The 56995-nt window shown below is 61.5% G+C and carries 50 protein-coding genes and 1 pseudogene (2 of these 51 only partly in view); 21 read left to right on the top strand and 30 right to left on the bottom strand.

The window, feature by feature from the left end; all coding sequences use genetic code 11:
* Both nirA and IGW03_RS09345 read right to left on the bottom strand, forming a co-directional pair.
* Window positions 1-1407, bottom strand: partial view of a nitrite reductase NirA gene (nirA, locus tag IGW03_RS09350; protein ID WP_194722262.1) — the 5' portion only. Its footprint begins 279 nt before the window's first position; only the first 1407 of its 1686 coding nucleotides appear in the window; the start codon lies at window positions 1405-1407; its stop codon lies beyond the left edge, outside the window.
* An 18-nt stretch (window positions 1408-1425) separates the two neighbouring features.
* Window positions 1426-1803, bottom strand: coding sequence for a hypothetical protein (locus IGW03_RS09345; RefSeq protein WP_194722353.1), 378 nt, complete (start codon window positions 1801-1803; stop codon window positions 1426-1428).
* Here IGW03_RS09345 and IGW03_RS09340 point away from each other — a divergent pair.
* From IGW03_RS09340 to blaOXA, 3 genes are all read left to right on the top strand, one after another.
* Complete coding sequence (locus IGW03_RS09340; RefSeq protein ID WP_194722261.1) at window positions 1785-2495, top strand: c-type cytochrome; 711 nt, start codon at window positions 1785-1787, stop codon at window positions 2493-2495. The two genes, IGW03_RS09345 and IGW03_RS09340, sit on opposite strands and share 19 nt — an antisense overlap.
* A 26-nt stretch (window positions 2496-2521) precedes the next feature.
* Entirely contained in the window at window positions 2522-3805 is a 1284-nt protein-coding gene (locus tag IGW03_RS09335; RefSeq protein WP_194722260.1) for a c-type cytochrome, read from the top strand.
* A gap of 117 nt (window positions 3806-3922) precedes the next feature.
* A complete protein-coding gene (blaOXA, locus tag IGW03_RS09330; protein ID WP_194722259.1) occupies window positions 3923-4729 on the top strand; it encodes a class D beta-lactamase in 807 nt (268 codons plus the stop codon).
* Window positions 4730-4828: 99 nt separating this feature from the next.
* On the opposite strand, the gene IGW03_RS09325 is transcribed toward blaOXA, so the two are convergent.
* Both IGW03_RS09325 and IGW03_RS09320 read right to left on the bottom strand, forming a co-directional pair.
* Complete coding sequence (locus IGW03_RS09325) at window positions 4829-6319, bottom strand: methyl-accepting chemotaxis protein (RefSeq protein WP_194722258.1); 1491 nt, start codon at window positions 6317-6319, stop codon at window positions 4829-4831.
* A gap of 272 nt (window positions 6320-6591) precedes the next feature.
* Window positions 6592-7071, bottom strand: a complete 480-nt coding sequence (locus IGW03_RS09320; protein ID WP_194722257.1) for a VOC family protein — start codon at window positions 7069-7071, stop codon at window positions 6592-6594.
* Between the two features lie 242 nt (window positions 7072-7313).
* Between IGW03_RS09320 and IGW03_RS09315 the strand changes: the two genes are divergently transcribed.
* The 3 genes from IGW03_RS09315 to IGW03_RS09305 all read left to right on the top strand — a co-directional run bounded on the left by IGW03_RS09315 (window position 7314) and on the right by IGW03_RS09305 (window position 9047).
* Window positions 7314-7706: a COG4315 family predicted lipoprotein gene (locus IGW03_RS09315; protein ID WP_194722256.1), complete on the top strand. Its 393-nt coding sequence runs from the start codon at window positions 7314-7316 to the stop codon at window positions 7704-7706.
* A gap of 61 nt (window positions 7707-7767) precedes the next feature.
* On the top strand, window positions 7768-8286 hold the full coding sequence (locus tag IGW03_RS09310; protein WP_194722255.1) for an RNA polymerase sigma factor: 519 nt from the start codon (window positions 7768-7770) through the stop codon (window positions 8284-8286).
* Window positions 8283-9047 carry an anti-sigma factor family protein gene (locus tag IGW03_RS09305; protein WP_194722254.1) on the top strand — a complete coding sequence of 255 codons (765 nt, stop codon included), beginning with the start codon at window positions 8283-8285 and terminating at the stop codon, window positions 9045-9047. The genes IGW03_RS09310 and IGW03_RS09305 overlap by 4 nt, the downstream gene beginning before the upstream one ends.
* Window positions 9048-9072: 25 nt before the next feature.
* Here IGW03_RS09305 and IGW03_RS09300 read toward each other — a convergent pair whose 3' ends face one another.
* Window positions 9073-9732 (bottom strand): universal stress protein, encoded by a 660-nt coding sequence (locus tag IGW03_RS09300; RefSeq protein ID WP_194722253.1) that lies wholly within the window; start codon window positions 9730-9732, stop codon window positions 9073-9075.
* A gap of 153 nt (window positions 9733-9885) precedes the next feature.
* Here IGW03_RS09300 and IGW03_RS09295 point away from each other — a divergent pair, with 153 nt between their 5' ends.
* Window positions 9886-10740, top strand: a complete 855-nt coding sequence (locus tag IGW03_RS09295; RefSeq protein WP_194722252.1) for an AraC family transcriptional regulator — start codon at window positions 9886-9888, stop codon at window positions 10738-10740.
* Window positions 10741-10779: 39 nt separating this feature from the next.
* On the opposite strand, the gene IGW03_RS09290 is transcribed toward IGW03_RS09295, so the two are convergent.
* From IGW03_RS09290 to IGW03_RS09275, 4 genes are all read right to left on the bottom strand, one after another.
* Window positions 10780-11754: a C45 family autoproteolytic acyltransferase/hydrolase gene (locus tag IGW03_RS09290; RefSeq protein WP_194722251.1), complete on the bottom strand. Its 975-nt coding sequence runs from the start codon at window positions 11752-11754 to the stop codon at window positions 10780-10782.
* A gap of 6 nt (window positions 11755-11760) precedes the next feature.
* Complete coding sequence (rnk, locus tag IGW03_RS09285) at window positions 11761-12162, bottom strand: nucleoside diphosphate kinase regulator (protein WP_194722250.1); 402 nt, start codon at window positions 12160-12162, stop codon at window positions 11761-11763.
* 126 nt (window positions 12163-12288) lie between these two features.
* Entirely contained in the window at window positions 12289-13215 is a 927-nt protein-coding gene (locus IGW03_RS09280; protein WP_194722249.1) for a universal stress protein, read from the bottom strand.
* Window positions 13216-13296: 81 nt separating this feature from the next.
* A complete protein-coding gene (locus tag IGW03_RS09275) occupies window positions 13297-13767 on the bottom strand; it encodes a GreA/GreB family elongation factor (RefSeq protein ID WP_194722248.1) in 471 nt (156 codons plus the stop codon).
* Between the two features lie 1006 nt (window positions 13768-14773).
* On the opposite strand from IGW03_RS09275, the gene IGW03_RS09270 reads away from it, so the two are divergent.
* Complete coding sequence (locus IGW03_RS09270) at window positions 14774-16351, top strand: methyl-accepting chemotaxis protein (protein WP_194722247.1); 1578 nt, start codon at window positions 14774-14776, stop codon at window positions 16349-16351.
* A 95-nt stretch (window positions 16352-16446) separates the two neighbouring features.
* Here the strand turns inward: IGW03_RS09270 and IGW03_RS09265 are convergent, their stop codons facing one another.
* The 11 genes from IGW03_RS09265 to IGW03_RS09215 form a co-directional block, all read right to left on the bottom strand.
* On the bottom strand, window positions 16447-16752 hold the full coding sequence (locus tag IGW03_RS09265; RefSeq protein WP_194722246.1) for a hypothetical protein: 306 nt from the start codon (window positions 16750-16752) through the stop codon (window positions 16447-16449).
* Between the two features lie 690 nt (window positions 16753-17442).
* Complete coding sequence (locus tag IGW03_RS09260; protein WP_194722245.1) at window positions 17443-18849, bottom strand: NAD-dependent succinate-semialdehyde dehydrogenase; 1407 nt, start codon at window positions 18847-18849, stop codon at window positions 17443-17445.
* A 113-nt stretch (window positions 18850-18962) separates the two neighbouring features.
* Window positions 18963-19496, bottom strand: a complete 534-nt coding sequence (locus IGW03_RS09255; protein WP_194722244.1) for a Spy/CpxP family protein refolding chaperone — start codon at window positions 19494-19496, stop codon at window positions 18963-18965.
* A gap of 38 nt (window positions 19497-19534) precedes the next feature.
* Window positions 19535-20236, bottom strand: a complete 702-nt coding sequence (locus IGW03_RS09250; RefSeq protein WP_194722243.1) for an ABC transporter ATP-binding protein — start codon at window positions 20234-20236, stop codon at window positions 19535-19537.
* Between the two features lie 18 nt (window positions 20237-20254).
* Window positions 20255-21019: an ABC transporter ATP-binding protein gene (locus IGW03_RS09245; protein ID WP_194722347.1), complete on the bottom strand. Its 765-nt coding sequence runs from the start codon at window positions 21017-21019 to the stop codon at window positions 20255-20257.
* Complete coding sequence (locus IGW03_RS09240; protein WP_228535265.1) at window positions 21019-22065, bottom strand: branched-chain amino acid ABC transporter permease; 1047 nt, start codon at window positions 22063-22065, stop codon at window positions 21019-21021. Before IGW03_RS09240 ends, IGW03_RS09245 begins: the two co-directional genes overlap by 1 nt.
* 3 nt (window positions 22066-22068) lie before the next feature.
* Entirely contained in the window at window positions 22069-22941 is an 873-nt protein-coding gene (locus IGW03_RS09235; RefSeq protein ID WP_194722242.1) for a branched-chain amino acid ABC transporter permease, read from the bottom strand.
* A gap of 85 nt (window positions 22942-23026) precedes the next feature.
* Entirely contained in the window at window positions 23027-24205 is a 1179-nt protein-coding gene (locus tag IGW03_RS09230) for an ABC transporter substrate-binding protein (RefSeq protein WP_194722241.1), read from the bottom strand.
* Between the two features lie 25 nt (window positions 24206-24230).
* Window positions 24231-25034 carry an alpha/beta fold hydrolase gene (locus IGW03_RS09225; RefSeq protein WP_194722240.1) on the bottom strand — a complete coding sequence of 268 codons (804 nt, stop codon included), beginning with the start codon at window positions 25032-25034 and terminating at the stop codon, window positions 24231-24233.
* Entirely contained in the window at window positions 25031-26614 is a 1584-nt protein-coding gene (locus tag IGW03_RS09220; RefSeq protein ID WP_194722239.1) for a benzoate-CoA ligase family protein, read from the bottom strand. Before IGW03_RS09220 ends, IGW03_RS09225 begins: the two co-directional genes overlap by 4 nt.
* 143 nt (window positions 26615-26757) lie before the next feature.
* Complete coding sequence (locus tag IGW03_RS09215) at window positions 26758-27231, bottom strand: DUF4863 family protein (RefSeq protein WP_194722238.1); 474 nt, start codon at window positions 27229-27231, stop codon at window positions 26758-26760.
* Between the two features lie 235 nt (window positions 27232-27466).
* On the opposite strand from IGW03_RS09215, the gene IGW03_RS09210 reads away from it, so the two are divergent.
* The 5 genes from IGW03_RS09210 (at window position 27467) to IGW03_RS09190 (ending at window position 34220) form a co-directional block, all read left to right on the top strand.
* Window positions 27467-28372: a helix-turn-helix transcriptional regulator gene (locus IGW03_RS09210; protein WP_194722237.1), complete on the top strand. Its 906-nt coding sequence runs from the start codon at window positions 27467-27469 to the stop codon at window positions 28370-28372.
* Between the two features lie 284 nt (window positions 28373-28656).
* A complete protein-coding gene (gene boxC / locus IGW03_RS09205) occupies window positions 28657-30315 on the top strand; it encodes a 2,3-epoxybenzoyl-CoA dihydrolase (RefSeq protein WP_194722236.1) in 1659 nt (552 codons plus the stop codon).
* Between the two features lie 28 nt (window positions 30316-30343).
* On the top strand, window positions 30344-31771 hold the full coding sequence (gene boxB, locus IGW03_RS09200; RefSeq protein ID WP_194722235.1) for a benzoyl-CoA 2,3-epoxidase subunit BoxB: 1428 nt from the start codon (window positions 30344-30346) through the stop codon (window positions 31769-31771).
* 330 nt (window positions 31772-32101) lie between these two features.
* Window positions 32102-33343 carry a benzoyl-CoA 2,3-epoxidase subunit BoxA gene (boxA, locus tag IGW03_RS09195; RefSeq protein WP_194722234.1) on the top strand — a complete coding sequence of 414 codons (1242 nt, stop codon included), beginning with the start codon at window positions 32102-32104 and terminating at the stop codon, window positions 33341-33343.
* 67 nt (window positions 33344-33410) lie between these two features.
* A complete protein-coding gene (locus IGW03_RS09190) occupies window positions 33411-34220 on the top strand; it encodes an enoyl-CoA hydratase/isomerase family protein (RefSeq protein WP_194722233.1) in 810 nt (269 codons plus the stop codon).
* A 47-nt stretch (window positions 34221-34267) separates the two neighbouring features.
* On the opposite strand, the gene IGW03_RS09185 is transcribed toward IGW03_RS09190, so the two are convergent.
* Entirely contained in the window at window positions 34268-35596 is a 1329-nt protein-coding gene (locus IGW03_RS09185) for an MFS transporter (protein ID WP_194722232.1), read from the bottom strand.
* A gap of 225 nt (window positions 35597-35821) precedes the next feature.
* Between IGW03_RS09185 and IGW03_RS09180 the strand changes: the two genes are divergently transcribed.
* Window positions 35822-36094, top strand: a complete 273-nt coding sequence (locus IGW03_RS09180; RefSeq protein ID WP_194722231.1) for a hypothetical protein — start codon at window positions 35822-35824, stop codon at window positions 36092-36094.
* A gap of 348 nt (window positions 36095-36442) precedes the next feature.
* The gene (locus IGW03_RS09175; protein ID WP_194722230.1) at window positions 36443-36784 is read left to right on the top strand and encodes a response regulator; all 342 of its coding nucleotides are present in this window, start codon (window positions 36443-36445) and stop codon (window positions 36782-36784) included.
* 100 nt (window positions 36785-36884) lie between these two features.
* Here IGW03_RS09175 and IGW03_RS09170 read toward each other — a convergent pair whose 3' ends face one another.
* Window positions 36885-37904: a Bug family tripartite tricarboxylate transporter substrate binding protein gene (locus IGW03_RS09170; RefSeq protein ID WP_194722229.1), complete on the bottom strand. Its 1020-nt coding sequence runs from the start codon at window positions 37902-37904 to the stop codon at window positions 36885-36887.
* A gap of 267 nt (window positions 37905-38171) precedes the next feature.
* Window positions 38172-38558 (bottom strand): cupin domain-containing protein, encoded by a 387-nt coding sequence (locus IGW03_RS09165; RefSeq protein ID WP_194722228.1) that lies wholly within the window; start codon window positions 38556-38558, stop codon window positions 38172-38174.
* A gap of 322 nt (window positions 38559-38880) precedes the next feature.
* Between IGW03_RS09165 and IGW03_RS09160 the strand changes: the two genes are divergently transcribed.
* The 4 genes from IGW03_RS09160 (at window position 38881) to IGW03_RS09145 (ending at window position 43967) form a co-directional block, all read left to right on the top strand.
* Complete coding sequence (locus IGW03_RS09160; RefSeq protein ID WP_194722227.1) at window positions 38881-39321, top strand: PAS domain-containing protein; 441 nt, start codon at window positions 38881-38883, stop codon at window positions 39319-39321.
* Window positions 39322-39331: 10 nt separating this feature from the next.
* Window positions 39332-40678 (top strand): sensor domain-containing diguanylate cyclase, encoded by a 1347-nt coding sequence (locus IGW03_RS09155; RefSeq protein WP_194722226.1) that lies wholly within the window; start codon window positions 39332-39334, stop codon window positions 40676-40678.
* Window positions 40675-42429, top strand: a complete 1755-nt coding sequence (locus tag IGW03_RS09150) for a putative bifunctional diguanylate cyclase/phosphodiesterase (protein WP_194722225.1) — start codon at window positions 40675-40677, stop codon at window positions 42427-42429. The genes IGW03_RS09155 and IGW03_RS09150 overlap by 4 nt, the downstream gene beginning before the upstream one ends.
* A gap of 134 nt (window positions 42430-42563) precedes the next feature.
* Complete coding sequence (locus IGW03_RS09145) at window positions 42564-43967, top strand: DHA2 family efflux MFS transporter permease subunit (RefSeq protein ID WP_194722224.1); 1404 nt, start codon at window positions 42564-42566, stop codon at window positions 43965-43967.
* Window positions 43968-43995: 28 nt separating this feature from the next.
* On the opposite strand, the pseudogene IGW03_RS09140 reads toward IGW03_RS09145, so the two are convergent.
* Window positions 43996-44746 (bottom strand): annotated as a pseudogene (locus IGW03_RS09140) (HDOD domain-containing protein).
* Between the two features lie 174 nt (window positions 44747-44920).
* Window positions 44921-45190, bottom strand: coding sequence for a YjiS-like domain-containing protein (locus IGW03_RS09135; protein WP_228535263.1), 270 nt, complete (start codon window positions 45188-45190; stop codon window positions 44921-44923).
* Between the two features lie 96 nt (window positions 45191-45286).
* Here IGW03_RS09135 and IGW03_RS09130 point away from each other — a divergent pair, with 96 nt between their 5' ends.
* The gene (locus IGW03_RS09130) at window positions 45287-46177 is read left to right on the top strand and encodes a LysR family transcriptional regulator (RefSeq protein ID WP_194722223.1); all 891 of its coding nucleotides are present in this window, start codon (window positions 45287-45289) and stop codon (window positions 46175-46177) included.
* 3 nt (window positions 46178-46180) lie between these two features.
* Here IGW03_RS09130 and IGW03_RS09125 read toward each other — a convergent pair whose 3' ends face one another.
* The 4 genes from IGW03_RS09125 to IGW03_RS09110 all read right to left on the bottom strand — a co-directional run bounded on the left by IGW03_RS09125 (window position 46181) and on the right by IGW03_RS09110 (window position 52422).
* The gene (locus tag IGW03_RS09125; RefSeq protein ID WP_194722222.1) at window positions 46181-47776 is read right to left on the bottom strand and encodes an OpgD/OpgG family glucan biosynthesis protein; all 1596 of its coding nucleotides are present in this window, start codon (window positions 47774-47776) and stop codon (window positions 46181-46183) included.
* A 200-nt stretch (window positions 47777-47976) separates the two neighbouring features.
* Complete coding sequence (locus IGW03_RS09120) at window positions 47977-48879, bottom strand: metal-dependent hydrolase (RefSeq protein ID WP_194722221.1); 903 nt, start codon at window positions 48877-48879, stop codon at window positions 47977-47979.
* A 356-nt stretch (window positions 48880-49235) separates the two neighbouring features.
* On the bottom strand, window positions 49236-51116 hold the full coding sequence (gene ftsH / locus IGW03_RS09115) for an ATP-dependent zinc metalloprotease FtsH (RefSeq protein ID WP_438943631.1): 1881 nt from the start codon (window positions 51114-51116) through the stop codon (window positions 49236-49238).
* A gap of 319 nt (window positions 51117-51435) precedes the next feature.
* Window positions 51436-52422 carry a tripartite tricarboxylate transporter substrate binding protein gene (locus tag IGW03_RS09110; RefSeq protein ID WP_194722220.1) on the bottom strand — a complete coding sequence of 329 codons (987 nt, stop codon included), beginning with the start codon at window positions 52420-52422 and terminating at the stop codon, window positions 51436-51438.
* A 548-nt stretch (window positions 52423-52970) separates the two neighbouring features.
* Between IGW03_RS09110 and IGW03_RS09105 the strand changes: the two genes are divergently transcribed.
* A complete protein-coding gene (locus tag IGW03_RS09105; protein WP_194722219.1) occupies window positions 52971-54461 on the top strand; it encodes an alpha/beta hydrolase family protein in 1491 nt (496 codons plus the stop codon).
* Window positions 54462-54783: 322 nt separating this feature from the next.
* Here IGW03_RS09105 and IGW03_RS38870 read toward each other — a convergent pair whose 3' ends face one another.
* Window positions 54784-56995, bottom strand: the 3' portion of a protein-coding gene (locus tag IGW03_RS38870; protein WP_194722218.1) for a mechanosensitive ion channel family protein. It continues 350 nt past the right edge of the window; only the last 2212 of its 2562 coding nucleotides appear in the window; its start codon lies off the right edge, out of view — the gene reads right to left on this strand; it ends in the stop codon at window positions 54784-54786.

The raw sequence follows: 56995 nt of genomic DNA, 5'->3' as shown, positions 1-56995 counted from the left end.
GCCCATGTGGTGGTGGCCGCAGGCATTGATGCATCCCGAGATGTTCAGCGACAGATCGCCGAGGTCATGCACGAAGTCGAGATCGTCGAAACGCTCGGCAATGGCAGCCGCAATCGGCAGGGAGCGCGCATTGGCCAGCGAGCAGTAGTCGCCGCCGGGGCAGGCGATGATGTCGGTCAGCAGTCCGATGTTCGGCGCGCCCAGATTCTGCTCGCATGCAAGCTGCCAGAGGCGATACAGGTCGCTTGTCCTGACATCGGGCAGGATGACATTCTGCTCGTGCGCGATGCGGACCTCGCCGAAGCCGAAGCTCTCCGACCAGCCGGCAATGTGCTCCATCTGATCGGCTGTCACGTCGCCGGGCGGAACGGCTGCGCCGGGCTTGGTCGAAAGCGTCACCGACGCATATCCCGGCACCTTGTGCGGATGGACGTTGCGCTTGACCCACTGCGCGAACCGGCGGTCGCCTGCAAGGTTCTGCTCCAGGACTTTGTCGTCGGTCTGCCCGACCGCATAGGCATCCTGGACGAAATGGCTTGCGACACGTGCGTACTCTTCCTGCGTCAGGGTGGAAGGCCCGTCCTTCAGGTGCGCCCATTCCTTCTCGACTTCCTCGGCAAACTGCTCGATGCCCAGGGCCTTCACCAGGATCTTGATGCGCGCCTTGTATTTGTTGTCGCGCCGGCCGTAACGGTTGTAGACGCGCAGGATCGCCTCGACGTAGGAGAGGAGGTGCTGCCACGGCAGGTTGTCGCGCACCTGCGAACTCAGGATGGGCGTGCGGCCCAGTCCGCCGCCGGCATGAACGCGCAGCACTTTTTCGCCGGCGTCGTTGGTGTAGAGATAAACGCCGACATCATGCATTCTCACCGCCGTACGGTCTTCCCGCGATGCCGACAGCGCGATCTTGAACTTGCGCGGAAGGTAGGCAAACTCCGGGTTGAGCGTGGACCACTGGCGCAGGATTTCGGCCAGCGGGCGCGGATCGAGCACTTCGTCCGCTGCCACTCCGGCGAACTGCTCGGTGGTGATGTTGCGAACGCAGTTTCCCGAGGTCTGGATCGCATGCATTTGCACCGACGCCAGGTCGGACAGGATGTCCGGCACTTCCTCGAGCCTGATCCAGTTGAATTGAATGTTCTGGCGCGTGGTGAAGTGGCCATATCCGCGGTCATGGCGCCGCGCGATACGCGCAAGCATGCGCACCTGTTCGGCAGACAGCACGCCGTAGGGAATGGCCACCCGCAGCATGTAGGCATGCTTCTGCATGTACAGGCCGTTCTGCAGCCGCAGCGGGAGAAACTCTTCTTCGGAAAGCTCGCCCGACAGGCGGCGCCTGACCTGGTCGCGGAATTCCGAAACCCGCTCCCGGACCAGGATGTCATCGTAATTGTCGTATCGGTACATGTGTTTTGCCGATCTGCATCAAAGTTTGGAGAGCCACTGCGGCAGGCCTGAAAGCACACGCGCAGCCGGCGGCATCGACACTGATTGTCTCTCCGGGGGCATGAATAAAACAGATTCAGAAGGCGAAAAAAACACCATATCAGATTGGGACCATTGACTCGGATGCGGATGGCGTGATCCACAGGATGCCCATGGCGGCACGAAAGAATAAGGACGACCACGATTACAAGACAATTTTCCAGGAAAACCGGAGCAGAAAGGCATCTGATCCGGTAAATACTCCCGCAACTGCTTCTGTAAATCAGCTGCCATGCATATCAGAATTCCACACCATGAATCCGGCCAGACCGGCCGGCGATGCAAGGTTGATATTGCCCATGAATCAGCTTCGAACATTGTTGAGTGCGCTCCTGCTAGGAAGTGCCGTGCTTGTCCTGCAGCCGGCCGGCGCACAGCCTGCCCGCGCCGCAGACCCGATGGCGCAGCGAGTTGCCGCCTGTACCGCCTGCCACGGCAAGGAGGGCAGGGCAACCAGCGATGGATTCTTTCCCCGCATCGCCGGCAAGCCCGCAGGGTACCTGTACAACCAGCTGATCAATTTCCGCGATGGCCGGCGCCGGTATCCGATGATGACTTACCTGGTTGCGCCATTGTCGGAAGAGTATCTGAAGCAAATGGCGGAATATTTTTCCTCGCTGCACCCGCCTTACTCCGCGCCGCAGCCTGCCAATCTGCCCGCCGCCAGCCTGAAGCGCGCCGAAGCGCTGGTCATGGAAGGAGACAGGTCGCGGAATATTCCCGCCTGCATCGCCTGCCATGGGCAGAAGCTCACCGGCGTGCTGCCCTCCATTCCAAGTCTCGTGGCCTTGCCGCGCGATTACCTGAATGCACAGTTCGGCGCCTGGAAGAACGGAGCGCGCAAGGCGGCAGCACCTGACTGCATGGCCCATATCGCCTCGCAGCTGACTTCCGAGGAGATCGGTGCGGTCTCCGCATGGCTGGCATCGCAGCCCATCCCGCAGGACATGTCGGCTGCGCCGGCCTCTTCCGTCAAGCTGCCTGTTGCCTGCGGCAGCTTCCCGCAATGACTCCGCAACGACTCATGGAACGCCGCATGAAACGCCTGCTTCTCATCCTGCTCGCCTTGTTGTTCCTCGTCCCCGCCGCCGTCATCGGCGTCCAGGTCTGGCATGATCCGGGACGCAATCAGTCCACGGTGCATGTCGCAAATGCCGCTGAACAGGTGAGTCGCGGAGCCTATCTCGCCAGGGCCGGCAACTGCATGGCATGCCACACCGTACGGGGAGGCGAGCAGTATGCCGGCGGCCGGTCCATCGCCACGCCGTTCGGCAACATCTATTCTTCCAACCTCACGCCGGACCGGGAAACGGGAATAGGTACATGGAGTTCGGACGACTTCTGGCGAGCCATGCACAACGGCAAATCGAAGGATGGGAAGTTCCTGTATCCGGCCTTTCCTTATCCGAACTACACCAAGGTGACGCGTGCCGACTCCGATGCGATCCATGCCTATCTGAAGACGATCCCCGCCGTGCGGCAGCCGAACCGGGACAACGAATTGCGCTTCCCCTACAACCAGCGCATCCTGCTGGCATTCTGGCGCACGCTCTACTTCACGCCGGGCGAGTACAAGGCGGATCGGAATCAAAGCGCCGAATGGAACCGCGGCGCCTATCTCGTGCAGGGGCTTGGCCACTGCAGCGCATGCCACACCAGCCGCAATGCCTTGGGCGGCACCTCGGACGAGGGCGACCTTGCCGGCGGCATGATTCCGATGCTGAACTGGTATGCCTCCTCCCTGACCTCGGACAGCGGAACAGGCCTGGGCGACTGGCACCGGAAAGACATTGCCGACCTGCTGAAAACCGGCGTGTCTCAGCGCGGCGCCGTCTTCGGTCCGATGACGGAAGTGGTCGGGCAAAGCCTCCAGCATCTGGCCGATGCCGATATCAACGCCATGGCGGCCTATCTGAAATCCGTCCCCAAGGCCGAGGCAGTCAGTGTGCCTGCGTCGGTACGGGTATCCGGCGACAGGGAAGCCATTCTCAAACTGGGCGCCAAGCTCTACGAGCAGCACTGCGCCGAATGCCACAAGGCTGACGGCAGCGGCGCGCCGACGGCCTATCCGCCGCTGGCCGGCACGCGATCCCTGACGGTGCAGTCGGCCATCAATCCGATTCGCATCGTCCTCAACGGCGGCTATCCGCCCAGCACCGGGGGCAACCCGCAACCCTTCGGCATGCCTCCGTTCGCTTCGGCCTTGAACGACGAGGAGATTGCCGCCGTGGTGTCCCATGTGCGCACGAGCTGGGGAAACCAAGGTGGGCTTGTGTCTCCGGTGGAGGTAGGGAGATTGCGCGGCGCGCCGATGGATTAAGCGGTTTGAGCATGATGTGACAGGCGTTACACCGGTTGCCGCCGTTAAGCCTTGCTCGGTTGCTGACCATAAAGTGAGAACCTAGGATGCAGGCTTCCCTGCATCGATGGAGATCCCATGTTCAAACTGATTGTCCGCGCGCTGATGGCTGCCATGCTGGTTGCCGGCGCATCCGCTTCCGGTACCGAAACCATTGAGCGTCCCGAACTTGCCCGGCACTTCAAGGCGGCCGGCGTGACCGGCACCTTCGTGCTGTTCGACATTGCCGCCGACCGCATCTCGGTCCATGACAAGGCGCGGGCCGATCAACGCTTCGCGCCGCAGTCGACCTTCAAGATCTTCAATGCAATGATCGGCCTCGATACCGGCGCGGTAAAGGACGAACTCGAAGTCCTGCCGTATGGCGGCAAGCCGCAGATGATCAAGGAATGGGAGCGCGACATGAACCTGCGCGACGGCATCCGCGTATCCAATGTCCCGGTCTATCAGGAACTGGCGCGGCGCATCGGCGCCCAGCGCATGCAGCACTATATCGATCTCGTCGGCTACGGCAACCGCAACATCGGCAATGTGATCGACCGCTTCTGGCTCGACGGGCCGCTTGAGATATCGGCAGTCGAGCAGGCGCAGCTGATGGCAAGACTGGCGCAGCGCCGGCTGCCGTTCACGGAACGCAGCATGCGCACCGTGCGCGACATGATCCGCCAGGACGGCACGCAGCAGGGCTACACCATGTTTGCAAAGACCGGCTGGGGTTTTCAATCGCCGAATGCGCAGATCGGCTGGCTGGTCGGCTGGATCGAGAAGGAAGGCAAGCCCTACGCGTTTGCACTGAACATCGATGTGTTGAGCAATGCGGATGCGGCAAAACGGCAGCCGCTGGTTCGGGATTGCCTGGAAACCCTGCTGTTCAAGGCTTCATGAGTACGCGTCCGGCGCTACGTCATTGAAAGTGGATAGTTGAGGAATAGTCCTGGCTGCTTGCCTATGCAGCCAGGAAGTGCGGCACCATTGCGCCATCAATCAGGCATAGCAACCGCAAGTGATCACGACATCATCGAAGCGCTCCAGATAAGACGCCTTCGTCTTGATTTCCTGCGTGGTGGGATGGGCAAACAGGTATTCGACCCAACCGCTTCCCTTCGTCTTTCCGAGCGTGATCATTTCGGCGATGAAGGCCTTGCCGTTCTTGTCGCGCGTGCGGCTGGTATCCGAGCCGACGAAGTGGCGGTTGGCGCCATGGGCCTTGATGAAACCGTCGAATCCGTAAATGCCGATGTACAGGTCCTTGTAGACCAGCTTGCCCTTGTTCAGCTTGCCCACTTCCTCGATCAGCGCCGGCAGGCCGTTGGATTTTGCCATGGCAACGGCCTTCTTCACCAGTTCGATTGCTTCGTCCGCGGTGCCGATTTCCGCACCCAGGGTGAACGCCGCGACCGCATCGGACAGGGAGGCCGCGCTCGACTTCAGGTTGGTCGATGCCTTGAGCGCATTCGTGACCAGCTCGGTGTTTTCCTGGATCATGCGCTCGAACTGCGTCATCGCCTGATTGACTTGCTGTATGCCCAGGCTCTGCTCCTGCGTGGCATTGGCGATGCCTTTTACATAGCCGGCAACGTCTTCCACCGAGGTGACGATCTGCTGCATCGTGCGACCTGCCTCGTCGACCAGCTGCGCGCCCGATTCGACTTTGTCCACGGAATCGGCGATCAGCGTCTTGATATCGCGGGCGGCCTGCGCGGACCGCTGCGCGAGGCTGCGAACTTCTGAAGCGACGACGGCGAAACCTCTTCCCTGTTCGCCCGCATGCGCCGCTTCGACGGCGGCATTGAGCGCGAGAATATTGGTCTGGAAGGCGATGCCGTCGATGACGCCGATGATTTCCTCGATCTTGCGCGAGCTGTTCTTGATGGCATCCATCGTCGTCACGACATCCTTGACGACATGGCCGCCCTTGGTCGCGAGATCGGCTGCGGAATCGACGACATGATTGGCCTGCTGCGCCGCATCGGCATTCTGCTTGACGGTAGCGGCCAGTTCTTCCAGCGATGCTGCGGTTTCCTCGACCGAGCCGGCTTGCGTTTCATTGCGTGATGACAGCGCGGCGTTGTCCGAATTGACCGACAGGGCGGTGGTATCGATGGCAATCGACCCGCTGCGGACATCGCGCACGATATTGAAGAGCATGTCCTTCAGGTCCTTCAGCACGTCCTGCACGGCCAGGATCTCACCCGCGCCCCTGGTAGTGAAGCTGGACGTCAGGTCGCCGGCGATCATCTTGCGGCCGATGCCGGCTGCCTCCTGCAGCGGCGCCACGATGCGGCGCACCAGCCATACGGTGCATGCCGCGTTGAAAATGACTGCCAGAGTGCAGAGAACGCCGATCGTGACGGCGGCAGCGCCTGAAAGTGCCGTGGCCGCGGCAATCGCCAGGCCTGTAAGAAAAATGCTTGAAAGCGTGCCCATGCCAACCAGCACGGACTGGATGGATATCCCCGCGAGGTACTGTCTCACTGCGTCTCCCTGAAGTTACGCAAGACTCTGTGGTCTTGTCGTCGTTGAAATGCTTGCCGATGCAATCAGTTACTTGCGGGCAAGATTATGTCGATGTTAGGGAATGGGCATGCAGGCGTCAAGCGCTCCATGCGGCCTGACGCCTTTTTGTCTCAATCCAAGGCATCAAAGTCAGTGCCCACTGACGTGCGCGCGAATGTTCGGGCGACGCCGACCAGCGATGTCGGAGCAGCGGCGACGATGCAGGGTGCGTCTCGCCGACTTCAGGATATTCAGCCGCGCCGCGCCGCCTCTATCACAGCAATGTCGATCTTCCGCATGGTCATCATCGCGTCGAATGCGCGCTTGGCCGCTGTGCGGTCAGGGTCGGTGATTGCCGCAGTAAGGGCACGCGGCGTGATCTGCCACGAAACTCCCCAGCGATCCTTGCACCAGCCGCATGCGCTTTCCTGGCCGCCGCTGCCGACGATCGCATTCCACAGGCGGTCGGTCTCGGCCTGGTCGTCGGTCGCGATCTGGAAGGAAAAGGCTTCGTTGAGCTTGAATTGCGGACCGCCGTTCAAGCCCAGGCAGGGAATGCCTGCCACCGTGAATTCGACCGTCAGGATGTTGCCTTCCTTGCCGGCGGGGTAATCGCCCGGTGCCCGGTGAACGGCGGTGACAGCGCTGTCGGGAAATGTTTCGGCGTAGAAGTTGGCTGCGTCCAGGGCGTCGCTGTCGTACCACAGGCAAATCGTATTCTTGCTTGTCATTGCATCTCTCCTTGCGAGTTGAAGACCGGCGTCCGCCGCCGCCGGAACAGTTTCCCTGCGCATGCGGCGTCTTTGTTTGCCGGTCGAGACTAATGTCCTTGCCGCGATCCGTCAATGTCGCTCTTTCTTGCCTGGCACGCCATTTCACCAAAAAATTTTCCTGCGTTTGGAATAAACTGCGATGCAGTTGCGTATACGTTCATGCAGCACCCTTCACTGCCACACAACCAAAAGGAATTGCCATGAACCTCCAGCAAAAAGCCTCCCCCCATCGTATCGCCGCCGTTTCCATTTTCGCCGCCTTGCTGGCGACCGCCAGCGCCTTCGCCCAGAACGCCGCGCCCGCGACCATGAAGGATGGCGTGCTCGTCGGCAGCAACGGCATGACGCTCTATACCTTCGAAAAGGATGCGGACGGAAAGAGCATGTGCAACGGCAAGTGCGCCGAGAACTGGCCGCCGCTCACCGCCGACAGCGGCGCGGCACCGTCGGGAGATTTCTCGGTGATTACCCGCGACGACGGCAAGAAGCAGGTTGCCTACAAGGGCAAGCCGCTGTACTACTGGGTCAAGGACCAGAAGCCGGGCGACAAGACGGGAGACGGCGTGAACAACGTATGGCACGTCGCCAAGTAGGCATGCAATCCGGCATGTCCGACTTTTCGGCGCAGTCAAGGCCCGCTTCCCGCTTCGCTTCATGAAGGACCTTGAACTGCACCTGCCCCGGCTGCGCCGCTATGCGCGCGCATTGACCGGCGACCGGCATGCCAGCGAAGACCTGGTGCAGGACACGGTGGAGCGCGCACTGTCGCGCTTCGCCTGGTTCCGTACCGGGGCCAAGCTCGATGCGTGGCTGCTGTCGATCATGCACAATCTGTTCGTCAGCCAGAAGCGCCACCAGGCAGTACAGCCGCCATGCGACCCGATCGATGAGCGGTCGGACCTGGCGATGCGCGGCACGGAAGAAGATGCGCTCGCATTGCTCGACCTCGACCGCGCGCTGGCGCGCCTTCCGGATGAGCAGCGCGCGGTTTTGCTGCTGATTTCTCTCGAAGAATTTTCGTATGAGGAGACATCCCGCATTCTCGGCGTTCCGGTCGGGACCGTCATGTCGCGCCTGTCGCGCGCCCGGGAACGGCTGCGCATCATTCTTGCCGAGGATGCGTCCGCGGCATCGGCTGCCGTATCCTCCCCGCATCTGAAGGTCATTAAATGAGTCGTCCGCAAGAATCCGAATTCCACCAGTTCATCGACGGCCGCCTGTCCCCGGAACGCGCGGCACAGGTGCAGGGCTGGCTGGACGGACATGCCGAGGATGCGGCGGCCGTGGCCGCATGGCGCGCGCAGAAGGACATGCTGCACCGCGCCTATGACCGCTTCGCCCAGGCACCGGCAGCGGCGCCGGCATCGGCAGCGGTACGCAGCCGCCGGGTACACGCATCCGGCTTCTTTCCGCGCCTGGCCATCCCCGCGCTCTGTCTTGCTGTCGGCCTGGTGGCCGGCTATTTCGTCCGGGGGGCACCGGAACCGTCCGGTGCAAACCTGATGGCAGCGCTGCCGCGCCAGGCCGTGGTGGCCCATGCCGTGTATTCGGCTGAGGTGCGCCATCCCGTCGAAGTCGGCGTGAACCAGACCGCGCATCTGGCGCAGTGGCTGTCGAAGCGGCTGGGCGGCACCATTTCCATTCCCGATCTGGGCAACTCCGGCTATCAGCTGCTGGGCGGCCGCCTCCTGCCGGATGACTCCGGACCTGCGGCGCAATTCATGTACGAAGACAAGAACGGCCTGCGCCTCACCTTGTACGTCAAGCGCAACCCCGGCCATGATGCGACGGCATTCCGGTTCGCCAACGAGGGCAGGCTGAGCACTTTCTACTGGATCGACGGCGACTTCGGCTATGCATTGTCGGGCGAACTGGCGCGCAACTCCCTGCTGGGCGTGGCCGACAGCGTGCATCGGCAGATCGGCGGACGGTAGAAGAATGGAGGAGTGCCCGGCCAACCTAGGCGGTGGCCAGCAGCACATCGCATGACGTCGCCTCTGCGAGCCGGTGCGCCGCACACTTGCTGAAATACGCAAGAGGAGAGGAGGCGGGACGAGCGCCGACGACGATCAGATCCGTTTTCATGCGCGCCGCATAGTTGCCGATCACGGCGAGCGGCTTTCCATGATGGACAACGCGGGATACCCTTGTGTGCGCATGGCAGATGCCGTCCGCAAAACCATTCAGCTTTTCGCGGGCGGCTTCCCGCGCAAGCGCGCGGGATGAGAAGAGGGATTCTCCGTTCTGCGCGTGAAGCGTCGCGTTTTCCCCGCGTGCTTCAAAGGCATGCAGAAAGACCACCTGCGCATTCGGCCACATCTCAAGCGCAACGCAGGCGGCTGCAGCAGCGGCGGAAGACAGGTCGGCTGCAACCAGTATCCTTTCATAGGCAAGCCTGCGACCGGCCTGCGCGATCAGGATCGGCCGCGCTTCCGACCGAATCATCCTCTGCATTTCAAGACGAATGCGAATATTGTCGAGCAACCCCCGCCCGCGTGTCGTGATCACGGCAAGCCTGGCGGAATCGCGCTGCCGTTCCGGCACGGCGGGACGCATGACTGCTTCCGGCTGCTTGCCGTTGAACGGTGGGAGCCAATCCATGGTGGGTACGCTTTTCATGGTCGTCACTCTAAGAAGGAGGGCCGCATCGCGCCGGGCGGGCCAACTGGCGGGTATGGTTTTGACATGGCAAGACACTGTTTTGCGGGTTGGTCGACAGCCTTGGGCATTGAAGGTACATTACCGGAACCACGACATGTCGTTTGTCGCTAAATGAACAAGAGATATCTTCAAGATGACATTTCGCGAGCTGCGGACGAGGAGCTGAATTCCCTGCGCAGCTTGCCTCGGCCGGTGTACGGGCATGCACAAGGCTTGCCCAACCGCGCGATCGGCTACCGCCACAGTCATGCCTGGGACCAGCTGTCTTATGCGATGCAGGGCATCATCGAAGTCTCGACGGACACCGGGCGCTTCGTCGCGCCCCCGTCCTATGCGATATGGATTCCCGCAGGGATGCCGCACGGCGTGCAATGTTCGAGAGACACGGAAATACGCAGCCTGTACATCGAGCCGGCATCGATTGCAGCAATTGCATCAATTGCATTAAACGCAGATGCGGAAGATGACGTGGGCAAGGAAGGCAAATGCCGCGTGCTGGTGGTGACGCCATTGATGCGCGAGCTGATCCGGCGCTTTGCCGATATCCCCGTGGAGTACGACGTGAACGGCGCCGACGGGAGGCTGGTCGCGGTGCTGCTGGACCAGCTCGCCTGCGCTCCGGAAGCCGGTATGTATCTGCCATGGCCGCAGGATGCCCGTCTTCGCAAGGTCTGCACTTATCTGCAGGCCCGTCCGGAAAGCCAGAAGAACCTGGCCGATTTCGGTAATGAATTCGGCATGTCGGAGCGTACGCTGATTCGTCTTTTTCTTCAGCAGACCGGGTTGAGCTTCCGGCTCTGGCGGCAGCGTGCACGTTTGCTCAGCGCGCTGCCCCTGCTGGAACAGGGGCAGCGCGTCACCGATGTGGCGCTGGCATGCGGGTATGACAGCATGTCCGCATTCATTGCTGCGTTCCGGGATCAGATGGGAGTGACCCCGGGCGAATTTGCAATGAGTCGCACGTAGGGCGCGGCAGCTGTACGAAGCATATTCAGTGAATGCAAGTCAGGTGACATCGACGATCACCGTTTCGGAACGATGGCCGCCCGAAGTGATGATTTGGCAAGCCACGGTGCGGCAATCTGCCCTTAATGCGGCGAGGACGCCCGGGCTCGAATCACGCCGCCGGGCTTGCTGCTGCTGACGCGGTTCTTGCCGTTCCGGCTGCTGCAGGAAGAGCCGAATGAGGTCGTCATCCGTCGGGTAGTTGGGAATCCGCTCAAGCAGGGCGCTCCATCTTCCGGATCCCGCGCGGCCATGCTTGTTCGCCACCGGGACGAGCGTTTTCTTGCCGTTCGCACAGTCGATGCTGATCATGATGAATTCCTTCGGCGAGGCGAGAAAATAGTGCGCATTTCCGAAGTGGGGACACTGCATGACGATGTCGATGGCTTCTTCGAGTGAGCCGGTATCGAGAAGCGCGCGGCTGACTATTGCGGCGGGAAGACTTTCGCCTTTATCCGCAGCCTCGTCCGTGCCCGGGGAATGGTTCGCCAACACGGAAAGCATCACCCCGGCGCGGTTGACGGCGATGCGCTGTCCGCCGAGCGAACCGAAGATGTTCATGTCGACGAATCCCGGCTTGCCATGCGGCCTTACTTCGACGAAGCAGGCGCTGCCGGGCACGCTCAGGTCTTCTTCCGAGGCATGAAGAATGAATCGGCTCTGCATTCTGTTGGCCGCGACGGAGCAGTAGGGATCGGCAGATTCCGGCATGAGATCGGCGCGGCAATTCCACAAGAACACGTCGGCGAATTCCATGTCCAGTCCGTCGCTCAGGCCTTCCAGTTCCTGCCAGTACTCCGGAAAATATTTCTGCGTCGCGGCCATCAGCCTGACCAGGGCCGGATGGCTGCGCCATTGCAGCAGGCGGCGCCATGCTTCGCTTTTCAGACAATGGGCATGCATCGCCGGATTGGCCAGGCGGCCCAATGCCTGGCCAATGGCGAATGCCGAACCTTCGATCCGGGCAATAGCCATGGGTGTCTAAGCCGCCTTGTGGTCCGCCTGTTGCGGATACACTTCCAGCACCTTCACGCGGATCATCTGGCCGTCACGCCTGGGCCATTCGATGAAGCTTCCTTCAGACATGCCCAGCAGAGCAGTGCCGATAGGCGTGAGCACCGACAGCGCATCCTGTCGTGCCTCGCTCGATTTGGGAAAGCAGAGCGTCAGGCAGAATTCCTCTTTCGGGGATTCGATTTCGAAGCGCACTTTTGAATTCATGCTGACCACCGTGGGTGGAACGTCCTTGGCGTCGATGACATGCGCGCGTGAGAGCTCTTCCAGCAGGGCGTCCCGGCATGCATCATCCGACGCGGGCAAGGTATCCAGAATGGATTCGAGTAATTCAAGGTCCTGCGTCGATACTGTGATTTCTGGTTTCATGATGACTTTCTGATGTTTCTGATGACTTAAATGACTTTGATGAGCCGGCGAACCGGCTGACGAACTGACAAACAACCATGTCATTGACGCTTGCCGGACGTGGCGGCAGCGGGTTTTCCATTTCTCCTATGCCGCGGGACGATCGTCCCAGCCTGGTCCGGAATCCAGCGGAGCCACAAGCAGATCGCACGGCGCTTCGTCGATCAGCCGCTTCGTCAGGCTTCCGACCAGCACCTGCTCCAGCAACGACCGTCCGGTCTTGCCGACCGCAATCAAATCCGGGCTGATCTTCTTGACCAGATCGAATATGACCGGCGCCGCATGGCCGTACTGAACTGTTCTCGAAGCCAGCTGCTTCTGCGGCCCAAGCTCGGCAATGAACTGATTGAGCTGGGTGCGCGAGCGTTCACGCAAGCGGATGCGATAGCCGTTGATCGAATCAGGCGGCAATCCCGCTTCACGCATCATTCCTTCGTGCATGAGGCGGCATGCATGCACGAAGCTGACATGCGCATCAGGCGCGATCGCCAGCGCCATGCGCGCCGCTTCCTTCGACTGCTCGGAGAAATCCACGGCAACGAGCACGCGGCGGTAGGCTGACTGCGGCTCGCTCTTCACGACAAGAACCGGGCGCGTGCATGCCTGCACTACATCGTGATGGCAGGCTCCCGTCAGAAAACTCGAAAGAAACCGACGCTCCTGTGCCGCCACGACGGTCAGGTCCGCATGCAACCGGCTTGCATGATCGGTAATCGCCGAAGCCGATTTCCCCGTCCTCATTCTGCGCACGCAGTGCGGCCCGCCATGGGCCGGTTCCAGTTCCGCCGATCCGGCTTCGCCTTCGGCCATCGCAGCGATCTCCGATTCGGCCAGGGTGCAATGAAAAACCGATGCGGAGGGTGTGGAAAGTCCCATCCTCACAGTCTGCCGGATCGCCAGCATCTCCAGATCGTCCGCCTTCAGCTCCACGCTCAGCATCGCGGCACGTGTCTCTGCCTTGCGCGCATTCTCAGAACAGTCGGTGGCGACCAGTATCTTCTTTATGCGTGTCATGACTTGCTCCATACAGAAGTTGTTCTTGCTGCACAAACAAGCTTGATGGACCTCCCGGGCGGGAGATCGCATCGGCGATCATCAGATGCCTGCCGTTGGAAGATCCGGCAAACGCATGGAAGACACGGTCTTGGCTGTCTCTTCAATGATGCCGTGACGAGAGTCGATGGGAGCGACGTCGACAATCTCGACATACTGAACGCGTCCAAAGGGCAGGCCAATTTCCACGATGCTGCCGACCACGCGGCCCAGCATCGTCATGGCCAGCGGAGAGAGGACGGATACTCTGGCAAGTACCTCGTCGGCATCCTGCGGACACACGATGGCGAGATACTCCCGCTTGGCGGAACCGACGGCCCTATAAGTGACTACCGTATTGAGCCTGACAAAGTCATCTCTTGTGCTTGTCTCGGGAAGCAGGATCGCTCCCGACAGGAATTCCACCAGCCTATCGGCGAAATTGAACTTCACATCTCTCAAGCGCAGCATTGCCTCGGCGAGCCTGCTGAGCAGACAGGCATCCTTCTGAGACAGAAAACGTTCATTCAGCATGGCAAAAGGTCTCCCTCGGCTCCATGCATCACGCATGAACCGTTCAAGTAGACATGGGCCGCCCGGCGCATTAGGCGCCCTGGCGGTGCATTCAGATGCTGGGGAAGGCTCGGGAGGCTGGAGAGAACCGGAGTTCTCTTAGGCGCTCACCGAGCCCAAGAGAGGCAGGCGAGATTTCGTGTGGACAGCTGCACGCGGCGGCTATTCGAAGGCAGATAGTCGTAGGTGCTGGCGTTGAAAGAGGGCAGAGCAAATGACACAGCCATAACCGTGCCTCCCTGCGAGCAGGGAGAACAATTGCGCTTCGCGAGAATGCAGGAATTGTTCACGGCGTGAATGGAGATCGATGGTGTGGTTACAGGCGAGTATAGCCCTAATATTTATTTCGTCAACTGGCCTTCATTCAAGATATGCGGACAAATCAATCACTTGCAATGGCAAATGCTTGAATGTTTAGGTGGTCGTGTGACGTGCCGTTAAATTAATACGGACAAGCCGCCTCGTCCGAATGGACGATTGTTGATATCAAAGTTCCGGCGTGCGACGACCAATTCAACAACCCGGATGCCATCGCCAACTCGAGTTATTCGGCTATTGAATATCTGCCATCACAATAATAAATTTCCTAGTTTTATTTCCATGGGGCAATATTCAACGCGTCTCCTCCAACTCTCTCGAATTGGATTTGCCCGCTAGCCGCAAGGCTGGCGGGCCCTTTCTTGCCTCCAGTCCGGAGCACATCAAGGGCGTGTTCAATTCTCGCGACATCGTCCTGCAAATAATTGTTATGCGCATTGAATTCAAGCCCCGACAGCTCGCCCTGAACCCTTGTCTCGCCGCAGTCGTTTCGAGCGCTGACAGACACACGGCGGTCGTGGCCAATGCCAGCAGGTCGATACCGTCCTCCGGGAGTGATAGGAATCGAAGGGAAAGCGGCATGGCACGCGGTTAACCTGGACAGTCAAGCGCAGCTCATATCAATTAATCCACCGAAACAGATAGAAGAATGAAGAACTTGAAAATAGGCGTGCGCCTGGGGATAGGATTTGCCGTCATTCTGGCATTGATGGCGTTCATGACAGGCGTGGGGATCTGGCGCCTGCATACCGTCGCACAAGCGACGCATGACATGACGCAGCAGCCGCTCGCAAAGGAGCGCCTGATCAGCGACTGGTACCGTAGCATCCACAGCAGCGTGCGCCGCACCTCCGCCATCGCGAAAAGCGAGGATGCTTCGCTGGTGCCTTTCTTCGCGGAAGAAACGAAAGAGTCGATCAAGGTGGTCGCGGATTTGCAGAAGGCGATCGAACCCCTTGTGATCACGCCGGAAGAAAAGGCGCTGTGGGCACAGCTGATGGACAAGCGCAAAGCCTACGTCGCCTCGCGCGACGCCATCACGAAAGCCAAGGCCGACGGTCAGCTTGAAGAAGCTAACCGCGTGCTCGAACAAACCTTCGTGCCGGCGGCCAAGGTCTACCTTGACCTGATCCAGAAGCTGCTGGACGAGCAGCGGGCAAGCATTGACACGACCGCCCGTCAGATCGACGGCATCTATCAGGCCAGCTGGAAGCTGCTGGCCGGACTCGGCATTGCCGTTCTGGTACTCGGTGCGACATATGCCTGGCTGCTCACTATCGGCATCACCGGCCCGCTGCGCAAGGCGGTGCAGGTGGCGCGGACCGTGACTTCGGGCGACCTGACGAGCGACATCGCAGTTACCAGCAAGGATGAGACCGGTCAGCTGCTGCAGGCGTTGAAGGACATGAATGACAGCCTGGTGCGTGTGGTGAGCGAAGTGCGCAGCGGCACCGATACCATTGCCACGGCGTCGAAGGAGATTTCCGCAGGCAATCTGGATCTGTCCGCCCGCACTGAACAGCAGGCCGGATCGCTCGAGGAAACCGCATCCTCAATGGAGGAGCTGACGTCGGCCGTGCGGCAGAATACCGACAATGCACACCAGGCCAACCAGCTGGCGGTGCAAGCCTCCGAGGTGGCGGTCAAGGGCGGCGCTGTCGTCGGCCGGGTCGTGGATACCATGGATTCCATCAACTCGTCGTCGCAAAAGATCGTCGATATCATCAACGTCATCGACGGCATCGCCTTTCAGACCAACCTCCTCGCCTTGAATGCCGCAGTGGAAGCGGCGCGAGCCGGAGAGCAGGGCCGCGGCTTTGCCGTCGTCGCCGGCGAAGTGCGCAATCTGGCGCGGCGCTCCGCGGAAGCAGCGAAGGAAATCAAATCATTGATCGATGATTCGGTCGAGAAGGTGGATGCCGGAAGCAGGCTGGTCAGCGAGGCCGGCGTGACGATGAACGAGATCGTCGAAAGCGTCGGACGCGTGACCGCGATCATGGGAGAGATTCTGGCAGCCAGCCAGGAGCAGAGCTCCGGCATCGAGCAGGTGAACCAGGCAATCGGCCAGATGGATCAGGTGACGCAGCAGAATGCGGCGCTGGTGGAGGAAGCGGCGGCGGCTGCAGGTTCCCTTGAGGATCAGACAGGCAAGCTGGCTGAGCTGGTCAGCGTGTTCAGGCTGGATGAAGCAAAGACTGCAAGGCGCGGGATGCTGCAGCCGGTTTGATATTTAATCTGGATATTCAACTGCGGCGCACATCCGATGCGCCGGTTGATGAGTCAGGCGTGGGGGGGCATCCCGCAGAAGGCCGGACGCAAGCCTTACTGTTCCATCTGCAGTTTGAAGCGCAGGCGGCGTTCCGCTTCAATCTCTTCCTTGCTCATGGCGCCGGTTTTCAGCAGCACGTTGTTCATGAATTCATGGCGCTGGCCCGGCGTATGCTGGAGCGCCATGACATAACCGTCATTGACGCCCTTGAGGTGTTGCGCCTGGGTGCCCAGCTTCGTGCCCTTCTCAAGTCCATGGCGGTAACCGATCATGCGGCCGCTCTGATACGCGGCCCAGTAAAGCAATGCACCGCCACCACCGATCACGAAAAGAAGTGCCAAAACAATATCGTTGCTCATGAAAATGTTCTCTTGCGGAAAAGGCGAATGGTACACCTTCGCCGTGCTTTGCGTCATCGCATTTTTCACGCAAGGCCTTGCTGCCAAAGGGCGTAATGAAATTTGAAATCAATTTCGGCAAGACGTTTTCGCAAGCATTAATACCAATCCCAAGTCATGACATGCCAAATGGGACCGATGGTTTTCTTCGACTGGCAACGCCGAGCCTGCAAATCAGGAATCCATAGCGAGGCTATGGATGACGAGCGCAACGCAGCCAGGCGGAAAAAGACGCGATCTCATGGCGTGTCATGACTTGGAATTGGTACAGGACACGCACTGACGAAGCAGTATCCTTAGCGCCGCGCAGGATTTTCCGCTCCGTCTACCCGAGCGATGCCTGCATGCCAGAGCAGCAAACCTGCGGGCAGTCGGTGACCGTAACAGGCAACCGCTCTCACCGACAAGGCAATGAAGGCAGACCGGGCGATTCCAATATTGCGGAAAGCAGCTTGGCGGAGAGGCCGATCCCAGGCTGACCGTGCCAGCCGTGAAATGCGTACCTGATGCCGCTTGTTGAGCGGGATGAACAAACCTTCGCAAGTCAATGCGCCGAAGATCAGCGCAGCGTTTCTCTGCGAATGATGAGAGACAGCGGCAGGACAGGCAGACGCATCCGCCGTCTCTGTTCTTCCTTGTCGATGCCGGCGCTTATTCCGGCTGGCTCTTCGATGCGTGCGCCGCAGAGGCCTCTTGCGACTTCGCGTGGTAGATGGTCTTTATGTTGACGAATTCCTGGATGCCGAACCAGGAAAGCTCCCGGCCGTAGCCCGACTGCTTGACGCCGCCGAAGGGCAGGCGCACGTCGGACTTCACCAGGGCATTGACGAACACGCTGCCGGCTTCGATGCGGCGCGCGATGCGGTCGGCGCGTGCCTTGTCGCGCGTAAACAGCGCCGCGCCCAGGCCGAAGGGCGACCGGTTCGCCAATGCGATCGCGTGCTCCTCGTCGTCGGCTTCGATGATGGCCGCCACCGGGCCGAAGATTTCTTCGTCGAAGGCGACCATGCCCGGCTTCACGTTGCCGAGTACAGTCGCCGGATAGTAGGCGCCGTCGCCGGCAGGCAGCTTGCCTCCGGCCAGCAGGCTCGCGCCCTGCTTGACGCTCTGCTCCACCTGCTGGTGAATCTGGGCGCGCAGGTCGGCGCGGGCCATCGGGCCGATGTCCGAAGCCTCGTCGCGAGGATTGCCGTGGCGGATGTGGTTGAAGCGCTCGACATAAGCACGTTCGAATTGAGCGCGCAGCTTCCTGTCCACGATGAAGCGCTTGGCGGCGATGCAGCTTTGCCCGGCGTTGATGAGCCGGCTCTTGACGCAGATGTCGACCGCGGCGTCGAGATCGGCATCGTCGAGCACCAGGTAGGCATCGCTGCCGCCGAGTTCGAGCACGCTCTTCTTCAGTTCGGAACCTGCGATCGACGCCACCGAGCGCCCGGCCGGGGTGCTGCCGGTCAGGGTGACTGCCTTGATGGCGGGATGCCTGATGACGCGTTCGATGTTCTTGCTCTCGATCAGGAGCGACGAAAATGCATGCTGGGGAAAGCCGGCGGCGCGGAAAATGTCCTGGATCGCGAGCGAGCATCCGGTCACGTTCGACGCATGCTTGAGCACGCCGACATTGCCCGCCATGAGTGCCGGCGCCGCGAAGCGAAAGACTTGCCAGAACGGAAAATTCCACGGCATGATCGCCAGCACGGGGCCCAGCGGATCGAAGGCGATGTAGCTGTTCTCCGCATCGGTGGGTATGGTCTGGCTCGACAGAAAGCGTTCGGCATTGTCGGCATAGTAGTCGCAGCAGCCGGCGCACTTCTCGATCTCCGCAATGCCGTCGCGCACCACCTTGCCCATTTCATCGGCCATCAGTTCCGCCAGCTGCTGCTTGCGCTCGCGCAGCAATCCGCCGGCGGCCTTCATCAGCTGCGCGCGGTCGGCGAAGCCGCTCTTCCTCCAGTCGTCGAACGCCTCCTCGGCCAGAGCGAGCTGCCGGTCGATTTCCGCATCCCCTTGCGTGTCGTAGGTACGGATGAGCTGGCCCGAGTGCGGATTGATGCTTTTCATGTGCTTGCCTTTCGCCGGAATGGAAGGATGCCGGTACGACTATGCGCCGCAAGAGGGAGTTCCGGGCGGCCGGAGGAGGGAAGTGCCGGCTGCGGGTGCGTGCCGGCAACAGGTCAATGCTTGTGCCCGTGGCCGTGATGCGGGGAAGTGCCGGACTGCGCTTTGTCATAGCCGCGCAGCGCGTTGTAACGCGCAACCTGTTCGGCATTCAGGATGCCGGCCTGCTGCAGATGCGCTTCCAGATGGACGCCGCGCACCCTGGCCTGCAATGCGCCGATCTCCTTGAGCGAGGAGTCGAGCAGGTTCGGACTGATTTCCTTGCTCGCGAACAAGCGGTCCAGCTTTTGCTCGGCATCGATCAGTGCCCGTCCGGCCTCGACGGCTTTGGCCTGCATCGTGTTGTACAGATCCCGGGTCTTTGTCTTCTGTTCCCTGCTGAGCTTGAGCTGCTCCGCCAGTTCCAGCACATGCAGAGGCCCCGGATAACCGTTGAGTTCCGCCGTCTTTGCCAGACCCATGCCCTTGCCGGCGAGATAGGACGATACCTCTTCGGCGGACAGCGCCTTGATCTGGCGCGCTTCCTGTCCGGCATAAGGCGAGGGAGGGGAATCGGCATACACGGCGCCAATGGCGGAAAGCGAAAGCATGCCTGCGACAAGGAGACGATGCCGGAGCGCCTGCATGCCTACACCCCGAGATATTTCGCCAGCGACTCCGGCGCATCCATCAGCGCCTTCGACTCGCCCTGCAGCACCACCCGGCCTTTTTCCAGCAGCACCGCAGAGTCGGTATGCGCGAGCACGGTGCGGTAGTTGCGGTCGACGATCAGGGTGCTGATGCCGGTCTCGCGGATCTTGGAAATGACGCGCCAGATTTCCTGCACGATCAGCGGCGCAAGACCCTCGGTGGCCTCGTCGAGAATCATCAAGTCGGGATTGGTCATGAGCGCGCGGCCGATGGACAGCATCTGCTGTTCGCCGCCGGACAGCTGCTGGCCGCCGTGATCCAGCCTTTCCTTGAGACGCGGAAAGGTGTCGAGCACGCGCTCGTAGGTCCAGTCGCTTCGCCCGCCAGGTCCGGGCCGTGCGCTCATCAGCAGGTTCTCGCGCACTGAAAGATTGGGGAAGATGCCGCGTCCTTCGGGCACATAGCCGATGCCGAGGCGCGCCATCTTCTCCGGCGGGCTGCCGGTAACGTTCCTGCTGCGCCAGGACACGGTGCCCGACTTCGCCGGCACATAGCCCATCAGCGAGCGGATCAGCGTGGTCTTGCCCATGCCGTTGCGGCCGAGCAGGCCGATCGCCTTGCCGCCGGGGATGTCGAGATCGACGCCATGCAGGATATGGCTGTCGCCGTAATAGGTATTGAGCGATTTGATCTGAAGCACGTCGTTCCCTGCGAAGGTTTAGTGGTCGCCCAGGTAGGCGGCCTGTACGTCGGCATTGCTGCGGATCGCGTCAGGCAGGTCGCTGGCGATGACCTCGCCGTTGACCATGACGGTAATGCGGTCGGCGATGCGGAACACCGCATCCATGTCATGCTCGACCAGCAGCACCGCATGGCCGCGCTTGAGCTTGGCGAGCAGGGCCAGCATGCGTTCGGTTTCTTCCGCGCCCATGCCGGCCAGCGGCTCGTCGAGCAGCAGCACGCGCGGCGCGGTGGCCAGGCACATCGCGATTTCCAGCTGGCGCTTCTTGCCGTGGCTGAGGCTGCCGGCCTGCATCTGCGCCACGTCGGCCAGGCCGGTATCGTCCAGCGCCTGGCGGGCGACGGCATTGCTCTGCCTGCATTGCGCGGCCGACTCCCACAATGCCCACGGCCGCTGCAGCGCCGCCTGGGCCGACATGCGGCAGTTCTCCAGCACCGTGAAGCTGGGGAAGATGGTGGTGCGCTGATAGCTGCGGCCGATGCCGGAGCGGGCGCGCCTGGGCTGCGGCAGGCGGGTGACGTCGGTGCCGTCGAGCAGGATGGTGCCGTCGGACACCGGGATCTCGCCCGACAGCATGTTGATCAGCGTGGACTTGCCGGCGCCGTTGGTGCCGATCACCGCATGCACTTCGCCGACATGCAGGTCGACGGAAACATTGCTGACCGCCTTGAGGCCGCCGAAGCGGCGGGTCAGGCGGTCGGCGCGCAGCAGCGCGCCGGTGGATGTGCCTGCATTGCTCATCATTGTTCAGCTCCCGCAGCCGGTGTCTTTTGCGCGCTCCGTCCGAAGCGCCCGCCCATCGATGCCAGGCCGATCAGGCCCTTGGGCAGCAGGGCGACGAAGAAGATCATGGTCAGGCCCAGCGTCAGCTGCCAGCGCAGCGCGAAGCTGCCGAAAATGGCTTCCGACGAATAGAACTCCTTGAGCAGCACGAAGGCTGCCGCGCCGATCACCGCGCCGCGCAGCGAGCCGAGGCCGCCGAGGATGATCATCAGCAGTACCGCGCCCGATTCGTGCCAGGACAGCATTTCCGGATTGACCGTGCCGTTCTTGGCCGCCATCAGGAAGCCGGAGAGGCCTGCCAGCACGCCGGCCAGCACGAAGGCGGCCAGCTTGTACCAGTAGGTCTGGTAGCCGGCGGCGCGCATGCGCTGCTCGTTGATGCGGATGCCCGCCAGCGCATGGCCGAAGCGCGAGCGCTGCACCAGCGCCAGCAGGCCGAAGGTAAAGGCGAGGGCGCCGAGCGCAAAGAAATAGAGGTGGCTGCCCTTGTCGAGGTCGATCAGCGTGGTTTCGCCGATGACCAGCGCCGGGCGCAGCGTGATGTACATGCCGTCGCTGCCGCCGCCGACCGGCGTGTCGTGGAAGACGTAATAGGCCATCTGTGCGAAGGCCAGCGTGACCATGATGAAGTACACGCCCTTGGTGCGCAGGCTGAGCGCGCCGACCACCAATGCGTAGGCGCCCGCAGCCAGCATGGCCAGCGGCAGGAGTTTCAGGATGGAACCCGCCTCCGCGTCAGGCGAAGCCAGTCCGGTGACATAGGCGGCCAGGCCGAAGAAGGCGGCATGGCCGAGGCTGACCAGTCCGGTGGTGCCCACCAGCAGTTCCAGGCTGAGGGCAAAAATGGCGTAGACGACGATGCGCAGCACCAGATCCTGGGTGTAAGACGACAGGAAGTTGGGCAGGATTGCCAGCAGCACGAGCACGGCGAGAGGCAGCAGCCAGTGATGGTGCTGCCGGCCTGCCGGCATGACGGCATTGGTTGCGAGTACGGTGGTGCTCATGACTTAGTATCCTTTGCTCCTGAGGCCTTCCGGACGCCAGATCAGCAGGATGGCCATCAGCACGTAAATGCCGATGCCGCTCATCTGCGCGAAAAACACCTTGCCGAAGGTATCGACGAAGCCGACCAGCAGGGATGCGATCAGTGCGCCGGAAATCGAACCGATGCCGCCGATCACCACCACCACGAAGCAGATGATCAGCACCTGCCCGCCCATGCCGGGATAGACCGAAGCCATCGGTGCCGCGATCATGCCGGCCAGTGCGGCGAGCGCGACGCCGGCGGCGAACACGATGCGGTACAGCAGGCGAATATTGATGCCCAGCCCGCGCACCATGTCGCGGTTGCTGGCGCCGGCGCGGATCATCATGCCCAGCCGGGTGCGGTTGACCACAAAGTACAGGCCGATGGCCACCACGATGCAGGCGGCCGAAGCGAACAGGTTATAGACAGGATAGGTCATCACATCACCGAGCGCGATGCTGCCGGACAGCCATTCCGGCGCCTTGACGCCGTGCACGTCGTTGCCGACCAGGATGCTGCGCAATTCCTCGAACACCAGGATCAGCGCATAGGTCATCAGCACCTGCTGCAGGTGGTCGCGCTGGTAGAGATAGCTGAAGAACACCCATTCCAGCACGAAGCCAAACAGCGCGGACAAAACGATGCCTGCCAGCAGCATGATGATGAACTGGTCGCCGAAGAAGGGCGCGATGGAAAAGGCAAGATAGGCGCCGATCATGTAGAAGCTGCCGTGCGCCAGGTTGATCACGCCCATGATGCCGAAGATCAGCGTCAGACCGCTAGCCACCAGGAACAGCAGCAAACCGTACTGGATGGAGTTGAGGCACTGGACCAGGAAGGTGGAGATGTCCATGAGAATCTTTTGCTCGGGGATGGGGAGATGCACTGCCGCACCTTGGAGCGCGGCAGTGCATTGCAGCAGGAGAGGCTAACTTGAATCAGCCCTGCTTGCAGCCGCGGGCCGGATCGGCCAGCGCCTTGATGGCCACGCCCTTGACTTCGTTGTTATTGCCCTTGACCTCGCGCAGGTAGATGTCCTGGATCGGGTTGTGCGCCGGCGACAGCGTGAACTTGCCGCGCGGGCTGTCGATGGCGGCGCTGCGCATGGCGAGAATCATCTGGTCGCGCTTGCTGATGTCGCCGTTGACCGCCTTCACGCCGGTGGTCAGCAATTGCGCCGCATCATAGCCCTGCACCGCGTAGACGTCGGCATTGGTCTTGTAGGTCTTGGCGAAGTTGAGGCGGAAGGTGTTGTCGCGTGGCGTGTTCAGGTTGTCCGCATAGTGCAGCGTAGTGACGAGTCCCTGCGCTGCCGCACCCTGTGCTTCCAGCGTGCCGTCGGTGAGGAAGCCCGGACCGTACAGCGGGATGGTCTTGTTCAGGCCCGCTGCGACGTAATCCTTGACGAACTTGACCGCGCCGCCGCCGGCGAAGAAGGCGTACACCGCATCGGGTTTCTGGGAGGCGATCTGCGTCAGCAGTGCCTGGTATTCGACGTTGGGGAAGGGCAGGGTCAGATTCTGGGAAACCTTGCCGCCGCCCTTTTCGAAGCCTTCCTGGAAGCCCTTGACCGACTCGTTGCCGGCGGCGTAATTCCAGGTGATGGTCATTGCATTCTTGTGGCCGCGCTCTGCTGCAACCTTGCCCATCGCATAGGCCGGCTGCCAGTTGGTGAAGGAAGTGCGGAAGATGTTCTTGGCGCACATCGCCCCGGTGATGACGTCGGCGCCGGCGTTCGGCACGATGAGCAGGGTATTGGTTTCGCGGGCAACCTTGGCCATGGTCAGCGCCACGCCGGAGTGGACCGTACCCACCAGCACGTCGACCTGGTCGCGCTTGATCAGCTTGTTGACGTTGTCGGTGGCCTTGGCCGGATCGGATTCGTCATCCACCTTGAAGTACTGCACCTCGCGCCCGCCGATCTTGCCGCCCTGTTCGTTGACGTACATCTTGAAGCCGTTCTCGATCATGTTGCCGAGGTTGGCATAGGTGCCGGTGGCCGGCAGCATGAAGCCGACCTTGATCGGACCTTGCTGCGCGAAGGCTGGAGCAGAGAGCGCGCCGGCGATGGCTGCGGCGATGGCTGTTGTAATGGCCGGCTTGAAGAGGTGTTTCATTATTGTCTCCTTGGTATTGAATGCGTCAGCCTTGGCCGACGATGAATCGAGCTGCTTCTTTCATGAGCGCTTCAGGTTGATCCCGGTGCGGCGAATGGCCGCATTCGGGAAGTATCAGCAGGCGTGTCTGAGGCGCTTTCCTCCGGATGCCGCGGATCTGTTCTAGCGTACCATACTCATCGTCCTCTCCCTGCACCGCCAGCACGGGGCAAGTGATGTTGGCCAGCTCCTCCTCGATGTTCCATGCGCGGAACGCAGGATCGAGCCAGATATCGTTCCAGCCCCAGAATGCCGAATCCGGATCGGCATGGTAGCGGCCGAGTTTGCTGCGCATGTCGCTGGACAGGTAGGTCTCCCTTGCCTGCCGGATGCTGTTCACCGACACGTCTTCGACGAAGATATGCGGCGCGGCGACCACGATGCCGCTGACGCCTTGCGGAAAGCGGGCCGCATGCAGCAGGGCGATCGATCCGCCGTCGCTGTGGCCGAATAGCCATGGCTTCACGATGCCCAGCGCGGAGAACAGCTTAGGCAGCACCTCGTGCGCCTGGGCGTGCATGAAAGCGACAGTCCAGCGCTCATCGGCTGGGCGGGGCGTCGAGTTGCCGTAACCATAGCGGGAAAACACCAGGCCGGTAAAGCCGTTGCGCTCGCAGAATTGCTGCGGAAAATCCTTCCACATCGCAATCGAACCCAGGCCCTCGTGCAGGAAGACCACGACCGGATGCGCTGATTCACTTGCGCCCACCCATTGGTATTCCAGTCGCAGCGGACGGCCCTGCCAGTCGATGTCGACATATCCGATGCCCGAGCCGGCCGAGCTTGTCATGCATGCGCCTCCTGCAAGGCGCGCAGCTTGAAGCGCTGGATCTTGCCGGTGGCAGTCTTGGGCAGTTCGGTGACGAACAGGATGTCACGAGGATACTTGTGCGGAGCAAGCTTGCCCTTGACGAAGCCCTTCAGTTCCTCGGACAGCGCCGGCGTTTCCGTCTGCCCCTTGGCCAGCACCACATAAGCGGTGGTCTTGGTCAGGCCTTCCGCATCGTTCTTGCCGACCACCGCGCATTCCAGCACGGCGGGGTGCTCGATCATCACGTTCTCCACCTCGATCGGCGACACGTACTGCCCGCTGACCTTGAGCATGTCGTCGCTGCGGCCGGAGTAGCAGTAGTAGCCGTCCGCATCCATCACGTATTTGTCGCCGCTCCTCAGCCACTCGCCGATGAAGGTGGAGCGGCTCTTTTCCCGGTTGCACCAGTACAGCAGCGCCGAACTCGGGCCGCGGATGTAGAGATCGCCGATCTCGCCGGGAGCGACGCGCTGGCCGCTCTCGTCGCGCAGTTCCACGTCATAGCCCGGCACCGGCTGGCCGGAAGTGCCGTAGCGCACGCTGCCGGCGCGGTTGGAAATGAAAATGTGCAGCATCTCGGTGGAACCGAGGCCGTCGAGGATGTCGCAGCCGAAATGCCGGCGAAATTTTTCGCCGACCTCGCGCGGCAGCGCTTCGCCGGCCGAGGTGCAGATGCGCAGCGCGACGTCTTCTTTCTTCGGCAATGCATCGGAGGCCAGCATCGCGACATACAGCGTCGGCACGCCATAGAAAATCGTCGGCTTGTGCTCCACCAGGCGCTTGAACACCGCCGGGGGAGTCGGCCGTTCCGCCATCAGTACTACGGTGGCGCCGACGCTGAGCGGGAAGGTCAGGCCGTTGCCCAGGCCGTAGGCGAAAAACAGTTTCGCCGCCGAAAACACGACATCGTCCTCGCGGATGCCGAGAATGGGCTTGGCGTAGAGTTCGGCGGTCCAGAACAGGTTGGCATGCGAGTGCACCGTGCCTTTCGGCCGGCCGGTGGAGCCGGACGAGTACAGCCAGAATGCAAAATCGTCGGCCGAGGTGTTGGCGCAAGCCGTCACGGGCAGAGGCTCGGCGGCAAAAAGGTTCTCCAGCGGCTGCATGCCGTCCGGGATGCCGTCAACGCTGCCCGCGCTGCCGGCCACGATCAGCTGCGGGCGCGCATCGGTCTTGCCGAGCGCTTCCTGCACGCAGCTTTGCAGCGGCTTGGAAAACACCACGGCCCGGGCACCGCTGTGCTCCATCATGTAGGCGTAATCGTCGGCGGGCAGCAGGGTATTCACCGGCACCGGGATGACGCCCGCATACAGTGCACCGAGGAAGACCACCGGCATGTCTACCGTGTCATGCATGATGAGCAGGATGCGTTCCTCGCGCCGGATGCCGGCGGCGAGAATGCCGGCGGCGAAGCGGCGCACGCGCTGCTCCAGTTCGCCGTAGCTCAGCTGTCCGTTGTCATCGATATAGGCGGTCTTGCCGGCGCGCCCGGTGTTGATTTCCAGAATATGGCGGGCGAAGTTGAAGCGCTGCGGCAGCGCTGCGTCAGGCTGGCTCATCGATATCTCCTATGCTGCGGACCGGCGCTGCACCATGGTGCAGCGCCGGTCCGTCTCTTCTTGATCCGGCGGCTGTTCTTCATGCGCCGCTTTGATAACCCGTGCTGGTGAATGGGGCGGCCGATGCGGCCAAGCCCTCATTTTCAGGCGGCAGCCGGGGTGAAATTGATAGCGCCCTGGGGCAGCAGGTAAAGCACCAGCGCCCGGCCCTTGGCCACGGTAGGACGGTGTGCGCTCCCGGGTTCATAGACGCACCAGCCTGCGGGATGGCCGTCGAAGCTTGCGCCTTCGGTCAGCGGCATGATGAGGTCGATCTCGCCGTTGGGATGAACATGGTGCGGTCCGGCAATGTCTTCCATTTCCACCACGTCGACGCTGAAATTATGGGTGGCGTCGGTCGCCTTGAGCACGCGGCCGTAACGGATGCCGTCGGCCTCGCGGTTGCACAGCCAGCCGTCGCGCACGCCTGTCCGGCAGGCATCGAAAATCTGCTGATAGAGCTCGCTGCCGGCGCCGTGCTGCGCATTGAGACGGGAGGCGAGGGAAGCATTCAGGGGAATCCCGTCGATGTCTTCGGTGATCTTGCGGATCAGCTCTCGGAAACGGTCGACATCCATTGCACATCTCCTGTGAATGCATTGAAGCGGTCAGATGCACTTCAATGCATGGCATTGGAACAAGATTGTCTTTTTATGTCGCCGAGTTTAGGTGTACTATGTTGCATGTGTCAAGCGATATTGGTAAATATATTTCACTTTGGCCGCTGCCACATGCAATGGTTTTTTGCGATAATCGCGAGGCGATGCGCCAGCCAGAAATGAACTGCGCCTTATCCAGGAGAAAGATGCACGTATGACCGCGCCAAATGTATTGACCGAAAGCCCCGAAGAGGAAAAGGACCCCTTCCTGGTGGCTCTGGGCGAGCGTCTGCGTGCGCTGCGTTCCCGCCGGGGCCTGACGCGCAAGGCGCTGGCCAAGCTGGCCAATGTTTCCGAACGCCACCTCGCCAACCTGGAGTCCGGCGTAGGCAATGCGACCTTGCAGTTCCTGCGGCAGCTGACCGCGGTACTGAATTGCACGCTCGCTGAAATGATCGGCGACGAAACCGCTACATCGCCGGAATGGCTGATGATCCGCGAGATCCTGCGCGGGCGTTCCGACGAGGAGCTCGCCAAGGCGCGCTCGACGCTGGCAGGCATGTTCGAGGCGCCGACCAGCGAAATCGCCCGGCGCCAGCGCATTGCGCTGGTCGGCTTGCGCGGCGCCGGCAAGTCCAGCCTGGGACGGATGCTGGCCGACTACTGGATGGTTCCCTTCGTGGAACTGAGCCGCCATGTGGAAACGATTGCCGGCTGCAGCGTCGCCGAGATCCACGCGCTCTACGGCCCCGGCGCCTACCGCCGTTATGAATACCGGGCGCTGGAAGACATCATCCAGCGCTTTCCGCGTGCCGTGATCGCCACGCCCGGCGGCATCGTGTCCGATCCCGCCACCTTCAATCTGCTGCTGTCCCACTGCTATACGGTATGGCTGAAGGCATCGCCGCGCGAACACATGGAGCGTGTGCTGGCCCAGGGCGATACCCGTCCGATGTCGGGCAACCGCGAGGCGATGGAAGACCTGAAAAGCATTCTGGAAAGCCGCGCCGCGTTCTACTCCAAGGCCGACCGGATTTTCGATACCAGCGACATGACGCAGGAAAATGCCTTCTTCGGCCTGATGGAGGAACTGCGGGACGACGTTCAGTTGCCTGCCTGAATTTTGCGGGCCTCACCGAGACGCGGCGTCGTCTCCGAATCTTCAAAAAATGCCGGAAGACAAGACAAGTCTTCCGGCATTTTTGTTTGCGGTGCCGGCGGGTTGGGCAACCGGAGAAGCTGGCAAGTACCTACCCGAAGCAACATCTGCATAAATATTTTCCTGCAATGAATAAAAGTGCATGCACGCGAACGAAAGTGCATTTTTGTGCTTGACACTCCAACATAGCTGCAATATAGTGCGTCTCAGGTTATGTGAATGCAGCATACTTCACCGAGGAGCATATGAGTACCGCACCCCAAGTCAACTACGAAACGTCTCCCGAGCGCTACAAGCACTGGACCCTTGCGGTCGACGGGTCCATCGCCACACTCACCATGAACGTCAATGAGGACGGCGGCCTGAAGGAGGGTTACAAGCTCAAGCTCAACTCCTATGACCTCGGCGTCGACATCGAGCTGCATGATGCGGTTCAGCGCATCCGCTTCGAGCATCCCACGGTCAAGACGGTGGTCATCACCAGCAGCCGCGACCGTATTTTCTGCTCGGGTGCGAACATCTTCATGCTCGGCAAATCGTCGCATGCCTGGAAGGTCAACTTCTGCAAATTCACCAACGAAACCCGCAACGGCCTGGAAGACTCCAGCCGTCACGGCGGCTTGAAGTTCGTTGCCGCGGTCAACGGCGCCTGCGCCGGCGGCGGCTATGAACTCGCCGCGGCCTGCGACGAGATCATCCTGGTCGACGACCGCTCGTCTTCGGTCAGCCTGCCGGAAGTGCCGCTCCTGGGCGTGCTTCCCGGTACCGGAGGCCTGACCCGCCTCACCGACAAGCGCAAGGTTCGCCATGACCATGCAGACATCTTCTGCACCACCACTGAAGGCGTGCGCGGCCAGCGCGCCAAGGACTGGAAGCTGGTCGACGAAGTCGCCAAGCCGGCCCAGTTCGCCGAGACCGTGCGCCAGCATGCATTGGCTCTGGCTGAAAAGAGCCAGCGTCCCGACAGCGCCGCCGGCGTCAAACTGACACCGCTCAACCGCAAGCAGTCCGACAACGGCCTCGACTATGAATTCGTCAGCGTCGCCATCGACCGCAACAACCGCACCGCGACGCTGACCGTGAAATCGCCGTCCGCCGCGCAGCCGAAAGATGCCGCCGGCATCGAAGCCGCCGGCGTGCACTGGTGGCCGCTGCAGTTCGCCCGCGAACTCGACGACGCCATCCTGCACCTGCGCACCAATGAACTCGACATCGGCACCTGGCTGTTGAAGTCGTCCGGCAACCCGCAAGCCGTGCTCGATGTCGATGCGACGCTTGCCGCCAACAAGAATCACTGGCTGGTCAAGGAAACCATCGGCTTCCTGCGCCGCACGCTGGCCCGCCTGGATGTGACATCGCGTTCGCTGTTCGCCTTCATCGAAGAAGGCTCCTGCTTTGCCGGCACGCTGCTCGAAGTCGCGCTGGCCGCCGACCGCAGCTACATGCTGGCCCTGCCGGACGATGCCGACAAGGCACCGAAGATCGCCGTGTCCGAACTCAACTTCGGCACCTATCCGATGGTCACCGGCGAATCGCGCATCGGCCGCCGCTTCTACGGCGATGAAGCGGCAATCGCCGCGGTACGCGAAAGCAAGGGCAAGCAGCTCGACGCCGACCAGGCGATGGAGCTGGGCCTGATCACCTTCAATCCGGACGACATCGACTGGGCTGACGAGACGCGCATGGTGGTCGAGGAGCGCGCCAGCATGTCGCCCGATGCGCTGACCGGCATGGAAGCCAACCTGCGCTTCAACGGCAAGGAAACCATGGAGACCCGCATCTTCGGCCGCCTCACCGCATGGCAGAACTGGATCTTCATCCGCCCCAACGCCGTCGGCGAACTGGGTGCGCTGAAGGTCTACGGTTCGGGCAACAAGGCCAAGTTCGATTTGAACCGCGTTTGAACGATTCGACAATATCAAGGATGGCACCGTGAGCACAATCAACTACAGCGAAAAGATCCCGAACAACGTCAACCTCTCCGAGGACCGCACACTGCAGCGCGCGCTGGAGCACTGGCAGCCGAACTACCTGCAATGGTGGCAGGACATGGGCCCGGACGGCACTACCAACTTCGACGTCTACCTGCGTACCGCGATCAACGTCACGCCGGAAGGCTGGGCCCATTTCGGCCACGTCAAGATGCCCGACTACCGCTGGGGCATTTTCCTGGCGCAGCAGGAAGAGGGCCGCAAGGTCAATTTCGGCGAGAACAAGGGCATGGATGCCTGGCAGGATGTGCCAGGCGAGCACCGCGCCAACCTGCGCCGCATCATCGTCACCCAAGGTGACACCGAACCGGCATCGGTCGAGCAGCAGCGCCACCTCGGCCTGACCGCGCCGTCGCAGTACGATATGCGCAACCTGTTCCAGATCAATGTGGAAGAGGGCCGCCACCTGTGGGCGATGGTGTACCTGCTGCACAAGTATTTCGGCCGCGACGGCCGCGAGGAAGCCGAAGCGCTGCTGCAGCGCAATTCCGGCAACCAGGACAACCCGCGCATCCTCGAAGCCTTCAATGAAGAAACGCCGGACTGGCTGGCCTTCTACATGTTCACCTATTTCACCGACCGCGACGGCAAGTTCCAGCTCAATGCGCTGGCCGAGTCGGGCTTCGATCCGCTGTCGCGCACCTGCCGCTTCATGCTGACCGAAGAAGCGCACCACATGTTCGTCGGCGAATCGGGCATTTCCCGCGTGATCCAGCGCACCGTCGATATCATGAAGACCCACGGTATCGAAGATCCGGCGGAAGTGCGCAAGCATGGCGTGATCGACCTGCCGACCATCCAGCGCTACCTGAACTTCCACTTCAGCGTGACCATCGATTTGTTCGGCGCCGACCAGTCATCGAATGCGGCCATTTTCTACAGCGCCGGCCTGAAGGGACGCTACGAAGAGACCAAGCGCGACGACGATCATGTGCTGAAGAACAACCAGTACAAGATCCTCGAGATCCAGGGCGACAGGATCGTCGAGAAGGAAGTGCCGATGCTCAACTCGCTCAACGAAGTGCTGCGCGACGACTTCATCCGCGACTCCATCGCCGGCATCGGCCGCTGGAACCGCGTGATCGAGAAGGCAGGCCTCTCCTTCAGCCTGCAGGCGCCGCACAAGGCGTTCAACCGCCACATCGGCACCTTCTCCGGACACAAGGTATCGCCGGACGGCCGCGTGATCTCGGAAGCCGAATGGGCAGCGAACGTGCGCAACTGGCTGCCGAGCGAGGAAGACCGCGCGTATGTGGCTTCGCTGATGGGCCGTGTGATCGAGCCGGGCAAGATGGCGAACTGGATTGCGCCGCCGCCGGTGGGAATCAATCGTCAGCCGATTGATTTCGAGTATGTGCGGTTTAACTGAGCAGGGTGGTAGAAGCTGCTTGAAGTACGCAAATGCAACGCGTATTTTGTGAAATGTTAGCTCCCTCCACCTCGCGCCTTGCAAGGCGCTCGGAGTCCGCAGGCGCGATGCATGCATCGCGAAACCCCTGCTCCCTCCCCTTCAAGGGGAGGGTTGGGGTGGGGATGGGGTACAGCGGCGTCCGTTCAAACCCATCCCCCACCCAGCCTCCCCCTTGAAAGGGGAGGAGTGTTCTTTATCATAGCGCCGAGTTAAGAAGTTTTATCTTGCTCAGCCCCAGTAAGCCGGATTCATTCCAGCCTTGTTTCACCCCAATCCTGACTGGCCGCCATGAACGCACCCGAACCCATCGCCTTCATCCGTCAACACCTGATCGACCCCGAGGTCTGCATCCGCTGCAACACCTGCGAAGAGACCTGTCCGATCGACGCGATCACGCACGACAGCCGCAACTACGTGGTCAAGGCCGATGTCTGCAACGGCTGCGGCGCCTGCATCTCGCCTTGCCCGACCGGCTCCATCGACCACTGGCACATCGTGCCCAAGGCCTCCGCCTATTCCATCGAGGAACAGCTGACCTGGGACGAGCTGCCGCCCAAGCAGGACATCGACCCCAGCGTGCTCGACCAGGCCGCCAGCGAGAATGCCGCCGAAGCCGCGGTCGAGGAAGTGCAGGTCAATGCATCAAGTTCGCTCACCTCGCCGGTGCCGCCCTGGTCGGCTGCGCATCCCTATATCAATCTGTACACGATCAAGAACCCGATCACCGCCACCATCGCCGGCAACTACCGCCTGACGGACCCCGGCGTGGAAAGCGACATTCATCACATCGTGCTCGACTTCGGCACCCAGGTCTTTCCCATCCTGGAAGGCCAGTCGATCGGCATCATCCCGCCCGGCGTCGATGCCAACGGCAAGCCGCATTACCTGCGCATGTACTCTGTGGCCAGCCCGCGCAGCGGCGAACGCGAGGGTTATAACAACCTCTCGCTGACAGTCAAGCGCGTGGTCATCGACCATGAAGGCAAGCCGACGGTCGGCGTTGCGTCGAACTACCTGTGCGACCTGCAGAAAGGCGACACGGTCCAGGTGACCGGCCCCTTCGGCACCAACTACCTGATGCCCAACCATACCGGCTCCAACATCCTGATGATCTGCACCGGAACCGGCTCGGCGCCGATGCGGGCGATGACCGAGCACCGCCGCCGGCTGGAATCGAACAACAAGAAGATCGGCAAGCTGATGCTGTTCTTCGGCGCTCGCAATCCGCAGGAACTGCCTTACTTCGGGCCGCTGCTGAAGCTGCCGGATCATTTCATCGACAAGCATTTCGCCTTTTCCCGCATGGAAGGGCAGACCAAGACCTATGTGCAGGACAAGATCCGAGAAGCCGGCAAGCAGGTGGCCGAACTGCTGCGCGGCGATACTTATCTCTATATCTGCGGCCTCAAGGGCATGGAGACCGGCGTGATGGATGCGCTGCGCGCCGTCTGTGCGGCGGAAGGACTGGACTGGAGCGCACTGTCGGCGAAGATGGTCAAGGAAGGCCGCTTCCACGTCGAGACGTATTGAATCCGGTTTACGAGAAAACAGGGCGCATGCGCCCTGTTTTGTTTTTCATGAGTTATCAGGAGCCTGCATGACGATTTCCCTTCCCGTAGAGACTGGCAACTTCCGCGTCGATATCGACGAACAGGGCATCGCCCACCTGGTATTTCAGCCCGCCGGCGGCATGCCGGTCACCGATGCGCAGGGCCATGCGGCGCTCGCCGGCATCTGGCCGGTCCTGTCCGCGCACCCGCAGGTCAGGGCGGTGCTGGTGCGCAGCGAGGGCAAGGCTTTCTGCGCCGGCGGCGAACTGGCGATGGTGGAAGACATGCTGGTGTCCGAGCAGGCGCGCCAGCGCGTGATGCGGGAAGCGCGCGACATCGTGCGGGGCATGATCGACTGCAGCAAGCCCATCGTGTCGGCCATCAACGGCGCGGCAGTCGGCGCGGGACTCGCGGTGGCGCTGCTGGCCGACATATCCGTGGCCGCGCGCAATGCCAAGCTGATCGACGGCCATACCAAGCTCGGCGTCGCCGCAGGGGATCATGCGGTGGTGATCTGGCCTTTGCTGTGCGGCATGGCCAAGGCCAAGTATTACCTGATGCTGTGCGAGACGGTGAGCGGCGAGGAGGCCGAGCGCATCGGCCTGGTGAGCCGCGTGGTCGATGCCGAGCAGCTGCAGGCGGAAGCCCTGGACATCGCGCGCCGGCTTGCCGCCGGCAGCCGTTCCGCAATTGAGGGAACCAAGCGCTCCCTCAATCATTGGCTGCAGGCTGCCTGGCCGGCGTTCGAAGCGTCGCTCACGGCGGAGATGATGGATTTCAGCCAGGCCGACGCGAAGGAGGGCGTGGCCGCGATCAGGGAAAAGCGGGCTCCGGTCTTCGGCAAGAACCCGGCATGAGATGTGCGGAAAGGCCTGACAGCCCAGATACCCGCCGGGATATCGGCTCATGAAGTTTCGCCTGCGGGGTTCCATTGCGCGGCATTCGATGCTTCGCCATGCCGCACCCCATGGCGCCCTGCCAGCACCAGCGCCAGCACGGCAAGCAATCCCGACAGCATGAAATGGCCCGCATAACCCAGGTACTTCGCTGACCAGCCGCTCATCGCTCCTATCATGCCGGCCACGACGATCTGCGCGCAGGCTTGCACCGTATAGTCGGCGCCCTCATGTGCAGGGCGGCACTGGTTCATCATCATCGCGAAGAGGGCTACGGTGGACATGCCGTCGGCAACCTGCTCGAACACGGCGATGCCGTACACCAAAGGCACGCTTGCGCCGTGATGCGCAATCCAGCCGAAGGCCGCAAGACCGGCTGCCTGCAGCAGGCCGAACAGGATGAGCGAACGCATTGCGCCGAGACGGGCATACAGCAGGCCGCCGGCAAAGGCCCCGGCGATGCCGGCGAGGCTGCTGACAAGAGTCAATTGGCCTACTGCCGCTGAGCGCCATCCGTGGTCCACCAGCAGGGGCTTGATCATCGGCGAGCCGAGCGAATCACCTATCTTGAAAGCGAGCACAACCAGCAGCCACCAGCCCATGCCGGGACGAGCAATGAAGCCGCGATAGTGACGCAACAGCAGGCCCGGACCGAATCCTTCGGCAACGCTGTGCTTGGTGCCATCTGACAGCGGCGTTTGCGGCAGGCGCCTCCTCTCGGGAAACAGCAGTACGGGAAGGCTCATGAGCCCGAGCAGGGCAGCCACGATACCGACCGAAGCGTTCCAGCCCCAGTCGTCGACTACCAGCAGCAACAGGCTGCCGCTGACGATCATGCCTATCTTGTAGCCGCCGACCTGCAGGCTGTTGCCGAGGCCGCGCCAGCGCGAAGGCAGCATGCGCACCGCCAGCCCATCGGTGGCGATGTCCTGGGTCGATGCCGCCAGGTTAATGAGAAGCAGCATTCCCAGCAGCACCGGCAGGTAAGTACCGAACAGTGCATCCGGCGGCAGCAGCGCCACTCCGACCAGCATGGCAATGACGCTGGCTTGCATCGGCAGGATCCAACCGCGATGGCGGCCCAATCGCTGCGAAGCAATCCGATCTATCCACGGCGCCCACAATACCTTCAGCATCCATGGCAGGGCCAGCAGCTTGAGCATGCCGATCGTTGCAATATCGACGCCGTGCTGGCGCAGCATCACCGGCAGGGAATGTGCAATCAGTCCTGAAGGCAATCCCTGTGCGCAGTAAAGCGTTGCCAGCAGCACGATGGCGCCGCCACTTAATGTTGGCTTCAGTGTCTGTACAGGCTTGTCGTCCGCTGGGGAATGCATGTGCTGGGTTTTCTTTAAGTCCATGTGAGCAGGCATCTTAACTCGGGCGGGAAGGTCGGGAAATGGCGAGCTCCACCCGCCTGCAATGGACCTGCAGTACCCCTTGCATCAGCCATTGCAGCCCCCATTTTATTTATCTGTCCGATTTGGAGTTTGAAATCCGGGCTGGCCCGATCAGATCGGCTGCCTAGTTCGTCCGCAGTACCAGTTGCTTAGCGAAGACTTATGGAAAACACGATTGCTTCTACTTATTCAAAATACGACCCGAACCGCTTGCTCAATGCCCTGATGGAGCGACTCGGTATTGCCGGCGACAAAGAGTTGTCGCAGCGCCTGAATGTTTCCGCCAAGGTGCTTCAAAAGATTCGCACGGGCGAACTGACCATCAGTGCGTCCATGCTGCTGTGGATGGCGGAATGCGCGCAGACGACGATAGAAGATCTGCGCAGCATCCTCGGGGACCGGCGAAAAAAATTGCGATTGAGCTATGTCATTTAAGGGCTTGGCTCCGCATCCGTGAAATGAAATTTCGCCTTCCGACTGTCATGTAGCATACCTTTGGCATCGCACTTGCTTAGCAAGTTTGTCATGGGTCGGCGGTTGCGGCCCAATGGCAGGCCTTGCTGAGGCGGCGCGTAAATAGTGCCGCCGCATCGTAAATATTCCAGATGCCGCAGCCGTCAGCACGGCCATTGAATAGCGAAGAGATGCGATACGTAATGGTTGCGAACAATGAGGGTATCCAATTTTTCCCGTTTGGCTGGTAGCGGAAGGCGGACGGAGGCATGGAAGGGCACTGGTCCGCGGGCGAGGGTCCACGACTCATCCGAACTGCAGGCTCACCGCTTGCTGCTTGTCGACGATGATCCCGACTTGCTTGAGATCACTTTCGATCTGCTGACCGCCTATGGTTTCGACGTAGTCAAGGCAAGCAGTGCCGAAGCCGCGTTGGCCATGCTGCAGAAAGGCGCGCACTTCGACATCCTCCTGAGCGACGTGGTCATGCCGGGCATGAGCGGGTTGCAGCTTGCGTACAAGGCGCGCGAGTTGAATCCCCGGCTGAAGATCATCCTGGTGTCGGGCTACCCCAATCCCGCCATCGAATCGGGACACGGCTATCTGGGGGACTTCGAGTTCCTGGAAAAACCCTACCGCGTCGACGATATACTCAGGCTGGCCGACGAATGAAGTGCCGCTGAAGCAGCGGCAATGGAGAAACGCGCAGGTTCAGGCTGGAAGCTCCGGGACGGCAAGGCGCCCCGGACTTCAGCTCTGCGCTGATTGAAAATCAGTCGACCCGCGCGCCTGAAGTTTTCACCACTTGGGCCCACTTCGCGGTTTCGGTCTTGATATAACCGGCGAAATCCGCCGACTTGTTGCCGACCGGCTCTGCTCCTTGTGCGAGGATCTTTTCACGCATCTGCGGCTGCTGCACGATACGGCTGACTTCCTGCTCCAGCTTGGCCACGATGGGCGCCGGCGTGCCGGCGGGCACGAAGAGGCCGAACCAGCTGCCGGCCTCGAAGTCGGCCAGGTCGCCGCCGCTTTGCGCCACGGTCGGCACATTCGGCAAGGCGGCAATCGGCTTGGCCGTGGTCACAGCCAAGGCTTTGAGCTTGCCGGCCTTGATCTGGCCGAGACTGGAGGGCAGGTTGTCGAACATGAGCTCCACATTGCCGGCCACCAGATCGGTCACCGCCGGTGCCGAACCCTTGTAAGGCACATGCACGATCTCGGTCTTGGTCTTGCTCTTGAACATTTCGCAGCTCAAATGGATGGACGTGCCCGCGCCGCTGGATGCGCAATTGACCTTGCCGGGATTGGCCTTCAGATAGCCGACCAGGGTTTTCACGTCGGTGATCTTGTTGCGCTCGGCCCATTCGGCATTGACCGCAAGCACATTGGGCACGCTGGCCACCATCGAGAGCGGGGTGAAGTCCTTGATGTGGTCGAAAGGCATCTTGGCACCGTACAGTGCGGGATTGATTGCATGCGTGCCCACCGTTCCCATCAATAGCGTGTAGCCGTCCGGCGCCGAGCGTGCCACGAAGGCGGAGCCGGTATTGGCGGCTGCACCCGGCTTGTTTTCAATGATGACCGGCTGACCCCAGGACTTGCTCAGTTCGGCGCCGACGAGACGCGCGAGGACATCGGTCGTGCCGCCGGAAGTGAAGGGCACGATGACGGTAATCTGCTTGGAAGGATAATTCTGGGCCGCTGCCTGATTTTGTGCCTGTGCCGCGCCCGAGGCGAGAATGGCCATGGCCGCCGCCGGCAGGATATGTCTGATCTTCACGCGAGTCTCCATTGAATTGGTCGGTACCGCTCTTTTGAAACGCTTCTGGCGGCGTGGGAAATACTTTCACAAGTCGACCTCAGCGTCAATCGACCGGGCGGTCGACTGCACCGGGTCTACGGATGCGTCAAGTGTGCATCAAATGGTTATCAGGCGCAGAACGCGCAAGAAGGATGCCGAGCCAGGGCAGCCTGGTGTGACATGCTCTGGTTCAACCGCATTGCGGATGGGATTGCAAGGCAAGCGCAAGACAGAGTCGCCTGCCTTGCGCCGATGGCATCAATGCCCGTGCTGGCGCTCGTATTCGTCGGCTTCCGCCTTCGTTGCATGGACGATGCCGTCCGGATGTTCCGGCGGCGAATAGATCGTGTAGAGCTTCATTGGCTCGGAGGTCGAGGTATTGATCACGTTGTGTTCCGTGCCGGCGGGAATGATGACCGCCACGCCGTCCTCAAGCGCATGCTTTTCACCGTTGAGCAGCGCGACGCCTTGTCCGGCCTCGACCCGGATGAACTGGTCGTGGCCTTCATGGCGCTCGAGCCCGATTTCCTCGCCGGGTTGCAGTGTCATGATGACAAGCTGCATGCGCGGGGTGGTATGCAGCACAACCCGGAATTTGTCGTTGTTTAGCGTGTCGTTTTCGATATTGGTGCTGAAACCTGTCATTGACGTTTTCCTTTTGATGAAGTGTTCGGATGGGTTGCGATATACGTATTTTTCGATGGAATAAACCCAAAGAAGTTGCGGATTGAATAATACCTGCTGTCGCCTCCGCCGTCTTTTCACGAGCTGGTTACGAGATTGCGGCATCTTCGTATGTCTATGTCAGCTATCCTACATTGTTGTGTCCGTTGCATCATTTGGCAACGAACAGCTATCCTGTTGTCCATTGATCTTTCACAAGCTTGTCTATGTCAGTCAAGTGCTAGTATCCTTTCCATAAGGAAATAATGTCCGTTTGAACGGGCCATGACTTGGGAGAAGAATAATGACAATTGCGGATGCGACGCTTGAGAAAGCTGGTACCGGAACGGTTCCAGCGGCGGAAGACGGCACTGATTTCAGCCGGGAAAATATCGTCCCCCTGCTGAGTGTCTTCAGCAAACAGGAGCTGGACGCGCTGGACTTCGGCGTCATCGGTTTCGACAAAGAGACCGTCGTCCGGCAGTACAACCGCTTCGAATCGGAATGTGCGGGTCTGGCGCCTGAGCATGTGGTCGGGCAGAGGATGTTCACCAGCGTTGCGCCCTGCATGAACAATTTCATGGTCGCGCAGCGTTTCGAGGACGCATTGGAAAACGCCACCGAACTCGATGCCGTCATAGATTACGTGCTGACCCTTCGCATGCGGCCGGTCAAGGTCCGTTTGCGGCTGCTGGCCCGGCCTGATTCGGAACTGCGCTATGTCCTCGTCGACCGTTCCGGCTGAGGACAGGCGAATGGCAACGCTTGAAGAAGAGCACCAGGCGCTACTGCAGTTTCTCTACCTTGCGCCCGTCGGCCTCGCGCAGCTGAAGATGGATGGCGAGATCGTGATGATCAATCCGCTTTCCGCCCAGCTGCTGATGCCCCTGTCACGCGACGGCAACCTGAACAACCTGTTTACGGCGCTGGAAACGATTGCGCCTGAACTGCGGCATCTGTGCGCAAGCTTCAATGAACCCTACGGCATGATCTGCGATGCCGCCCGGCTTCAGGTGAATGCGGGCATCCCCGGCAAGTCCGATCCGCAGATGCTGTCCCTGACCCTGCTCAAGCTCGACGCAGCGCGGCTGATGGCCGTCATCAGCGACGTGAGCCTGCAGGTCAAGCGCGAACGCCAGCTCCAGCAGCATGAAGCCTGGCTCAATGCCATCCTGCAGGGCATGACCGATTATGCGCTGGTGCCCCTGAACAGCGACGGCGGCATCGAACAATGGAATGAAAGCATAGAACGGGTCAGCGGCCTCGACGCGGCCGGCGTGTACAACCGGTCCTATTCGATCTTCTTTCCGGAAGGCGCCGCCACCAAAGAGGGACTGGCCGACCGCCTTCACGAGGCGGATCAGAACGGATGGAGCCTGCAGGAAGGTTATTGCCGCCGGGCCGACGGCACGCGTTTCTGGGCCAGCACCCTGATTACGCCGCTGCGCATACGGGGCGACAATACCGCATTCACCGGCGCCCTCCACGTGGACCTGCCGGAGGACCACTCATACTGCCTGGTCATTCGCGACATCAACGAGAAGCGCGAGGCCAGCGAATCGCGGCGCAAGGCGCTGCTGTGCGACCACCTGACCGGGGTGGCGAACCGCCGCGCCTTCTTCGATGCGGCCGAACTCGAGCTGTCGCGCATGAAGCGCTCTCCGCGGCCCCTGTCGCTGGTGCTGTTCGACGCCGATTCCTTCAAGAGCATCAATGACCGCTACGGCCATCCTGTCGGAGATGCCGTGCTGCGGCATTTTGCGCTGATGCTGCAAGAAACCTTCCGCCAGGTCGATATCGTGGCACGCATCGGCGGCGAGGAGTTCGCGGTGATCCTTCCCTCGACCAGCATGCCCGAAGCGTTCGCTGCGGCCGAGCGCCTGCGCGCCGCGGTGGAAGCTTCCTGGGTAGAAATCGACGGCTTGCGCATCGCTTATACGGTAAGCGGCGGTATCGTATCCGCAGACGCGAATGTTTCCAGCCTTGATGAATTGATCAAGCGTGCCGATGCGGCGCTGTACGAAGCCAAGGAGGCCGGCCGCAACCGCATCCGCACCTGGCATCCCGGCCAGGCCAGGCGCCTGAACATGGTGATGCCATGAGCAACCAGCCGCAGGAAGCCTACGAAGCGCTGCTTGAATTCCTTTACCGGGTGCCTGTGGCGCTGCTGCAGGTCAACGGCGAGGGCGTCATCGACATGCTCAATCCGATGGCGGCGCAGCTGCTGATGCCGCTCGCTCCGGACGGACGCCTGGAAAACCTGTTCACGGTGCTTGCGCCGCTGGCTCCCTGGCTGCCAGGCAAGGTGCATGAGTTCGCTCCGGCATCGGGCGTGGTATGCGAGTCGATGCGCATCGACATCAGCCATGCAGCTCAGCAGCGCCACGGGCCGCAGCTGCTCTCGGCCAGCATCATGAAGCTCGATCCGCAGCGCTTCATGGTGGTGCTTGCCGATGCGACGCGTGATGCGGAGCGCGAACAGCAGACGCTGATGCGCGAACTCAACGATGCCGCGCGCATCGACAGCCTCACCCGCATGCCCAACCGCTCCGCCGTGCGTGAAACCCTGCAGCGCATGATCGATCAGTCGCCTGCCGATAACCGGGAATTCGCGGTGCTGTTCATCAACTGCGATCGATTCAAGCAGGTCAACGACAGTTACGGCAATGCGGTAGGCGATCATATCCTGCGCATGATTGCCGAGCGGCTGCGGCTGTCGCTACGCCGCGCGGACCTGGTCGGTTCGTCCCAGAATGCATTGCAGATGGCCGCGCGTTTCAGCGGCGATGAATTCGTCGTCATCCTCGACGGCATGCTGCACGGCGAGAGCGCATCGAATGTCGCGCGCCGCATTCTCTCCGCGCTGGAGTCGCCCTACCGGATCGACTCGCATGAAATCGTCTGCAGTTTCAGCATCGGCATCGTAGTGCCGGATGCATCCAGAGCCGATGCCGACGTGCTGCTGCAGGACGCCAGCATCGCGATGGCGGAAGCCAAGCGCGCCGGCGGCGCGCGCCATGCGCTGTTCAATTCCGCGATGCGCGAGCGGGCGCAGAAGCGCGGCGGCATGGAAGCGGAACTGCGGCAGGCGCTGCTCAACCGCACGCTGCATGTCGAATACCAGCCCATCGTCGGCCTGCGTCAAGACCTGGGCGGCATGCCTGCCGTCGGTGCCGAGGCGCTGGTGCGCTGGCGTCATCCCGTCAAGGGCGGCATTCCCCCGATGGAGTTCATCGGCATCGCGGAAGAGTGCGGACTGATAGGCGCCCTCGGCGAATTCGTGCTGGAGACCGCCTGCGCGGACTTCATGGAATGGACGCAGCGGCTCGGTGCGGACGCGCCAACCCTGCTTGCGGTCAACCTGTCGCGCGCCCAGCTGGCCGATGCCGGACTGGTGCAGCGCGTGCAGCAGATTCTGGCTTCGACCGGCATGCCTTCCGCTTCCCTGCAGCTGGAAGTGACAGAAAGCCTGGCGGCCCAGGACGATGTCGTGCAGCAGCGGCTGCGCGACCTGAAGGCACTCGGCATCAAGCTGGCGCTCGACGACTTCGGCACCGGCTATTCATCGCTGTCCTGCCTGCACATGCTGCCGGTCGACACCGTCAAGATCGACCGTTCCTTCGTATGCCAGGCCGACATCAGTCCGCACCATCGCGTGCTCATCGAGGCCACGGTGCGGGTGGCGCACAGCCTCGACATGAGCACCGTGGCCGAAGGCGTGGAGACGCCGGCGCAGGCCGCGGTGATCCGCGAGCTGCAATGCGACAAGGGCCAGGGCTACCTGTACAGCCGTCCGCTCGGCAAGCTTCAGTTTCTCGCCTGGATCGAAGAACGTCTCCGGCTCGCGGCATAATTCGGCGTACCTCGGCATAACGCGGCATGGAACGGCGTGGCATCGCCTGCGGGAACGCATGACGGTTTTGTGCGATATTCTCGGGTGGCAGCATGCCCGCAGCCGTTCGAGAATAGAAACCGCCCCTCCCCCTCATGGAACCTCAACAAGGCAGTTACCGCCTCATCGCGCTCGTCGTTGCGAGCACTTTCTTCATGGCGCTGCTCGATGGCGTCATCATCAACACGGCGCTGCCGCAGATGGCTGCGTCCTTCGGTGTGAGGCCGGTCGAGCTGAGCATCGGCGTCACCGTCTACATGCTGACCGTGGCCATGTTCATGCCCTTGTCCGGCTGGGCCGCCGACCGATTCGGCGCACGCCGCATCTTCCTGCTGGCGATCCTCGTCTTCACGCTGGCATCCCTGGGCTGCGCCTCTGCCTCGAACCTGTCGCAGTTCGCGCTGGCACGCGCGATTCAGGGCATCGGCGGCGGCATGATGATTCCCATCGGCCGCCTCATCGTGCTCGGCCACGCAAGGAAATCCGAGCTGCTGCAGGCCACCGCGCTCATTACCTGGCCGGCGCTGTTCGCCCCGGTGATCGGTCCGGTGATCGGCGGATTCATTACCGAGTATGCGTCCTGGCGCTGGAACTTCCTGCTCAATATTCCGCTTGGCGCGATCGGCATGACGCTGGTGGCGCTGGTCGTGCCAGGGCAGGCCGGGAAAAGGGAGCGGGTGCTGGATGTGCGCGGCTTTCTGCTGACGGCACTGGCGCTGGGCATGCTGTTGTTCGGCCTGGAGCTCAGCGCGCATGCGCGGCAGAACTGGCAGGTGCCGCTCGCGCTGATCGCTGCAGGTCTGGCATGCGGCACGCTGGCGGTGCGCCATCTGCGGCGGGCAACCAATCCCCTGCTCAACCTGTCGCCGTTCGGCGTGCAAACCTTCGCTGCCGCTTCGCTCATGGCAGGCACTTACATTCAGGTCGCGATTGCAGCCACGCCTTACCTGCTGCCCTTGCTGTTTCAGCTGGTGTTCGGCTTGAATGCCTTCGAGGCAGGAAGCTTCCTGTTCATCTACTTCGCCGGCAACCTGCTGATGAAAACCGTGACCACACCGGTGCTGCGCCGTTTCGGCTTCCGTACGGTGCTGTCCTGCAACGGCACGCTGGTGGGCCTGTCGATCGCATGCTGTGCTTTGCTGGCGCGGGATGCCGGCTATGCATTCATTGCGGCTGTGCTGTTCTTCGCCGGCGCGACCCGCTCCATGCAGTTCACGGCGATCAATACCATTGCCTATGCGGACATCAATGCGGCGCAGCGCAGTTCGGCATCCACGCTGGCGGCAATGATGCAGCAGATCGGCATGCTGGTGGGCGTGGCATTGGCCACCCTCCTGCTCAACGGCAGCAGCTGGCTGCGCGCTGCCGGCCAGGTCGGACCGGAGGATTTTCGCGCCGCCTTCATGATCCTCGGCGTCATGGCGATGATTGCATCGCTGCGATTCCTGAAACTTCCAATGGATGCCGGCGCCGAGATCACGGGCAGGGCGGGGAGCTGAATGTGACAGGAGGGCGGGCCGGGTTGGATCAGCCCGCTTCGTCGAAGCGCAGGTGCAGCTCTTCGCAGATATCCGTCATCTCGTCATCGGAGATGCCGAGCGCGTCCATCGCCAGGCGGCCGCCCTTGTCCCACTCGAAATGCATGTTTTGGCCGCGATAGGACTGGATCGCTTTCTCGACGACCAGGCTCAGTGCGATCAGGCCCTTGATCAGGTCCGGCGTGATGCTGTCGGCAAGGATTTCGTATTCATGGTGTAGGCGGATCGCCATGGCGACGTCGCCGGACAGGCCCCAGTTCTTCGCCAGAAGCGCACCGATGGTGGCATGCGAGGTATGGTGGCGCTGATCCTCGATGGTGGTGAAACGCTCGCCGACCGTTTCGTTGGCCAGGCGCAGGGTATCGATGTAATCGGGGAAGCGGTTAATCAGCAGCGGAATACCGATATCGCAGAACAAGCCGAAGGTATGCGCGACGTCGGGAGCGGCAACGCGCAGCTCGCGCGACAGCAGCGACATCGCATGGGCGCGCTTGTCGGCGGCGTCCCAGAAGCGGGTCAGGAGCGGACTGCTGGTGTTGACGGTCTTCCGTGCAATGAGGGCCCATCATGATCGATGCGCATTGCGTCAGGCCGATATAGGAAATCGCCTGCTTGACGGTTTCCGCCTTGCGCTTGAGGCCGTAGAACGGAGAATTGGCGGTGCGCAGCAGGGTCGCCGACAACGCAACGTCGCGGCTGACCAGAATCGAAATCTGGTTTGGATCCGGATCGTCCTGCATCAATTCCCGCTGCAGGTTTGCCAGAAGCTCAGGGCGGGCAGGAATCTGGATCGATTTCACCACTTCATCGATGGCCAGCTCGGGAAGCTTGGATGTGGAAACCTGCATGTTCGATCACCAGATGAAAGTAGGGAAAAGCCGGCCGCTGCTGCATTTAATTGCCTTGGAGAAATTCTAAGGTGAATATTGCCATAGTGCAAGCTCTCGATTGGTGGCTGCCTTCGATAGACCGACGCTTGTCGCAAGCGGGGTCGTGGCTGTAATGCAGGCGACATCCAACTTCGTTTCGCGGAACAGGTAAGGGATTTCGCTCGCTCCGATTCCCAGGTCACTAAGTTCACGGTCGCCCATACTGCGCAATTCCCTTTCCTGCCGTGTCCGCAGTGCCGAAGCCTTCGGTGCAATCGCCCGCAGTCCGGCCAACACCGCTTGCATACTGATCATGACTTCCTCCATGTGCCTTGTGAGATGGTTTCATGATCGGAGACGATGCTATATTAGTAAAGTTGAGTATTCTGATTGAATTTATCAGCTTTTCTGATGCGCGAATTAAACCTGGACCAGTTACGCACGCTAGTGACGATTGTCGATCTCGGCAGTTTTTCGGCGGCCGCCACGGCGCTGCACCTTGCTCAGCCGACCGTCAGTCTGCATATCAGCGAACTTGAAGGCCGTTTCGGCGCGCCGCTTGTCATCCGCGGCGGACGGAGAATCCAGCCGACGGTAGTCGGCGGCGTACTGATAGAACGCGCGCGGCGCCTGCTGCGCGAGGCCGACGATACGGTGGATGCCGTGCGCAGGCATGTCGAAGGGCGGGTCGGCCGCGTGCGTCTCGGCACGTCGACCGGTGTCGTCGTGTATCTGCTGCCACAGGTGCTCAAGGAAATGGAGCAGGCCTTTCCGGACATCGACGTGGAAGTCAATATCCTCGGCTCATCCGAAACCATGGCGCGACTGGCGCAGGGCACGCTGGATATCGGCCTGGTCGCCACGCCGCTGCCCGGCATGCGCGATATCGTGGTCTCGCACTGGCGCAGCGATCCGATGGCTGCCTACCTGCCCGCGCACTGGGAGTCGCCGCAGGAAATCACCCCGGACTGGCTGGCCGGCAAGCCGCTCATCTTCAATGATTCGACCACCCAGATGTATCGCATCACGATGGAGTGGTTCGCACAGGCCGGCTGCAATCCGCGCGCCCGCATCGAACTCAACTATACGGAGGCGATGAAGAGCCTCGTGGCGGCGGGCTACGGCGCTGCCGTCCTGCCGCTCGAAGATGCCGCCAAGGCGGAATGGATGCAGGGCATGCGCATCGTCCCGCTTGCACCGAAGCTAATGCGCCACATCGGCGTCGCTCATCGCGCCCATGCCTCGCTCGAAGGCGCGACGCGCAATCTGCTGGAGACGATTGCGCTGTTCCGGCAGACGTAGCGATCAAAGCTGGCGCATCTGTGCGGCAGGCGGGGTCCACTGATACAGCCAGGTCTCGCACAGCGGTGCGCCGCCGGCGGTCATGTAGACGCGCAAATCGATGGGCGCGACGCTGTCGTCGGTCGGCTTGAGGTCGAACATCACCCGGTAGCCCTGGATATCGTCGAGCGGCCGCGCCGAACTCAGTTCCACTTCGCCGCGTGACGCGCTGATGACCGGCAGCACCTTCGCATCCTTGCCCAGCAGTTTGAGATTGCCGCCGACGAAATCGATCACGAAGCGCCAGGAAAAATACTTGCGCTTCTGCCCGATCACGCCGCCGATGCCGGTACGCGTCGCCGCCACCGTGGCCAGCAGCGGCGACAGGGGAATATTGCGTCCCCAGTGCATGCGGTAGGCATACAGGTATTCCTTCCCAGGCTGGGGCTTCTCGGCCGGGTTCCAGAAGGCGACGATGTTGTCGAAGGTCTCGTCCACGGTCGGGATCTCGACCAGCTGGATCGAGCCCTTGCCCCAACCGGCTTTCGGTTCTATCCAGAGACTGGGGCGCTTCTCGTAGAACACGCCGTCGTCCTGATAGTGGTCGAAATTGCGGTCACGCTGCAGCAGGCCGAAGCCGCGCGGACTTTCGTCCTGATAGGCATTGAAGCGCAGCTGCGCGGGATTGGTCAGCGGCCGCCATATCCATTCTCCATTGCCGCGCAACATGGACAGGCCGTCCGAGTCGTGGATCTCGGGCCGCCAGTCATTGGCCGCTGCGATGTGGCGGTCGTTCTCGCCGTACTGGAACATGCTGGTCAGCGGCGCGATGCCGAGCCGTTCGATGGTCTTGCGCGGATAGAGAGCGACATCGACATCCATCACGAAGTTGGCGCCCGGTTCCATCTCGAAGCGATAGGCGCCTGCAATGCTGGGCGAATCGAGCAGCGCATAAACCACCAGCCGTGTCGAATTCTTCTCCGGCCGCTCCAGCCAGAACTTGGTAAACATCGGGAATTCCTCGGGGCGGTCCATGCCGCAGTCGATGGCGAGACCGCGCGCCGACAGGCCGTACTGCCAGTCCGATCCAACCGCGCGGAAGTAACTGGCGCCGAGAAAGGCGGTGACGTCGCGTGTGAGGTCGGTATGGAAGTTGAGCCGGAAGCCGGCGAAGCCGAGGTCCTTCGGCAGCTTGCGCGGATGCAGGCCGCTCTTGCCGTAATCGAACATGGCCGGATCGTAGGCGATCTCCCTTGCCTGGCCATTGGCCAGTTCATGGATATGCACCGGCGTCTTGAAGAACAGGCCGAGGTGAAAGAACTTGGCCTGGAACAGCGACGGCTCGCTGGCCCACAAGGCGTGATCTGCGCGGTACTGGATTGCCTGGTACTGGTCCCAGTCGAGCTTTTCCACTTCCGGCGGAAGCTTCTCGGCAGGCGGTTTGTAGGCTTCGGCCGCGAGCTGCCGCGCATGGCCCTTGAGCCATGCGTAGTCGAAGGCTTGCGGCTGGCCGACGTATTTGAGCGGACGCGGTGCCGACGCCGCTGCGAAGAGGGGGGATGAATGAAAGCCGGCCGCCGCCAGGGCCACCGCTCCTCTCAGAAAATCACGTCTATGCATAAACTCCCTTTGTCATTCATGGTGCAAATCCGGCCGGTACGAGTATGGGCACGACATGCCGCAGACCGGCCTGCGCTCCGGTTTCCGGCAGCGCTGCCTTCCTTTGCTGGATGGCATTCGGAGATGCCGCGTTTGCGCGGCAGTTTGATTGGCCCGTCGCGCCGCCATGTGGCGGACGCGGACGGTGCTGAGGTAAAAGTTCAGAACTGGTAAGCTTCACCCGGATTCATCGTCACGACGCGCACCGGCGCATTGCCGATGGCGCTGATGTATTCGGCCGGCGTACCCTTCAACTGGGGCGAGGTGCCGTAGTGGATGGGGATCGCGTATTTCGGCTTGAGCATGTGGACCGTGGCTGTCGCGGCATCCTTCGGATCCATCACGAAATGGCCGCCGATCGGTATCAGCACCAGGTCGGGCTGGTAGTAATCGCCGATCAGCCGCATGTCGCCGAAGAGGCCGGTATCGCCCATATGGTAAATCTTGAATCCGTTCTCAAGCTCGATGATGAAGCCCATCGCTTCGCCGCCGACATGGGTTTCCTCCTTGCCGGTGGCCGGGTTGCGCCAGACCAGTTCCGAACTGTGCTGCGCATGCGTGGCGGTGATCTTGATATTGGGGCCGATCGGCGTAATGGTGCCGCCCTTGTTGAAGCGCGGCGACAGATTGGCCGGCAGCATGCCGAGGTGAACCATGGACTGGTTCAATCCGGCCGGGCCGTAGACCGGCGCATTGTTGAGCTGCGCCAGCGCGGGTGCATCGGCGAAATGGTCCGTGTGCGCATGCGTCACCAGGATAAGGTCGACCTTGCCCAGCGCTTCCAGCCGCTTGAAACCCTCCGGTGTTTTCGGGTTGGTGGTGAGCCACGGGTCGATGACGATCACCTTGCCGCCAGGTGTAGTGATCTTCGTTGCCGCCTGTCCCAGCCATTGCACCATGACCTTGTCCGCTGCGACCTGCGTCGGAGCCGGTGCGGTGGTCGAGATGATGATCGGGGTTGCCGGAGCCGATACGGCCGGCGTGTTTGACGTGCCGCAGGCTGCGACAAGCAGCGATGCGGCAATGGCGCCGAGCGCGGGTAAAAGCGTCTTGCGGATCGTCATGCCTGAATCCTCAATGGTTGATTGTTATTCGTCGGGGGCACAGGAAACCAATGGGCGGTTTCCGTTTGCTATACGGTGAGTGAAGCGAAAAGCCGGACAAACTTGCCAAGTTTAATCGGCAAACTCGAACGAATAGCCGCAGCCGAAAGCGCGCCTTTAAGTAGATCAATCATCTTTCGGCAATGCATCATTTTTCTGCAGTCGCCACGCCGACAACGGGCACGGCGAAGCAGCCCAATGTTTGCAGTGCGTGCAAAAAGTGCGGAAGGAAACAGAGAGGAGGGAAGCGAATCCGGCGGAATCAGGAATGCCGGAAAGAAGCCGCCCGGGCAAGCCCGGGCGGGAGGAGTCATCTGTTATGCCGGAGCAACGACATTGGGAGAGGCAGGATCCGAAGGCTGGTTCGTCTTCTTGGGGACGTCATATTTCGGCGGACGCGGTTCATTGCCGGACATGATGTCCTTGATCTGGTCGGCATCGATGCTTTCCCAGTCGAGCAGTGCCTTGGTCATGGCTTCAACCTTGTCGCGGTTTTCCTCGAGCAGGCGGCGCGCCAATGCATACTGGCGGTCGATGATATCGCGGATTTCCGCATCGACCTTCTGCTGCGTCTCTTCCGATACCGACGGAGACGGCCCGAAAGGCGATTGCTGGTCGTCGTCCACATACACCATGGTGCCCAAGGTTTCGGACATGCCGTAGCGGGTCACCATCGCACGCGCCAGCTTGGTCGCACGTTCGAAGTCATTCGATGCGCCGGTCGACTGCTGATTCATGAACAGTTCTTCCGCAATTCGGCCTCCGAACAAGATGGAAATGTCTTCCAGCATCTTGTCCTTGTACATGTTCACGCGGTCATGCTCGGGCAGCTGCCAGGTCAGGCCGAGCGCAAAGCCGCGCGGCATGATGGTGACCTTGTGCACCGGATCGGCCTTGGGCAGCAGGGACGCCACCACCGCATGGCCGGACTCGTGGTACGCGGTGTTGCGGCGTTCTTCTTCGCGCATGACTGCGGACTTGCGCTCCGGACCCATGATGATCTTGTCCTTGGCGTCTTCGAAGTCGCGCATGTCGACGATCTGCTTGTTGCGGCGTGCAGCAAACAGGGCGGCTTCATTCACCAGGTTGGCCAGTTCGGCGCCGGAGAAGCCGGGCGTTCCGCGTGCCAAGACATGCGGCTCGACGTCGCGTGCGATCGGCACCTTGCGCAGATGCACGTTCAGGATCTGTTCGCGGCCGCGGATGTCGGGCAGGCCGACCATCACCTGGCGGTCGAAACGGCCGGGACGCAGCAGCGCCTTGTCCAGCACGTCGGCGCGGTTGGTGGCGGCGATCACGATGACCCCGGAATTGCCTTCGAAGCCGTCCATCTCCACCAGCATCTGGTTGAGTGTCTGTTCACGTTCGTCGTTGCCGCCGCCCATGCCGCTTCCGCGCTGGCGGCCGACCGCGTCGATCTCGTCGATGAAGATGATGCAGGGCGCGTGCTCCTTGGCCATGCGGAACATGTCGCGCACGCGGGATGCGCCGACACCGACGAACATTTCAACGAAGTCCGAGCCGGAAATGGTGAAGAAGGGCACGCGGGCCTCGCCGGCGATCGCACGCGCCAGCAGGGTCTTGCCGGTGCCGGGCGGACCGACCATCAGCACGCCGTGCGGCACGCGGCCGCCCAGTTGCTGGAACTTGCGCGGATCGCGCAGGAAGTCCACGATTTCGCCGACTTCCTCCTTGGCTTCATCGCAGCCTGCGACGTCGGCGAAAGTGATGCGGTTGCTCTTTTCGTCGAGCATGCGCGCCTTCGACTTGCCGATCGACAGCACGCCGCCCATGCCTCCCTTGCCCTGCGACTTGGTCATGAAGAAGACCCAGACGCCGATGAGAAGCAGCATCGGGAACCAGGAAATGAACAGCTGCGACAGGAAAGACGGGCCTTCGGGATTCTTGACGTCGAAGCGGACGTTGTTGTTGATGAGATCGCTGATCAGGCCGCGGTCAAGCAGCGTGGTGGTGGAGCTGAGGACGGTACCGCCGCTGGTCACCGCGGTGATGCGTTCTCCTTCGATCGTTGCCTCCTTGATGTTTCCGGCCTTGATCTCGGTGATCAATTCCGAATACGCGATCGCTTTGGCGGAGGATGAAGCACCGCTGCCGCCGCCGAGCGATTGCCCGAAGATGAAGAAAATGAAAAACATGATGGCAGCCCAGATAGCGGCTTGCGGGTATTTCTTGTTCACAACACCTCCTCGGGTAAACGGCCGCCGGCTGTGAAAAAGGACGGACCGTTGTAAATGACTACACGACGCAGGATAACTCAGGCTGCCTAGGATAAAAACCGAGGTTTATGGTTGGTTAGCTTCGATAATCTCGAAGCATTAAGTGAGGCCGGACGCTGCGCTTTCAAGTGGACCCGAGTAAAAAGAAGGCGTTCCCGTACGGCGGGGCAAGCCAGTAATTTTACGCATCGGCAGTCCATGGAATGCAAAAAGGGCAAGCTTGGGAAGCCTGCCCTTTTTCAGTTTGCTGCCTGATGCGCCGGATTACGGCTTGAATATATCAGCTGGCCTTTGCCAGCCCCAGGCTCTCGACGGTTTCCTTCTCTTCCTTGAAGGTGTCGTGCGCGAATTTGGTATAGGCGGCGCTGTCCTTGTAGATGATCGGCTGGTCGAATTTGTCCAGCACCGCAATGACGGTCGGATCTTCGAGCGTTTTCTTGAATGCATCTTGGAGCCGCCTGACCAGGGCCGGGTCCATGCCCTTCGGTCCGCCGATGCCGAACGGCGAATCGGACACGGTCTGGTAGCCGAGTTCCAGCAGGGTCGGCACGTTCGGCCAGCGCTTGGTGCGCTTGCTGCCGTAGGTCGCCAGCAGGCGGGCACGGCCGGCTTCGACGGCCGAAGCCCAGCCGGTGGCGTCGCTGTGGCCCATCACATGGCCGCCGAGCAGGGCCTGCATGCCGTCGGCATTGCCCTTGAACGGCACGTGCAGCAGCTTGATGCCGGCACGGCGGGCGAACTGTTCGACTACCAGGTGCGGCGTGGTGCCGGTGCCGGTCGAGCCGTAGGTGAAACCGTCAGGATTTGCCTTCGCATAGTCGACGAGCTCTTTCACCGACTTGATCGGCGAATCCGAGCGAACCACCATGCCGAAGGTATAACCGGTCATGCAGGCGATGTAGGTCAGGTCCTTCATCGGATCGAAGGACACTTTCTGCATGTGCGGCAGGCGGAAGATGCCCAGCGGCAGCTGCGACAGGGTATAGCCGTCGGGCTGGGCACGGGCCAGCTCGCCTGCGCCGAGGATGCCGCCGGCGCCCGGCTTGTTCTCAATGATGACCGTGCCGCCGATCTGCTTGGAGAAGCTGTCGCCGATTGCGCGCATGACCACGTCGGTGGAGCCGCCGGCCGGCCATGGACAGAGAAGGCGAATAGGACGGGACGGATACTTTTCCTGGGCCTGAGCCAGGGCCGGAAATGCGATCGTGGCGCCGAGCGCCAGCGAGCCCTTGATGAAATTGCGGCGCGGACGATGTGGAAACGACATGGTTGATTCCTTTGCTGTTGTGGCGTGGATGAAAGATCCTGGTATTCACCGGTTGGCAGACCGGCAGAGGAATGTCTGTTGCAGGCCCTTCGGGTTGATCAGGATTCGAACAAGTCGACGCCATGGCGTCCCGGCACGCTCGCAATACTGCTCCTGGCCGTCTTTGCAGCAGAGGCGCCGGACCGCATCGTTGTCGTGTGCATCTTGTCTCCCAACTATTCCCGAAATGTCTGCTTGTGAACCGATCATGGCAGCGCCAAGCCTGACTGGCCGGTAATGCGAACGATCGTGCAGTTTGTGTTGGCGATTATAAGGAGTCTTCCGGAATATGTGCAAAATATCAGAACATATTTCTGCAATGCAGAATATGTGACCATGCTCACTTTTTTGTTGCTCGGCTCTTACAGTCTTTAGGCAGCAAATTTCTAGAAGAAAAAATGTAATGGACGCCAAATAATTTTTCCTTATAAACTTGTACGCAGCAGTACCACGGTAAAACCGTGTTCTGCAATGCAGTACAACTAATGATAATTTAACGGAGACAATCAATGACATCGAAAATGGCTTCCGCGCTTCGGCTCGCGGTGGTAAGTGCGGTCCTCGCCGGTTGCGGCGGCGGCGGAAATGAACTTGTGGCCAGCTCCGGCACGACCAATCCCGCGCCGGCCACGCCGCCGGCTGAAGCGAAGCGTCCTCAGGACAGCCGCACCTTTTCCGTCACCGAAGCCAGCCTGCCCTTCGAGGCGCTGGCCGGCGCACCGGACGCCGACCGCTGGTGGGGCGTCCATCAGGGTTCGGGCTACCGCATCGAAGTGCCGAAGAACTGGAACGGCAAGCTGGTCATGTATGCGCACGGCTATGCAGGCACCGGAGCGGCGCTGACGGTCAGCAACCCCGGCATCCGCCGCCACCTGATCGAACAGGGCTATGCCTGGGCGGCCTCGAGCTACAGCCGAAACTACTACGATGTCCGCGCCGGAGTGGAAGACACCAATGCGCTGGCGCTCGCCTTCAACAAGATAGCTGCGGAAAAAGGCCGCACGCTGCCGGCTCCGAGCAAGACCTATATCATCGGCGTCTCGATGGGCGGCCACGTCACGGCGGCGGCGATCGATGAAGAAGCGATGCAGACCGCCAACAACAAGGTGCGCTATGCAGGCGCGGTGCCGATGTGCGGCGTGCTGGGCGATACCGAGCTGTACGACTTCTTCGCTGCTTACCAGGCCGGCGCCATGCAGCTTGCCGGCTTGCCGGCAACGACGTGGCCCACTGCCAACTGGGCGGAGATCGAGCCCGCGGTGCGTTCCACCTTCTTCAGCGTTTTCCCGAGCGCGACTGCCAACGGCGTGACGACCGCGCAAGGCGACAAGCTCAAGCAGATGGTGAAGAACCTGACCGGCGGCGAGCGCCCGATGTTCGACATCGGTTTCGCCGGACCGTACACCGCCACTGCTTGGGGTACGTTCGGCCGCGACGGCAAGATGCTCGGCATCCTCAATGAAGACGTGGTCAGCACCAAGAACTTCGTCTACCAGTTCGACAACGACGCTGCGCAGTCGGCCGAGGAAAAGGCATTCAATGCATCGATCTTCCGCGTGCAAGCGACGCCGGACGCGAACCGCCTGCGCACCGACGGCGTGCGCTGGGTGCCGAAGACGAACGCGCGCATCGGCATTCCGGTGGTGTCGATCCACACGCTCGGCGACATGTATGTTCCGTTCAGCATGGAGCAGATCTACAAGCGCCGCGCCGATGCGCTGGGCACGTCGAAGTGGCTGGTGCAGCGTGCCATCCGCGGCGTCGCCCACTGCGATTTCACGGTCAAGGAACAGGCCTCGGCTTTCGATGCGATGATCAACTGGGAACAGAACGGCGTGAAGCCGGAAGGCGACGATGTGCTGACGCCTGCAACGGTCGCCAGCCCGAGCTATGGCTGCCGCTTCACCGACAACAGCCTGACCGTGGACGAACCGGCGACATCGGCGATTGCAAGATCGCGCGAAGCGCTGAAGGCGTCGAATCCTTGCCCGGCTTCGTGATGCTGTGAGCTGTTGCCGTGTCGGCCAGATGGTGATGAGCCTATGGTCTATACGCATGCGCGGCTGGGCTCCCTTCTCCCGCAGGCGGGGCAGAGGCAGGGTTTCGCAAACCATGGTTTGCGCTGCCGGAGCCGACTTGGCTTGCAAGCCAAGGCGTGGGGCGCGGAGCGAGGGTTGGGGATGAGGGGGATCGTATAACCTCATGCGGTCGTGACAATCGCCCTCACCCCCGGCCCCTCTCCCGCTTGCGGGAGAGGGGAATTCATTGTCCGTAGCAAATAATTTAAAGCTACCTGCCTGATTCAATCAAGGTAAAACCGCTCTAACGCATCACCGAAGGCGGCGGTTGAACCTGCTCCGTCGCCATCTTTTCAGCCGCACCCTCTTTCTCCTCCAGCAGCACCTGTGCTCCCGCCACCTCAGGCGCCTGCGCCGGCAGATCCTGATTGCTCAACGCATCATTGATATCGCTGATCAGATCGCTCCTGACTCTAAGCCAGGCATCGAGATCGCCGGTCCAGACCCTGAGCTCGAACTCGAAGGCATCCACGCCGCGCTTGATGAACAGCACTTCGGGTGCAGGCGATTCAAGCACCTGCTTGTTCCAGCGCGCGACTTCCTGCAGCGTGGCTTTCAGCCTGGCCACGTTGATGTCCGGCTTGGTCACGACGGGTACCGCAATCTGGCGCAGCTGGCTCGACAGCGTCCAGTTGGTCACCTTGTCGGAGATCAGCTTGCCGTTCGGGATGATGACTTCCGCACCGGTGGTGCTGTGAATGACGGTGGCGCGGATGCCGATGTGTTGCACCCGGCCGACGATACCGTCGATTTCCACCGTATCGCCCACCTTCACCGGCCGCTCGAACAGCACGATCAGGCCCGACACGAAATTGTTGACGATGTTCTGCAAGCCGAAACCGATGCCGACCGTCAGCGCACCGGCCACGATGGTGAACTTGGTCATGTCGACGCCGATCGCCGTCAGCGCAAGCACCAGGCCGGTGAGCAGGATGATGTAATGCACCGTCGTGGAGACCGCATAGGGCAGGCCGCGGTCGAGCCGTACCCTGGAGAAAATTTCCTCTTCCAGGAAGAAACGCGATAGCCGCGACAGCTGATAGGTAGTCCAGAGAATGAGCAGGAACAGGATGATGTCGCTCACCGCCACCTTCAGGCTGCCGATCTCGAAGCTCGCTTTCCACAGTTCGAGCACCCAGCCCACCGCCTGCTGCAGGAAGCCGGTGGACTGCAGCGTGAGCAAGGCCCATAGAATGAAGGCGATCCACTGCATCCAGCGGTTGATGCGCACGGCAATGCGGGCGCGATGGCGCCGTACCCCGGCCAGGAAAGACATCGGCGGCACATACAGCAGGCCGTGCATGATGCCTTCGCCGGCGCGCGTCAGCACATACAGCACCGCGGCGGTATAGGCGCTGGCCAGGGTCGTGCGCATGACCAGGTCGGCCAGGCGCGCATAGCCGCCTGCATTGGCGGCCAGTACGATCGCCGACAGCAGGAGCAGCGCCCAGCTTCCGTAATAAATGCTGCGCGCGGCGGTACGTGACTCCGGCATCGCATCGCGTGCATGCTGGCGCAGCACGGCCAGCACCACCAGCATCAGGCCGAGCGATTCCACCAGCAGCATGAAACGGTGCACGCCCGGCAAAGGCGCGAACAGGGCGCGCACGCGGTCGAACAGATAGAAGAGCACGACCGGTGACAGCAGGAGATAAACGCGCCGGTCCACCACGCGCCGCGCGAACACGAGCAGCGGCGCCGAAACCAGCACGCCCATCATCAGCCACAGCGCGCGCGGAGGGCGCGGATAGAACCAGGTGCTGAACAGCATCGCCAGCAGCATCGCGGTGACGATGGGCATGTCGTAGATCTGCCGGCTGTTCTTCAATCCCTCGTCGGTGGCGCAGAGAACATCGACCCGGCTGCGCGCACCAGACAGGGCCACCACGAGCAAACCGAGAAAGCAGGCATGGAAAATGAAATTCCTGACGTGCGCACGCACATAGTCGCCAAGCGCGACCGCCTGGTTGACGAGGTTTTCTCCGGCCTCCGCGGAGAAGCTGCGCAGCCATGCGTCCCAGAACGCGCTGCTCCACAGCGGCGAACTGTCGCGATAGAGCAGCCGCGTGACTGCCCGCTCGCTGGCGTCGGTCAGCATGCGGCGGATGTCGGCGAGTTGGGTGCCGATATCGGCAGCGCGGCCCTGCAGGGCAAGCACCTTGGCGCGGTCTTCCAGCACGCTCTTCTTGGCGTCGGCAATGGTGCGGCTCAGGTCTTTGGCGCGGTCGAGCACATCGGCTGGAGCAGAGGCTTCGGATGCCGCCTTGATGGTGACATTCCAGATGGCTTCCAGGCGTTCCAGCTCCTTCAGGTCGCGGTCGACCTGCAGCGCGGTGCGCGTCAGATCGCGCCGCACCGGTGCGGTACGCAGCTCGATGTCGCGCAGTTCCTCTTCCAGGGCCTGAATGCTTTCCAGTGAAAAGGCAGCGCGATTGAGCCGGCGCGCAATCTGTACG

This window comes from Noviherbaspirillum malthae, assembly GCF_015352985.1.
GTDB classification, from domain to species: domain Bacteria; phylum Pseudomonadota; class Gammaproteobacteria; order Burkholderiales; family Burkholderiaceae_D; genus Noviherbaspirillum; species Noviherbaspirillum malthae.
Note: the sequence above shows the minus strand (reverse complement) of the source record. Positions and strands in the feature narration are given on the sequence as shown.

What these genes read in the sequence shown, in the direction of transcription:
- IGW03_RS09340 (WP_194722261.1), top strand. Translation starts at nt 1,785, where the DNA reads ATGAATCAGCTTCGAACATTGTTGAGTGCGCTCCTGCTAGGAAGTGCC.
- IGW03_RS09345 (WP_194722353.1), bottom strand. Translation starts at nt 1,803, where the DNA reads ATGTTCGAAGCTGATTCATGGGCAATATCAACCTTGCATCGCCGGCCG.
- IGW03_RS09335 (WP_194722260.1), top strand. Translation starts at nt 2,522, where the DNA reads ATGAAACGCCTGCTTCTCATCCTGCTCGCCTTGTTGTTCCTCGTCCCC.
- blaOXA (WP_194722259.1), top strand. Translation starts at nt 3,923, where the DNA reads ATGTTCAAACTGATTGTCCGCGCGCTGATGGCTGCCATGCTGGTTGCC.
- IGW03_RS09320 (WP_194722257.1), bottom strand. Translation starts at nt 7,071, where the DNA reads ATGACAAGCAAGAATACGATTTGCCTGTGGTACGACAGCGACGCCCTG.
- IGW03_RS09315 (WP_194722256.1), top strand. Translation starts at nt 7,314, where the DNA reads ATGAACCTCCAGCAAAAAGCCTCCCCCCATCGTATCGCCGCCGTTTCC.
- IGW03_RS09310 (WP_194722255.1), top strand. Translation starts at nt 7,768, where the DNA reads ATGAAGGACCTTGAACTGCACCTGCCCCGGCTGCGCCGCTATGCGCGC.
- IGW03_RS09305 (WP_194722254.1), top strand. Translation starts at nt 8,283, where the DNA reads ATGAGTCGTCCGCAAGAATCCGAATTCCACCAGTTCATCGACGGCCGC.
- IGW03_RS09300 (WP_194722253.1), bottom strand. Translation starts at nt 9,732, where the DNA reads ATGAAAAGCGTACCCACCATGGATTGGCTCCCACCGTTCAACGGCAAG.
- IGW03_RS09295 (WP_194722252.1), top strand. Translation starts at nt 9,886, where the DNA reads ATGAACAAGAGATATCTTCAAGATGACATTTCGCGAGCTGCGGACGAG.
- IGW03_RS09290 (WP_194722251.1), bottom strand. Translation starts at nt 11,754, where the DNA reads ATGGCTATTGCCCGGATCGAAGGTTCGGCATTCGCCATTGGCCAGGCA.
- rnk (WP_194722250.1), bottom strand. Translation starts at nt 12,162, where the DNA reads ATGAAACCAGAAATCACAGTATCGACGCAGGACCTTGAATTACTCGAA.
- IGW03_RS09280 (WP_194722249.1), bottom strand. Translation starts at nt 13,215, where the DNA reads ATGACACGCATAAAGAAGATACTGGTCGCCACCGACTGTTCTGAGAAT.
- IGW03_RS09275 (WP_194722248.1), bottom strand. Translation starts at nt 13,767, where the DNA reads ATGCTGAATGAACGTTTTCTGTCTCAGAAGGATGCCTGTCTGCTCAGC.
- IGW03_RS09270 (WP_194722247.1), top strand. Translation starts at nt 14,774, where the DNA reads ATGAAGAACTTGAAAATAGGCGTGCGCCTGGGGATAGGATTTGCCGTC.
- IGW03_RS09265 (WP_194722246.1), bottom strand. Translation starts at nt 16,752, where the DNA reads ATGAGCAACGATATTGTTTTGGCACTTCTTTTCGTGATCGGTGGTGGC.
- IGW03_RS09260 (WP_194722245.1), bottom strand. Translation starts at nt 18,849, where the DNA reads ATGAAAAGCATCAATCCGCACTCGGGCCAGCTCATCCGTACCTACGAC.
- IGW03_RS09255 (WP_194722244.1), bottom strand. Translation starts at nt 19,496, where the DNA reads ATGCTTTCGCTTTCCGCCATTGGCGCCGTGTATGCCGATTCCCCTCCC.
- IGW03_RS09245 (WP_194722347.1), bottom strand. Translation starts at nt 21,019, where the DNA reads ATGAGCAATGCAGGCACATCCACCGGCGCGCTGCTGCGCGCCGACCGC.
- IGW03_RS09240 (WP_228535265.1), bottom strand. Translation starts at nt 22,065, where the DNA reads ATGAGCACCACCGTACTCGCAACCAATGCCGTCATGCCGGCAGGCCGG.
- IGW03_RS09235 (WP_194722242.1), bottom strand. Translation starts at nt 22,941, where the DNA reads ATGGACATCTCCACCTTCCTGGTCCAGTGCCTCAACTCCATCCAGTAC.
- IGW03_RS09230 (WP_194722241.1), bottom strand. Translation starts at nt 24,205, where the DNA reads ATGAAACACCTCTTCAAGCCGGCCATTACAACAGCCATCGCCGCAGCC.
- IGW03_RS09225 (WP_194722240.1), bottom strand. Translation starts at nt 25,034, where the DNA reads ATGACAAGCTCGGCCGGCTCGGGCATCGGATATGTCGACATCGACTGG.
- IGW03_RS09220 (WP_194722239.1), bottom strand. Translation starts at nt 26,614, where the DNA reads ATGAGCCAGCCTGACGCAGCGCTGCCGCAGCGCTTCAACTTCGCCCGC.
- IGW03_RS09215 (WP_194722238.1), bottom strand. Translation starts at nt 27,231, where the DNA reads ATGGATGTCGACCGTTTCCGAGAGCTGATCCGCAAGATCACCGAAGAC.
- IGW03_RS09210 (WP_194722237.1), top strand. Translation starts at nt 27,467, where the DNA reads ATGACCGCGCCAAATGTATTGACCGAAAGCCCCGAAGAGGAAAAGGAC.
- boxC (WP_194722236.1), top strand. Translation starts at nt 28,657, where the DNA reads ATGAGTACCGCACCCCAAGTCAACTACGAAACGTCTCCCGAGCGCTAC.
- boxA (WP_194722234.1), top strand. Translation starts at nt 32,102, where the DNA reads ATGAACGCACCCGAACCCATCGCCTTCATCCGTCAACACCTGATCGAC.
- IGW03_RS09190 (WP_194722233.1), top strand. Translation starts at nt 33,411, where the DNA reads ATGACGATTTCCCTTCCCGTAGAGACTGGCAACTTCCGCGTCGATATC.
- IGW03_RS09185 (WP_194722232.1), bottom strand. Translation starts at nt 35,596, where the DNA reads ATGCATTCCCCAGCGGACGACAAGCCTGTACAGACACTGAAGCCAACA.
- IGW03_RS09180 (WP_194722231.1), top strand. Translation starts at nt 35,822, where the DNA reads ATGGAAAACACGATTGCTTCTACTTATTCAAAATACGACCCGAACCGC.
- IGW03_RS09170 (WP_194722229.1), bottom strand. Translation starts at nt 37,904, where the DNA reads ATGGAGACTCGCGTGAAGATCAGACATATCCTGCCGGCGGCGGCCATG.
- IGW03_RS09165 (WP_194722228.1), bottom strand. Translation starts at nt 38,558, where the DNA reads ATGACAGGTTTCAGCACCAATATCGAAAACGACACGCTAAACAACGAC.
- IGW03_RS09160 (WP_194722227.1), top strand. Translation starts at nt 38,881, where the DNA reads ATGACAATTGCGGATGCGACGCTTGAGAAAGCTGGTACCGGAACGGTT.
- IGW03_RS09155 (WP_194722226.1), top strand. Translation starts at nt 39,332, where the DNA reads ATGGCAACGCTTGAAGAAGAGCACCAGGCGCTACTGCAGTTTCTCTAC.
- IGW03_RS09150 (WP_194722225.1), top strand. Translation starts at nt 40,675, where the DNA reads ATGAGCAACCAGCCGCAGGAAGCCTACGAAGCGCTGCTTGAATTCCTT.
- IGW03_RS09145 (WP_194722224.1), top strand. Translation starts at nt 42,564, where the DNA reads ATGGAACCTCAACAAGGCAGTTACCGCCTCATCGCGCTCGTCGTTGCG.
- IGW03_RS09135 (WP_228535263.1), bottom strand. Translation starts at nt 45,190, where the DNA reads ATGATCAGTATGCAAGCGGTGTTGGCCGGACTGCGGGCGATTGCACCG.
- IGW03_RS09130 (WP_194722223.1), top strand. Translation starts at nt 45,287, where the DNA reads ATGCGCGAATTAAACCTGGACCAGTTACGCACGCTAGTGACGATTGTC.
- IGW03_RS09125 (WP_194722222.1), bottom strand. Translation starts at nt 47,776, where the DNA reads ATGCATAGACGTGATTTTCTGAGAGGAGCGGTGGCCCTGGCGGCGGCC.
- IGW03_RS09120 (WP_194722221.1), bottom strand. Translation starts at nt 48,879, where the DNA reads ATGACGATCCGCAAGACGCTTTTACCCGCGCTCGGCGCCATTGCCGCA.
- IGW03_RS09110 (WP_194722220.1), bottom strand. Translation starts at nt 52,422, where the DNA reads ATGTCGTTTCCACATCGTCCGCGCCGCAATTTCATCAAGGGCTCGCTG.
- IGW03_RS09105 (WP_194722219.1), top strand. Translation starts at nt 52,971, where the DNA reads ATGACATCGAAAATGGCTTCCGCGCTTCGGCTCGCGGTGGTAAGTGCG.